We start from the raw sequence: 57671 nt of genomic DNA on the forward strand, positions 1-57671 counted from the left end.
AATACATCCAATAGACATAAGAAGACATCCAATAGACATAAGAAGTAAAATCCGCAAATTTAGTCAGATGGTTAATTCTAAGATCCAAAATTCACGACTGCAAATTTTTGGAATGTACGCACTACTGGGAGCGATCGCACTAGTAACGCTGTTTCCATTACTGTGGCTAATCAGCACAGCCTTAAAATCGCCAACGGAAAATATATTGCAGTCTCCACCGCAGTTGCTACCAAGTCAACCCACGCTTGATAACTTCTCTGGAGTGTGGAACTCTCTGCCTTTTGGACAATACTTGTATAACAGTACCATAGTATCCATGCTGACTGTTGGTTTGAATTTACTATTTTGCGCTTTAGCTGCGTACCCGTTAGCAAGACTATCGTTTGTAGGGCGAGACTGGATTTTTATTGCGATCGTTTCTACGATTATGATTCCTTTCCAGATTGTGATGATTCCCCTCTACATTTTGACGGTGCAGTTGGGTTTGAGAAATACTTATTTGGGGATGATTTTTCCTAGCTTAGCTTCTGCCTTTGGCATTTTTCTATTGCGGCAAGCTTTTATGAGTGTTCCTAAAGAAATAGAAGAAGCTGCCCGTATGGATGGCAGTTCTGAGTTAGGCTTGTGGTGGCATGTGATGTTACCAGCAATTCGCCCAGCACTAGTTACCCTAGCTATTTTTGTATTTATTGGCGCTTGGAGTGATTTTTTGTGGCCTTTAATCGTTATTCAAGATGAAAATTTATACACTCTACCTTTAGGAGTAGCAAAGCTGGCAGGTACGTTTTCTCTTGACTGGCGATTGGTAGCCGCTGGCTCAATAATTTCGATCGCCCCAGTATTGTTACTATTTTTGTTTTTGCAGCGTTACATCGTACCCACTGAAACTGGTAGCGGGGTCAAAGGCTAAATTTCCTTTCTGCTCTAAAAACTATCTGCTAAGTATTTTAGTGCGTATCAAGGGAGCGGATTTCGATACCTCATAATACTAAGGATAGGTTTGACTGCTGAACAAGTTTTTCAAGCCGCATTAGGAGAATAGTAGACAAAATCAAGCGTAACCAAGACAATCAAAACAGGAAATTAGAAGCTCCCGCTAACCATTTAGGTATAACGGGAGATAAGCTTAATTAATAAGCACCATTCTTTTTTAAGACTACCCAGATAGTTTTAAGAATCAGACTCAGATCGTAAGCTACAGACCACTTGCGCTGATAAGCTATATCCATGCTGACAATGGTTTCAAAGTCTTTGATGCTGGAACGACCATGAGCTTGCCATTCTCCGGTTATGCCTGGTTTGACTCGCAATCTTTCCCAATGGTGCGGTTCATAATGCATAACTTCATCAGGAGTGGGTGGTCGAGTACCAACTAAACTCATGTCTCCCACCAAAACATTCCAAAATTGGGGTAATTCGTCCAAGCTAGTGCGGCGTAAAAATTTGCCTACAGGAGTAATACGAGGATCGTCAACAGATTTAAAGATGTGACCTTTGGCTTGGTTTTTGACTAAATGCTTGAGTTTATCAGCACCGACGATCATGGAACGGAATTTCCACATGCGGAAGGATCTTCCATGCAGACCGCAGCGAATTTGAGAATAAAATATTGGGCCTGGATCTTTAAAAAGTGTAGCGATCGCTACAGGAATTGCTACTATAACTGTGATACTCAGCCCGACAATGGCTCCCAGAATATCAATTAATCGTTTTGTAGTGCTGACGGTTGAGGGGTGTAAAGGCTGTTGTAAGAGATTAACTGAATGAAGATGATTCACAAGTGCTAACTGATCCACAACAGGGCTTTTTGTGTCAGTAGTAAAAGTAGACATAGACATAATCTTTATTCGGTTTTTACTTGTTTTGTCGTTTCTACTGAGTTTCTACTGAGTGTTAATATAGACAATATTTAAACCAGCTAAAAATTGAAACCCTAAAGTTTACAGAATCTTACAATTAAAGTGGGGATTTTAAATTTCTGGTTTTATTTCTTAAAATAAAAACAACAAATGTTAATATAACGCGCAAACTTAAAGTAAACATTAGTTTTACTGGCAAGACTGCGCGTTGTGGTATGCATATTTCTTGAAGATTAAGCTGTCCTGAGACATTATTCTTAATGATCAACCTCTAAAACGAAATTCACCGTATAAGGTTCCTCCAATGACTGTTGATTACTAGCTTTGATCATATCTAGATAGTGACGCAAACAAAGTAGTTGTTGCGAATTCGGACGATAGGTGAGACTTCCTTGTTTATCAAAAAGTGGTGCATTGGCGATCGCCTTGTAGTCAGAATTTCCCTGAGAACTGTGGGTAAGCCAGGTTGAGTCGATCACCGAAGGTATCAAACCTGGAGGTAGTTCACCCTCCAAGAAAGCCAATAGACGTTGCTGACAAGTACGGGTATTAATGCCACGGCTCTCGAATAACTGGATAATTTCACCGAAAGATAGAGGTCTGTCTGGTAGAAGCCGCAGCAATTCTGTAAACAGGAAATAATCAGTATACTGTTGCCTGGGTATTTCTAAAACCTGGGGATGCAGAGGTAGCATCGCCAAACCATAAGCAACCTGGCTACAACTGGGAGCGCCATTTTCGCCAAGATATAAATCTTGAATAATCTTAGCGTTGGGGAGTTTTTGCCGTAGCCAACGGTTCACCGTTACTACAGAAGTTACGCCACCAGTCAGGATAGCTTGATTAATTGCTTCTGTAGGTATACCACGAGCTACCAATAATTTATTAAATTCTCGGTTCAAGCGGCGGACAAACGGGATAAACACCTGGCTTTCTAAGTCTCGTCGCTGCAAAATCCACCGCTGATCGGCTAATTCCAGGGTAAAAGAATCTTGATGTTGCAAAATTAGCTTCAGAGCAAGCGCTGCATCCAATACCGCTTGTCCTAAAAGCGAACTCTCTAGACGCTGCTGGAGACGAATGCGAGCAGTGATATCTGGTTCCCCAACTCTAGGTAATTCTAATTCTTCCAACCCCAAACTATGCCAGCGCATTTGGTCTAAACCAGGAATAGCTGGTTGCCACTGCCAAGGGTTACTGCTAATAGTTTTGCTATCACCTTGTGTTTCTATGCGTGATTGCCGAGATTTTGGTGGTAATAACAGTTGGCAGATAATGTCTTGCTCAATTCCTTTACCAGCATAGGCAAAACTGTGGAGCATAAAATCATTATGTGTCAATTGCACCAGTTTTTCTGGTAAATCTACCAGTAACATTTCTGTTGCAGTTGCCCCAATATTAATCACGAGGGTGTTACCGACAAGAGGCTGTTCACTGGTTCTTGCCAGACGTAAACCCTGACGCTCACTTAATTGTACTTGTTCACCCTTAGCGCTATCTAGTTGCGGTAGTAGACTAGCGATCGCTTCCTCAACAAAAAAGACTTGTTGGGGATGTTGAATGAGTTTGCTAGTTAATACAGCTTCTCGCACATTGAAGCGATATTGTTCCGACCAGTTAGATGGACAGGTGCAGATCACACCAGCAATGTTATTAATAATCTTCGGGAAAGTTTGTTCGTTGATACCAACAGCAGCCGCAACTAAACCAGGGGTGGTACTAGTGCGATCAGATCTGAGAGTTAATAGCAGCTTCGAGAGCGATCTGACAACCCAAATTAAAGGGCCAGCAGAAAATTCATTTAGTTGCAACACAGGTTCCCATTTTTGCTGTTCACTCTTGTAGGGAATGGCTACTTGCAAATAGGGTTTCAACTGTGCTGAGTAAAGATTATTGGTTGGATCTGGTGCTGAAATAGTAGTTGAGTCAGGGACTTTCTCCTGAGCAACAGCCGCGGGTGCAGTCTGTTCCTGTGCTTCAATGCTTTCATTATCTCCATGAGGTACAGAAGCCGCAGGCAGATAAACCTCTGCTGGTAAGCGAAACGACTGCTGGAAGGAAGTTGTTCCTGGTTGTTTTTCTGCTGACCAGTAGATAGGATACACAACAAAAGTGGAACTATTTAACAGTGCTGCTGAAATTCCAGTTGTACCCAAATCAATTCCTAAATACCAAACTGATTCTAGAACATTGAGTGAAATTTCTGTATTATTTATTGAGTTGGAAATTGAACTTGAAGAACTTTCCTGGACAGGATTTGTGACTTGCTTTTTTTTTTCAGTTTTTGAGCTAATGTCTAAGTTAGCTTTTGTTTGAGGCTCTGCCACGTAAGACACAGCAGGAGTTACAGAATTTTCTGGTGGTTGTATTTCTGGCAATAATTGCCTGGATTGAGATGCAGCTTGAGGAGAAGTTGAGCGGTGCGTATCTTGCTTACCAACTACTTCCTGAGAACTATCTAAGGTAGTGGCAGGTTGTGATTCAGAATTTAGTTGCCGATCAAAGTTAGCCAAATCTTGATCTAATTGCTCCAACTGCTGTTCATTCAAGGAAATATTGGGTAAAGAAGGAGTCTGAGTTTCCTTAGAAGAAAGCAAATTTTCGTGTGGCGAAGCGGGAATGTAATAATCTAAAAAGTGTTCTTGAGTGTCATCGTGTACGACTTCCGATGTGGCGATTGGCATCGCAATTCCCGTTGATTCTGTAATTACTGAATTATTCACAGAAGATGATACTTCCGGCTGTTGTTGCTCACTGCCTGCATCCGCCAATAAATCAGTCAGAGTTGTAATTGTATCAGTAATAGATGGCTGAACACGGAGTTGCACAGGTAAACTGTCTATTGGCAAAACCTCTTCTTGTGGCAAGGTAAAGAAACCAACAGGTGTAGCTAAGACAGTATCCTCTTCAAACAATGACTCTTGTGGCTGTGATGATGTTGTGGCTTGTACTGGTTCCTCTTGAGTTTCTTCTGGTTTAGGGTTGTTTAGCTCTAAAAAACCCGCCTCTGGCAGATCAGACCAAGGATCTGGCATTACAACCGCAGAATCCGCTTGTTGCAATTGATTAGTTGGAGGTTGAGGTGAGCTTTCAGCGATATTCAACGCCGATGGCGAGCCTGCAACATCGCCAGTACCAAATAAACTGGCATAAAGTTGGTCTACTTCATCACCTAACTCAAAATTATCTTGCTGTAATTCAGTTGAGTTTGGATCAGATCCAGACGAGTCTACACCAAGTTGCAGTAGTACAGCATCTAGATCCTCTATATTGGCAGTATCCTGTTGATCGGAATTAATTACGAGAGGAGATATTTCTAGTTGAGCAAACTCTGAAGCTTGGGGTACAACCTCAGTACTGCTAGTAGTTGGTATTGCTACTGAATTAATTAATGATGGTGATGGAATTGGTATTTCAGCTTCTAAACTGGGGAAAGATGGTTGGATAGAGGATTGTTGCTGCAAATACTGGGTTAAATTGTTGAGAAAGTTCGCCATCAATTGTTCGCCTTGCACTCCTTTGCTATGCATTCTTGCTAGTGCTTGCGATAAAGATTCGTGATATGTATTAATGTTGCGCTGTAGTGCCTCAAAAACAACATTTACAGTCCCATCTAGTGATAGTAAGCGTTGATCTAGCTCTCTGGACAACTGTGTTAACCGTTCGATGCGATCTGGTGACTCTAACAAAGGTTGTGTCGCGGAGGTTGTTAGTTCTACGTTCGCGCTATTACTTGCTTTTGAGGAACTGGGAGAATTTATTAAATTTTGTGCTAAATGTGGTGTTATTGGCACAAGACGAGTCATGAGTACCTGTAAAAACTCGGTAATCATCTGCTCCTGTTTTGCCAACTGCTGTGCTAAAGAGTAGTTTTGCGATCGCCTCTGCTCTAACTGTCTAATTTCTTGGACAAGAGTTGCTCGCTCTTGCAACAATCCTTCTAATTCTGTTCGCAAGGGCTGTATTAATCCTGAAAATTCACTTTTTAATTGTTCTGCTCCAAGACTGTTCTGCTGTTGATCAGGTTCATCTAACAGTGAAGACTGGTTGTTACCTTGGTCGATAAATCTCGCTAACAAAGGCGATACTAGCTGTCCAGAGGACTGATTTGGAGTGGCGCTTTCTAATGCCTCACTTTCTTGTAGCTTAACTAGGAATTCGCGAATTCGTTGTAAAACTTCTTTAGGCTCTTGCGCCTGACCAGACAGCAACCTAGATAGGCGCTTACCACCGCTGGCAAGTAAGTTGTCAATGTCTGCGATCAGTTGTTGAGTTTCATCTGCGCGGAAAGTCACTTTAAATCACCTTAGCTAGAACTGTACGTCAACCAGTGTGGGAATTACTTTACAATTACCGTTCGCGTAGCGTCTCCGATAGGAGAAGTTTTGAGTGGTAAAAGCGCTTCTTTTATGGCCGAAGCTGCGCTTAGCTTGCTTTGACCTAGGGGTACAGAGCTGTTTCACCGCTGCTTAGACTTCTGACTGCCATTATGTTAACGATTCATGGGAGTCGTAGTAATCGTTAATCAACATCTGGTTTAGAAGATTAGCTTGACAGCTAATTGTATGAGAATACACACAATATTCCGCGGTTCCGCTAGCGCGATAGTTTACACGGCACTGTGTTCTTTTACTAAATAGCCAATGTTACAACCACACGGACTTAATAGCATAAAACATAGAAAAAAATGCAACAATCAAGCAAACTGCCTTTATTGATGAACACTGGAATCTCAATACCAAATCGACAACCTCAGTAAATACTACTTTGATGGTTACTAAGCTAAATAGTATACCTATAAACCAAGTAATGCTGAGTATCTCATCAGTACTGAGAAGTCAACTGCATGGGCGAAGAGAAGTCTGATGGTCTGCATTACTATTGCCGAGAGGCACATAGTGCTTAGAACTTTAGTGGCTTCGCTCCTTACTTAGCACAGGCTGCGCTAACAATACGGGCTAAACGCCCCGCTACGCTAACAGCACTGTTTCGGTAATTAGATAGCAAAATGGTTTATTTTACTTAGTTCTCTATTACTGATAACCGCTAAAATACGTGAGCAAAAATTTACTAGCTTGAGTATCATTGATTTTGTCTGTCTATATTTTAAATAACCAAATTTGCAGTGCAGCTACCCCCTTAGAAATACTTCAGCGGCTCATAAACTACTTTTTGCAAAACTTTGACTTCTTTGTAAACCCATAAAAGGTTATTTAGAAAAACGTTCTTGTCGCTTTCTTGTGTAGCATAGTTTAGTTTTATTTTTGAAAGAGGCTGTGCTTTGATAGCTTAGGCTGAAGATGGTGCTCTTGTTTTTTATGTATATAGCCGCTTAAATAAAGATGTTGTAATGGAAGACCGATATAGCTTGCAGGCACCCGCTAATCCTTGGATGATCACGTCGGCTCCCTTTTTCCAAGGGTTGCCCGAAGCTGTTGTGGAACCAGCCCTGACCCATCTTGTTACCCGTACTCACCCAGCTAATCAAGTAATTCTGCTGGAAAATGACTGGGGTGGTTCTGTGTATTTTATTGGGGATGGATGGGTCAAAATTCGCACATACAACATGGAAGGCAAAGAGGTAACGCTGAATATTCTCGGTAAGGGGGAATTATTTGGTGAAATGGCGGCGTTAGATGAAGTACCTCGATCTACCGATGTAATTACTCTTACTCCTACGGTGATTGGTAGTATGCCTGCTCAAGATTTTGTCAAGTTACTTCAAATAGAACCCTTGGCGGGAGTCCGATTATCGCAACTGATGGCACGACGTTTGCGGCAAGTAAATCGCCGCTTGCGGTTACGAGAATCTGATAGCCAGTCGCGGGTGGCAGATACATTACTATTTTTGGCAGAAGGTCAAGGAAAAAAAGGGGATACAGGCACCGAAATTCCTAATTTACCTCACCGGGAATTAAGTAGTTTGAGTGGATTGGCGCGGGAAACAGTGACACGAGTATTGACAAGACTGGAAAAAAAAGGGTTGATTAAACGGGATCAGGACACTATTTGTATTCCCGATTTGTCAGCCTTGGAAAGAATGATCGTTTAACAACTTGTCATAATATGAGCATTTTAGATTCTTTGCCAGATGAGCCGGAGGAAGATCTATCACCTGAATCTCAAGCTTCCCTAAATCAATGGTCAGATACACAAGCGCAGTTGATGCATCCCCAATTAAAATCTGATGCGCCCTTGAGGATGGTGGAAACAGCATTTTTAGCTAGTACTGCTAGCTTGATTTGGTTTATTAATTTCTATTTTCCGTTGGGCCCATTGTTGCGGATCTTTTTTCCAGTACCGATCGCTCTAGTTTATCTGCGTTGGGGTAAACGAGCGGCATGGATGGCAGCACTCACCTCTGGGCTGCTGCTAGCAGTACTTATGGGGCCATTTCGGAGTTTGTTATTTATTATGCCTTATGGGTTTATGGGCGTGCTTTTGGGAGCAACGTGGTATCGTCGCCGTGTTCCCTGGATTGTTTCCATCATTTTGGGTACGCTGCTGGGTACTTTGGGAGTCTTTTTCCGGCTGTGGTTACTGTCTGTATTGTCGGGTGAAGACTTGTGGATTTATTTGATTACCCAAGTAACAGAATTCATCGAGTGGATATTTTTAAAGCTGGGTTTACTAGCAAGTCCCAGTGTATTTTTAATTCAAGTAGGAGCGATCGCTGTAATCATACTCAACAACTTTGTCTACCTGTTTGTGGTACATCTGGCAGCATGGCTACTTTTTGATCGTCTGGGAAATCCCATTCCGCGCCCGCCAAATTGGGTACAAGTCCTCATGGATTATGAAGGTTAGTCCAAAGTCAAGATGGCTGTTCATCTTTGGGTCTTAGTGCCTTGGTAGTGAAAAATTTACTTTTGAACCACTAAGGCGCAAAGACACCAAGAAAAATATATTACGCCTTAAAAGGGCTAGAGTAGTTAACTTTGACCCTTGACCCTTAACTTATGATTCGTATTTATACCCAAATAGAACAAGGTGAAGAATGGCTGCAACGGCATCGCGGTTGTGTACCTGTATTTACCTGCGTTTTAGGTTTTACTGAAACTGGTTTGATTCCAGGAATTTCGGCAGCTGGTCGAACGCCCGAAGATCGCAAATATACTGCTTGTGCTGATGCCGAGTTTTTGTATTACGGTTCGGAACGAAAGCCTCAATATCCCCTTCCACCTCTGGCGGCGGGGGCTTCGCCTGTGCTGATTTCTCGCGCTGTTGTTGAGGCATTCAAGATACCAGTTTATTTATTTAATGCTGGTTTACCCCAACCTCCTGCTGTGCCAGCAATTGATTTGGGTGGCACTCCTGCTAGGTGTTTAAGTAAAGGCGTTGCTATGGAATTAACAACGGTACGCCATTTGTTAGAGCAAGGATTACTGTGGGGAGAACGTCTTGCTGGCAATATTCAACAGGGATATTTGATTTTAGGTGAGTGCGTCGTTGGAGGCACTACAACCGCTCTAGCAATTTTAACTGGCTTGGGCATAGAGGCAGCGGGAAAAGTCAATAGTAGCCACCCTGTTTGTAATCACGCGCAAAAGTGGGCGCTAGTACAAGCGGGGTTGGAGAGGATAAGGGGGAGAGGGGAAGCAGGGAAAGCAGGGGGAGCAGCAAGAGAAGTTGCCAGGAGGGTTTCCCTCCAAGCAAACTTCGGGGAAGCAAAAGTAATATCTTCTTTATCCCCCTTATCTCCTTCGTCTTTCTCAATTGATCCTTTAGAACTGGTCGCCGCAGTAGGCGATCCGATGCAAGTGGTGGTAGCGGGGATGGCGATCGCTGCTAGTCGCAGTTGTGGCGTTTTGCTGGCTGGCGGGACGCAAATGCTGGCGGTTTATGCTTTGATGAGTGCGATCGCTCAAGCTTACTCTTTATCATGGCAACCAACAGAAGTAATCGTAGGTACAACCCGCTGGGTAGCAGAAGACCTGACTGGTAGTACGGTTGATTTAGCCCTCAGCTTAGCTAAAAGTAGCCTCACTCAAAGTGGAGGAACTCCTCCCCTATTAGCAACTCAACTGAGTTTTGCTGATTCTCGTTATTCTCAATTCCAAGCTTATGAGCAGGGTTTTGTGAAAGAAGGTATGGGCGCTGGAGCCGCTTGCATAGCTGCCCATCTCAGCTACGATTGGCAGCAAAATCAACTTTTGGCTGCCATTGAAAACCAATTTGAGCGTTTATGCTTAGTCAATAGCCAATAACAAAACTACCGGACTAAAAAAGCTTCCGGTAAATCTTTGAAATATTGACTATTGACTAATTAGTGAATTCTTTCTCTAAGTAATTGTTCTTCTAGGGCTGCAATGCGATTGTATGCTGCTGTTAATTGTGCTGTCAGTCTTTGTATTTGAATTTCTGGTGTTAAGCTTTTATCTCCAGCTTGACGATTCAAGTCTAGATAAATACCATCTGTCAATACATCCTTGTGTTCTAGGTCTGATTTAGAACTGATATTTCCCTTTAGAGGGTAACGTCCAGCCTCACTATTTTCCTGATAATTATCCCTTTCCTGTGTTTTTGCTAAGGAGCACTCTGATAAAGCTTGAGAAACTTTTGTTTCAAGTTGCTCAATCACTTGGTAGAGGGCATCCAGTTTATGGCTCAACGTCATAATCTGCTTCTGTAATGGCTCCATTTAATACCTTCAACCGTATATTTTCTCTATGTTATTCAATTTACTGTTAATCTTAAACTTACTTATGAATTATTTAAGTATTCAAATTTTTTGGAGAAATATGATAATTTAATCCTTAATTCTAGACATAACTCAATATTTACGACAATTAATACTGATTTATTGAGTAAAGTTAATTATTAAGCATTTATGCTCCGAAAAGCTTGCTAACTTTAGTCTATTTTTTAGATTTGCCACCTTTATTAAGAAAATAATTCCAATTCAATTAATGATTGCAACAAACCCTTTGGTAGAGACGTTGCAATGCAACGTCTCTACGGTGGTTTATCTGTCGCATTTTTTTTTCAATATGGTATAATTGGCGCCTAAATTTGGTAGGTTTGCAAATATGCTGTAATCAATGTTTTCGTTTCAGCTAGAAGTTGTTCGCGGAAGATTTGATCACGGGTAAAAGAGAGCCACAGCAACTCGTTGACAGCTTTTACAATGGTTGTAGCAATTAATTCACACTTTGCGCTATCTAAAGATGAGTTTCGCTGTTCTAGAAAATGAGCAAGTTCTTTGATAATCTGTGGGTCGTAAGTATCGAGGGTATTGATATCTGCTACTACCATCAGATCGATCAATTGTTCTAGTACGGCACGATAACCGGGATGATCGGTTGCAAACTGGTCAAAAGCATCAACCATGCGATCAACATAGACCGCGATTGGAGCCTCTGCTAGTTCGGTGTGAAGTTTCACAAACAGGTGATATTCCTGCTCAAAGTAATGATTTGCCAAAGCTTTTAGAATCGCTTCTTTGTCAGGAAAAAACTGGTAGAGCGAGCCAATAGGTACTTCCGCACGAGTTGCGATCGCTCGTGTTGTGGTCTGATCGTAGCCACTTTCGATAAATAGCTGCTCAGCAACACCAAGGATGGATTGGACGCGCTCCTGGCTGCGTACCTGCTTTGGTTGCCGCCGCATTTTTGCTGGCTTTTGAAGATCATTTGCCATCGCCAAAAATCATCCTTGCAAAAAATGAACAATGTTCATATTATAGAGATATGAACATTGTTCATATCTTACTTCAATTCTACCTAGCGGAGGTAATTGTATGCAGTCGATGAATTCCGAGTATTTGCAACCAGTTAAAGGTAATAGCGGACAGATGTGGACGAGCGCCAAAAACTTCTTTCGGATGTTAAAAGCGACAAAAGCATTCTTGACACTGCTCATCGACGATAGCGGAAATCTAGGTGCAGTTGAAAAGTTGAGCACTGGTTTGGTTGACACTCATGCTTTTGAGGTTGCCGTTGAGGCAATGAAGCTAAAGCCAGAAGTCGCTGAAATAATTGCAGAACGCTATATGGCTCCCCCGCATGATTTGGAAGCTCTGTTGCAGTATCCCAAGGACTCGTTGGGCTATACCTATGCCAGCAGCATGAAACAGTCAGGTTTTCAGACATTGGCGGCTGAAGTCGAAATTGACTCGGATACCAGCTACGTTGAAAATCGCTGGCAACAAACCCACGATATTTGGCACATTATTACCGGATTTGACACCAGTGAAATCGGTGAAATTGGTTTGCAAGCATTCTACCTGGCACAATTTCAGCTACCGCTTGCAAGTATGCTGATCGCCAATGCTTTGATTAGCATCACGCTGTTCCAGCCTGAAGTTCTATCTCCACTTCTGGGCGCGATTGCCAAGGGATGGCAAATGGGTCAAACAGCTAAACCACTGATTGCCCAAAAATGGGAAGAAGCTTGGGAAAAACCAGTTGCGGTGTGGCAATTAGAACTGAATGTGCAACCCATTTCATAACCCGAATGTCAAGGTCATGCGATCGCACAACCTACAAAACACAGCTCAAAGTATAAAGATGAGAGTGAAGCTAAGCGTGACCAATAGGTTGTAAGCCGTGAGTCATAAACCAAGGAAGATTATCCCGATCTGTCGCATTTAATAATGACTAAATGACTCGTTGAACTCACGTTAAAACTGTAAAAATCTGCGAGTGAATTTAAAACTAATTAGGTGCAGTACAAATTATGCTTATGCGCCAATTTGTTCACGATTATGTGGTGCGTCAAAATCAATCAGCGGCCCTTTTGGCACAATCCGAGTTGGATTAACTTGGGGATGGCTTCTGTAATAATGCCGTTTGATGTGGTCAAGGTTGCAAGTTTCTTTAACTCCCGGCAGTTGGTAGAGTTCTTTGAGATAATTCCACAGATTGGGATAATCTACAATCCGGCGTAAGTTGCATTTGAAATGCACATAATAAACTACATCGAAGCGGAACAAGGTAGTAAACATACACCAGTCCGCTTCTGTAATTTGATTTCCGCAAAGATAGCGTTGATTTCCTAATACTTTTTCCCAATGGTCGAGAGCCGCAAATAATTCTGTTACTGCTTCATCATAAGCTGACTGAGTAGTAGCAAAGCCCGCACGATACACACCATTATTTATTGGTTGATAAATTGCATCAATCGTTTCATCAATTTTTTTTTGTAAATGTTCTGGATAAAAGCTAATATTTTGTTTAGCTAAAGCATTGAATTCTGTATCGAGCATCCGAATAATTTCGCGGGATTCGTTATTAACTATTGTTCGTTTTTGGGTATCCCACAAAACTGGAACTGTCACTCGTCCACTATAGTTAGAATCAGCCTTTAAATAAAGTTGCCATAAATACTGAGTATCATTGACCGTATCAGGAATACTCCCTGGTTCATCGGTAAATTCCCAGCTATTTTGATCAATTTCCGCAGCGACTACCGATAAACCAATGACGTCTTCCAGCCCTTTCAACTGGCGCATGATTGCAGTGCGACATGCCCAAGGACAAGCCCAGGAAATATACAAATGATAGCGCCCTGGTTCAGCTTTAAAACCACTAGAACCATCAGATGTGATTTGATTGCGAAAAGTTGTTGATGGTCGAACAAATCTACCTTTCGAGTCTTCTTGCTCCCGTTTAGATATCCACTGACCATCTTTAAGAATTCCTAAACCCATAATTATCTCCTTTGTCAAGAGTCAATGGTCAATATTTAAACTTTGGACTATTAACTACTCAGCGTTGAGAATTTTTGGTACTTTAAAAAATTCGCCTTCCTGTTCAGGCGCACTGTTAAGAATGGCTTCTCTATCGGGATATGGTTGTAATTCATCGTCTCTAGTAACGTTACTGACATCAATAGCCCTTGTTGTCGGAGTAACATTACTAACATCAAGTTCATTCATCTGTTGGACATAATCTAGAATATTTCCTAACTGAGAAGTGAATTGCTCCTCTTCTTCCGGGGTCAATTCTAAACGAGCGAGATTAGCAACTTTGCGAACTTGTTCACGGTCAATCATGTTTAGTCAAAAATCAAAGGTCAAAGGTCAAAAGTCAAAAGTCAATAGTCGGTAGTTAATGACTCTTGACTCTTGACTAAAAGAATACGTCAATTTGCGATCGCCCAGTGGTTTTCAACCAGTTTTGGGCTTCAATGTAGTTGTTGGGAGCCATGCGAATAGCTCTAATCCAATAGTCTGCTGCTTGGTCAAATAAAGCTTCGCCTCCTTCGTTATCTCCAGCTTCTTTAGCCTTTTCACCTTGGTAGTGGTAAATCACAGCGATGTTATTTAAGGCTTGGGGTAAGCGTGGATTTAACTCGATTGCTTGATGATACAACTCTAAAGCCTTGTTGTGGTCGCCATTGCTGGCATAGATCAGCCCCATATTGTAGAGAATATAACCGCGATCGCTGGTATCTTCCTCTAGTGTTAGAGCTTCTTCATAGTATTCCAATGCTTCAGCATATTCCCCTTCTGCCTGGGCTGACATGCCATCTCGGTAATAAACAAATGCTTCTTTGGCTTTTTTGTTTGCTGGCAGGATCTTCAGGATGATATCCGCCATCACTGTAAAGGATTTGTCAACAAAATTATCGTTTTTTTGCGTTCTTGGCATATGTGCCTCTGTGTTTGTGTAGCTATTTGAAGATTGGGGATGGGATATTGGATATTGAAAAAACTCTTCTCTAGTCCATAGTATACAGTCCCTAGTCCCCAGTCCCCAGTCCCCAGTCCCCAGTCCCCAGTCCCTAGTCCCTAGTCCCTAGCCCTCACTAATGGGCATGATGCATTCTGGACTGTTATGCCGAGCGTTGTTCACTAGGGTGCTAACTGGATAAGCAGTCATTGCTGGCGCTGGATAGGGATGCAATAGCTGCTGTAGTGGTTGGGGCGTTTGCACTTGGGGATCTAGCCATAAATCGTAATCTTGTGGCTCTAAAATCACTGGCATGCGATCGTGGATGGGTTGCATTAGTTCATTAGCTGCCGTTGTCAAAATTGTACAAGAGGTTATTTCTTCATTGGAAGGCGTTCCCCCTGGGGGTTGCCGTAGGCATCGCCAAGTCTCCCACAACCCCGCGAAGGCAAAAGGTTGCTCATCTTGAAGACGAAAATAAAACGGCTGCTTTTTACCTTGTTGCTTTTGCCATTCATAAAAGCCATCAGCTAGCACTAAACAGCGTCGGTGCTTAAAAGCTGACCGAAAAGACGGTTTTTCAGCAACAGTTTCAGCCCTAGCATTGATCAGTTTCGCTCCTATTCCTGAATCTTTCGCCCATGAGGGAATTAATCCCCAACGTAACTGCTGAAATTCTCGTTTGTCGCTATCCAGTTTATGTAACACTGTTGCCACCATTTGCGTAGGTGCAATGTTATATCCGGCTGCTAAATCCATAGCTTGCTGAACATGAAAAATATGGGCTAAAGCCGTTGCTGGCTGGTTTAAAGTAAATCTTCCACACATACTTTTATTCTCAACCACTGACTAGAATTAAACATCTAATTACCGAAAATAAATAATACTTTTTTTTATTTTTGCAAATAATTATGTGTTGCACTTAGAAACTAAAATATAAGAAAATATCCGGTTTTTTGAAAATCATTTGGTAAGATATTGTATTTTGAACCCTTAATTCTCAACATATTCCTCACATACTTTTGGCATGGAAACGCTACGTTTGTACGATTTTTTACCTTCTGGGAATGGTTATAAGATACGTCTTTTATTGACACAACTGGGTATGCCCTTTGATAGGGTAGAAGTTAACATCTTGAAAGGCGAGACTAGAACACCAGAATTTTTAAGTAAAAATCCTAACGGTAAGATACCAACTTTGGAAATTGAGCCAGGGAAATACTTGGCTGAATCAAATGCCATATTGGTGTATCTAAGTGAATGCACAGAATTTTTACCATATGACCGCTTTTCGCGATCGCAAGTGTTGCAATGGTTATTTTTTGAACAATCTAGCCATGAACCTTTTATTGCTACTTCAAGATTTTGGATTTCAATTTTGGGTAAAGCTGAAGAATATCGTGAAGCCATAGAGCAAAAACGTAAACCGGGTTATGCAGCACTTAGCTTGATGGAAAACCATTTAACCTCTCACATTTTTTTTGTGGGAGAGCGTTACACTATTGCTGATATTGCCTTGTTTGCTTACACTCATGTAGCTGATGAAGGTGGGTTTGATTTGACACAATTTCCTGCTATCCAAGGTTGGATAGAGCGAGTCAAAGCTCAGCCGAGATATATCAGTATTACACAAGAGTAAAAATTCTGCTTTGTGAGTTTTTAGCTTTTGTTCCCTGGCTCTACCAGGGAATACATTGAGTGAAAGTATTCATAACTAAACAGCAAAGTAACAATAAAGTAATTAATACTAAGTTTCAGTATTAATTTCAATTAGTTTTTGCCGAGAAGATAAACCAATCTTAATTTGGATATAAGATTTGGACACATCAAATTTTTCGGCTAGTAGTTTAATTAACTCTTCATTAGCCTTGCCATCTACTGGAGGCGATTTTAAATACACAATCAGACTGCCATCAGGTTGTTCTTCGATTTTCTGTTGCTTTGAATTAGGTTTAACCTTGACTTTTTTTTGCATAACCGATTCCTCGTAATTGCCGCAGCCACAACCAACCTAAAACACAACCCAATGCATAATGAGGAAAATCCCACCAAGCAAAGGTAGTACCAAGTAACAATTTACCTATTAAGGTAGCGCGAATCTCTTCTAACAGTGGCGGATGCCAAAGTTGCAAGAATTCTAATATACAGGTGATGACAAAAACCCATAAAGGGATTTGGATTACCGCTGCCCGACTTCTAGCAAACCAAAACGCGAACAAGCACCAAAAGATTTCGTAAAAAACTGCTGCACCGTAGTTATTAAACCACTGATAGGCAGGCCCAGTGTAATACTTAAAGAAAAAGCCCATCACGACAACGATGAGCAGAGAAAGAATTATAAATAGTGATTGGTTAAGATTGCGGTGCATTTTTTCAAGACTAGAGGACAAGGAAAATTTTAGCCTTTGCACCACCGGCTCAATAATTCCCAAGATCCCCGACTTCTCAAAGAAGTCGGGGATTTGAACACCGCGACTTCTCACGTTATGGATATCTTCTGCTGCCAGCACCAACCACACCAATTTTGTGTCGATAGGAGAGTTCGGCGCCGAACCAGCCGGAAAGGCTAGTTAGCGTCCCGACAACGAGCGAGATTAACAATCCCCAAGGTAGTATGCGTGACTCAGGATCACCCAAACGCAGAAGGAAGTTAACAAGTGTCAAGACTAAAAGAGAAACGTTAAGAATCAGATGCGCCCAGCCGGCGCTACGCTTGCGGACTCGTTCAATTTGTAAAAAGTCGCTCAAGCCGATCGCAGCGGCTAAGACGCCTCCTGCTAAGCCGAGTCCGATTAACCATAATGAAGCCCTAGCCCAAAAGAAATCACGAGTTAACCAATAGCCAAAGTCGCTTCCCAAGGCGGCGGCGAGAAAAGCTATAGGAAAGATCACACTTAAGGGGTGTAGAGGATGTCCAGCGATCGCAACTGTACTGGGTACGCCGCTATCAAGATACTCACTGTCATTACTTTCAATAACAGGTGGAATATTTGGGAAAGGTGTAGAACTTGTTTCTGTAGTTTCCATTAGCTTAGTATCCTAAATTTAAGCGGTAGGTATTTGTTCAACGTGAGCTTCAGCTTGCAGCGTTAATTTGCCTGTTTCTACTTCTAGTTGCTTAACTCGTAGGGTCATTCCTTCTAAATCGAAGTTACTTAAATTCAAAATTTCGCTGGTTTGATCTATCAAAGCTTTTGTCAGATCTGGAGATATTTCCTCACCTTCGCCATACTCGACATTTTCCAGAGAAACTGTTTGTCCGTTAGGGCTAACACGAGGTATCGCTGAAAAGTCAACTTGCTGGGTTTCGCCAGTTTCTTTGATTAAGATACTGGCATTAAGTGCTACTTTGCCCTCTCCAGGTAAACGAAAATCCACGTGTTGAAGTTCAATAGCTACTGGTTGCCCGTTGACGTTTATTTTCTGACTTTGCAGTTGTAAACGTACGTAGTCAGAGTTGAAAGCGCGATTGATATCAGTTTCGATTAGTACAACCCTTGTGCTGGCTTCAGTAGGTTTAGTCAGTTCAATTTTACCAAAAGCAACACTCAAAGGATTAATGGCAACGCTATCCATTTGCATTTCCATTTCTTCGACGCGGAGGTCTTTTTGCATTACTAAACCTTCGCCTTCAATGGTGACTGCATCTACCTGTCCCTGAACCAGTTTGAGCGGGTCGGTTTTGACATTTACATCCAAATTTTCTACTTCATCTAACTGGCTAGACAAACCGATTTCTGCCGCTTTATTCAGGGCTTGTTCTCCTAGTCCAGAACTTTCTGGCATTATGAATTAATCTCCTATTTAACATCCCTGAGTCAATCTATAAAACTAATATTAAAAATTTATCTATCTGAGGATGGAGTACGGATTTTATAGTTGTATATCTAAAAGTAGAAGTAGATAAAAGATGAGAATAATCTTTGATTTTCTATCTAGAGTTGCGAAACTTAATCGCTCAAAAGAAAGATGGAATCTAGCTAATCTATGTGCCAACCTTATATTAGTAATAAATACGAACACTAGGCCGAGGAGAACAACAGATGGTAGCTACATTAGATGATACCAAACGTAATGCTATTGCCATTAAATTGGCAAGTATGAAAGCAATGCAGCAGTTAATCATCGAAAATGAGAAGCTAGTTTTGGGAGCAGGTCTTGATACAGAAATTGCTGACCGTTTTCGGGATTTTCTCAAAGATGATGAAAAAAATCTTGGTGTTCTGGAAACTATAATCGGTCAATATGGCATTCAAGCTGAACCAAAGCAAACCGTTCAACAATTAATTGAAACTGTTCAAAAATTGATGAAAGGTTCTGAGCTAAGCTTATACGAAAAAGTAGCTCAGCATGAATTGCTGAAGCATCAACAAGTAATGACCGGATTGATAGTTCACAAAGCAGCACAAAAAGTTGGTGCTGACGTGATGCTAGCGATCGGGCCTTTGAATACCATTAACTTTGAGAACCGCGCTCACCAAGAACAACTTAAAGGTGTTTTAGAAATTTTGGGTGTCCGCGAACTAACTGGACAAGATGCAGATCAAGGAATTTGGGCACGCGTTCAAGATGCAATGGCAGCATTCAGCGGTGTGGTAGGTAGTGCTGTTACCCAAAGCAGTGACAAAAAAGATATGAATATCCAGGACGTTATCCGCCTGGATCATGGGAAGGTAAATACCCTGTTCACCGAACTGCTGCAAAGCAACGATCCACAAAAGATCCAAGAGTATTTCGGTCAAATTTTCAAGGATTTAACTGCCCACGCTGAAGCTGAAGAGGAAGTTGTCTATCCAAGAGTACGTCCTTTCTATGGTCAAGAAAACACCCAAGAGTTGTTTGATGAACAAGCTGAAATGAAACGGGTGTTAGAAGAAATTAAGGCTCTCAGCCCTTCTTCATCTCAATTCAAAGACAAAGTTAGACAATTGATGGAAGCTGTTGGCGACCACATGCGTCAAGAAGAAAGCACAATGTTTGCTGCTATTCGCAACAACTTAAGCTCAGACCAAAGTGAGCAATTAGCTACTGAATTCAAAGCTGCTAAAACCCGAATTCAACAAAAGTTGGGCGTTGTTAGCGAATCGAAAATGTAATTAATAGATAGAGCAATGCAAAACTTTGTCTAGGTTAACTTAAGAAAGTAACTCCCAGCACTATGTGTTGGGAGTTTTTTTCAGATTTCCGACTTATTAAAGAAGTCAGGAATCTTGTAAAGGAATCTTGTAATTGAAAACGATATTTAACTACAAACTTGTTGCAGTGTCGTGGTGAAATTAGGGTAGGAAATAGCAGCTGCTTCTGCACGGTGAATAGTAGTAATTCCAGTGGCAACTAAAGCAGCGATCGCTAAACTCATGGCAATGCGATGATCTGTATGGCTATCTACGTCAGTACCCACTAAGGGTGTACCGCCAGTAATTTCCATACCATCAGATAATTCGGTTACTTTTGCTCCCATTTTATTGAGTTGTTGAGTCATTACAGTAATGCGATCGCTTTCTTTAACCCGCAACTCAGCTGCATCCCGAATAATTGTTGTTCCTTCGGCAAATACAGCCGCCACTGCCAAAATTGGAATTTCATCAATTAATCTAGGTATGATATCTCCAGCAATAGTGCAACTTTGCAAACGACTAGAACGCACGCGTAAATCGGCTACTGGTTCACCAGCAACTTCTCGCTGATTTTCCAGCTGAATATCTGCTCCCATGAGAGCTAAAGCTTCCAAGATCCCCGTGCGACTGGGATTAACGCCCACATTTTCAATTACCAGTTCGGAATCGGGTACAATTGCCCCAGCTACTAACCAAAAGGCAGCTGAACTAATATCACCTGGTACAATTACTGATTGTCCATGCAGTTGAGCAGGGCCGGTAATAGTAACGCTGTTAGTTTCTGGCTCGATGCTAAGTTCTGCCCCAAATGCCCGTAGCATTCGTTCGCTGTGGTCGCGGGAAAGCGCGGGTTCTGTAACAGTAGTTTGTCCCTCAGTCATTAAACCCGCAAGCAAGATGCAAGATTTAACTTGAGCTGAGGCGATAGGGGAATAGTAATGAGTGGGTTTGAGGGCTTGTCCTTGAATTGCCAGTGGTGCTAAAGAGTTGCCTTTGCGTCCCCAAATTTGGGCCCCCATTTGTTGCAAAGGTTTAACTACGCGAGACATGGGGCGCGATCGCAATGAACCATCACCCGTTACAGTAAAAAAACGCCCCGGATGAGATGCCAAAATTCCTAACATCAGTCGCAGTGTTGTACCAGAGTTGCCAGCATTTAACACATCAAAGGGTTCTTGCAAATTCCCCAGACCAATCCCTTTAACCCGTACTAATTCCGTATTGAGTTCCGAAATTTCCGCACCCATAGCTTGGAAACAGCTAGCAGTACTACGGGGGTCTTCTCCCAAGAGAAGACCTTGGATTTGAGTTTCACCTTGGGCTAGAGCGCCCAACATCAGCGCCCGGTGGGAGATAGATTTGTCCCCAGGTATTCGGATAGAACCCTGTAGGGATAGTCCATGAGAGGGGCGCTGAATTATTAACTTATGAGAAAGATCTTCTTGAGTTTCTACGGTTATAACAGAAGCCGACATTTAGGATACACTGGCTTTTGAATACACCGGAAGTTCATAAGTGACTTAAATTTGCCACTGCTGATAACTTCCTGCCTAGTATCCTATCGCTTTTTGCTGTATGAAATTTACTCAAATCTTTAGGATTTTTGCCTTAGAGTAATAACAAGAAGATTTACAAGCTTTATCTGCTCAGCTTTCTCTACAAAAAGCGCCATTTTTGCAGTCTAGACCCACATACTACCTGTTTGCACTCTGATTCGTCTAGCTTAACAACTCAGCAGATTCAGTTAATATTAAGCATGTTTTACTATTTAGTTGCTTACCTTGACTTGCTAGACCCCCTAGTGTTTATTTCATTTTGTTCAATAGCTTTTAGCCCTTATCGCTCTCATGCTGACCCATCACCGCAAGCCCGTGTGCTTATCACTTATTTCTACTGACTTACCAGTCTGGTCTGTTGTCGAAACTGCCGGAACATTGTATCAGAAAGATACTGATCGGTTCCATTTACTACTGACTGCACCACCTCTAATTAGTTGCGAAGTAGCGAGTTTCCAAAGTCCACAAGACATACTTCCCCAAACAAAAAGCAACGCTTATGCTCCCACCAGTCCCAGAATTTTGTGGCTAGAGATTTCCCCTTACCGGGTAATCATGACTATGCAAGGTAACGCTCAAGTGAGTTATCGTCATTTTTGGGAACAGGGCGTTTATGGCATTAGCCGTTTTTGGTTGCCCGCTGAGTCATTGCAACCTAACTACCCCATTCGTTTACGCAATTTTACTAGTAGCCTATCTCTCACTGGACACCCATTGCCAGAGCATTTGCGGGTGGAATACGAGTTATGGGCGGAAAAAGTCCAATTGGGACACTACGTCCTTAATTTGGAAATTAAGCACTGATACTTTAGAGATTCGGGACTGGGTAGACAAAAGGGCAAGGTGAATAAATAATAAACATCTCCAAAAATGAATGTAGAGACGTAGCAGTGCTATGTCTCTACAAGGGTTCTGGATAACGTATATTTAATTTCTGGAGATGTCTAATCAATATCCAGTCCCAATCCTTTTCAACCAAAATAACTGGGTTGGTTTCCAGGTTTCCATTTAATATTGCAACCAACACTTGGCTTTTGATCATCTGTAACAGGTTTATCGGCTAGTACCGCTTCAATAGCTGCGCGTAAATCTTTACCTGTTACGGGTTTACCATTACTAGGACGACTATCATCTAATTGTCCGCGATAAACTAGTTTGCGATCGCCATCAAATACAAAAAAATCTGGTGTACAAGCTGCTGTATAAGCTTTTGCCGTTTCCTGGCTCTCGTCGTAGCATAGGGTAAAAGTAAACCCTTGTTCTGTCACAAATGCTTTTAACGACTCTGGCGCATCATCTGGGTAATTTTTTGCATCATTAGCACTGATGGCAACGATCGCTACATCTTTTGTGAAATAATCTTTTCCTAACTGCGCTAATTCTTTTTGTACGTGCTTCACAAATGGGCAATGCCGACAAATAAACATTACCAACAGTACTTTTTTATCTGCAAAGGTGGAAAGTGAAGTTGCTTTTCCAGATACAACTTCTGGTAGATGAAATTCTGGTGCTTTTGTACCTAATGGCAACATGGTTGAAGCAGTTAAAGCCATAGTTCACCCGATATTTTTAACTCTGAAAACGGCTCTTACTATTCAGTATATTTTCACTCTATCACTAAATTTTCAATAAAATTAGAGACGAGAAATTTCTCGTCTCTTAAAATTAAGAATTACTCTATAAAAACTCAAATTGTTTGTTAAAGGCTTCCCAGAAGACCAAGGATACCGTGTCCTGTCAGTACTTCCAATGCTATCAGAGAGACAAAACCAATCATTGCTAAACGACCGTTGAGTAGTTCTGCATAGGTAGTAAACCCTGTGCGATCGCCTTGCTCGTCTACATAAATCTTTGGCTCGATCGCAAAGTTGTTTAGCTTGCCCTGGTCGTCAACGATAGCAGTGCTTGTACGCATAGAAATTTCCTCGTCTTCTCTGGTATGTAAACAACTGTAACAAAGTTATTAATATTTGTAAAATAAACTAAGGATAAGCTTACATACCAAAGGTGTGGTCTAGCTTGTTAAACTTTTCTCAACAATTTGCTCGACTGGCAGCAGATGTAGTGGTATGTTAACCTAGCTAGTTTTTTAAGTTTTAGCCAACCATGACAGTAGCGGGTAAGGCAACCAAATTTGAGTACAAAGCACTGCACAAGCCTAATCAGCTGAATTATGGCAGTGGGCAAACAGCAGTGATTACAGGATGGACGGTCAAGCAGGCGATCGCTAAACACCTGCAACCGCAAGAGTATGCTGTAATTGGGCAGTTGTATTCGCCCACACGGGGCATAAACTTACTGATTCGCAATTTACTGTTTAATCCCCACGTACGCTTTTTGGTTGTTCTCAACGCTTCTAAGGAAGACAAGAACGCAGGTGCATGTGAGTGCTTGCTGGACTTTTTCCGTAATGGTGTTGAAGAAAGTTTAAGCGATATTGGGCGCAGAGCTTGGGTAATTCGCTCTCCCATTCCTGGTTACATAGATATTGAAATTGATATTAATACCTTAGAAAAACTGCGGTATTCTGTAGAGTATAAAGAAGTAAAATCAATTGCCGAAGCAGTTAATCTAGCTAAGTCTTATGCTCAACGTGAAATACTTGAGCCTTGGGGTTTGAGGCTAGAATTTCCTATGTCTACCGTTGAGCCAACTGTTTTACCAGGAACACGTTACGGACACAGAATAGAAGGTAAGACCATAGCTGAAACTTGGGTCAAAATTATTCATCGAATTAAGACGACAGGTACAATTAGACCAACTGGCTATGATGGGCAATGGCAAGAATTAATCGATTTAATGGCAATCATTACTGATGAGCCTGCTGATTTCTACTTTCCCGAACCTAATTATTTACCAATTGACCGACCTTTTCTTGAAGAATACGTTTCGCAGATTTTAGATGATGCGCCCTATCGAGAAGGGTTGAAATATACATACGGTCAGCGTTTACGTTCTTGGTTTGGGCGCGATCAAATTGGGCAGGTAATTCAAAAATTAATAGGAGAAATTGATGCTGCTAGTGCAGTGATGAATCTATGGGATGTAAAAGACCACGAGAAAGGTGGTAGTCCTTGTCTTAATCACATTTGGTTGAGAGTTGTTGATAATGAGTTATCACTAACTGCAACTCTTAGAAGCAATGATATGTTTGCTGCATGGCCTGCAAATGCTATGGGCTTGAGAGCTTTACAACGACATATTAGGGATGAAATTGCTAAGCGTTCTAAGTATGAGTTGAAAATGGGCCCGCTAATTACTATCAGTCAGAGCGCTCATATATATGATGATACCTGGGACAATGCAGAGAGGCTAATTGCAAATCAATATGCTGCAATTTTTAACCAGCGTAGCTATTATGATCCCTCCGGTAATTTTTTAATTGAAGTCGATGGCAAAGAAATAGTTATTTCTCATACAACCGCTGGTAGTGGTGAGGTGATTAAGTCTTATCGTGGAAAAAATCCACTCAACTTATTAAGAGAGATTTGTGCTACTTCTCCAGCAATTCAGCCTGAACATACTGGTTATTTAGGTATCGAACTGCAAAAGGCTAGTAACTGTATTAAAAGTTGCCAGCTTTATATTCAAGATCAGTAAGCCAAAAAACCGTAATCCATACAAGTAATTAACAGTGCTTACATAAACATTAGCGGCATAAAAATAACCTGTATTTTGTAATACACTAGAATATAGCTTAAAATACGTGTAGCAAAAGTAGCATTTTGATCAAAAAAGTCAGAGCTTCTTATTTAGCTACTGATAAAATGCGCTTGACTTTATAACTACACTTAGATGTGTTTGTAGAAAGTTCTAGTGGTTTGTGAAATAAAGGAGTATCGAATGTCAGTCTTGAGCGATCGAGATATTATTAGGGAACTTGGTAAAAGTATACTTTTTCATCCTCTCAAGCCAGGTAGTATTAATGCTTGTGATTTATGTCTAACCGCTAGCGAATATGCATATGCTATTGGACAGCAGAAACGTTTGGCTATTGAAACAGAACCAAAGAAAGACAAGCCTGGTGAAGAACAGCAATTTTTCTACATACCATCAAGGGATACAGCTCTAGTGTGGACTGATGAATCAATCTGGCTAAATAATTATATGTGCGGTTTGATTAACTCAAGGGTGGGTTTAGTTTCTCAAGGTCTAGGCCATCTTGGAACCAGGGTTAATCCTTCTTGGTCAGGTGTTTTGTGCATAGCCCTTCATAATGTCTCAAATGAACCACTAAGAATTAATGTTAGAGACATTAATGAACCGATTGCCTATTTAATGGTTCAAAAATTAAGTTCCCAATCTTCCAAAAACGGGAATATAGATATTCCGGCAAGGCTTGATATTCTTAATGATCTGCCTAATACTAATGAAATATATGCATTTTTCTCTAAAAGAAAAAATAAATGGATGTCAGATGATAAAATTCAACTAAAAACCCTCTTACTTGAATCACATGAGTATAAGAAACTTAAACGAGGATTTAGTGACATATTTCTACGAATTTTAGGTTCAGATGAACAGACTAGGTGGACGGCAATAGCTGCAATAGGAACAATATTATCAGCTTTTTTTGCAGTACTTCCTTTACTTATGGAAAAAAAGTAAAGATATTTTGTAAGTTAATCAAAAGGAAAATATTATCTATTTAATATGTAAATACTATGAACAAAGTATATGTATCTGGTGCATTGACTGATGTAGTAAATCCATCAGAAACCAAAGCACTTTATGAAAAAATAGGCTTGCTTTGCGAAGAAATTGGTCTTCAAGCCTATGTTCCACACAAACAAACTGATCCAGTAAATAATCCTGATATTAGTCCACGTGAGGTTTTCGATCAAGATAAATATCAGGTTAGTAGATCAGACTTAGTTATTGCTTATCTTGGCTCACTTTCTTTTGGTGTAGGAATGGAGTTAGCTTATGCAGAAACAAACAAAATTCCTATTATTCTTTTATATGAAACAGGTAAACGGATATCACGATTTCCACGCGGCATTCCAACTGTGATTGCTGAAATACAGTTTCACGATCATGAAGATGCTCTGAATAAACTTAGAAATATTTTAACGAAGTGGAACCCAGAGCATCCAGAGTTTCTGTTGTCAGTCAGGCAGTAAAATAAAGTTTTAAATTGACAGATTATGCAAGATATTTCTCCAGTCAAAGAACGCCACCAAAGACCAACATGGGATGAATACTTTTTGATGTTGGCCAAACTTGCAGCTACTCGCTCAACGTGTTTAGCCTTTCCGGTAGGTGCTGTGATTGTTAAAAATAAACAAGTAGTAGCTACAGGTTACAATGGCTCACCATCAGGTTCAGCCCACTGTACTGCTCAGGACTACTGCTATCCAGGGCTAAATAGCTGCGATGCTAGTAAAACTCTACCATCAAGGGCTGTACACGCAGAAGCAAACGCGATCGCCCAAGCAGCAAAGCATGGAACCGCCACAGATGGTGGAAGTATTTACGTCACTCTAGAACCTTGCCTCTCTTGTTTGAAGTTAATTATCTCCGCAGGGATTCAGGAGGTGTTCTATGAAACTTCTTTCAACTGCGGAGAGAAAGCCTTGGTGAGAGATACCTTTGTCAATGAAGGTTTAGTTACCCTTAAACAGATTGAGCTATCTGAAGCAACGGCACAACAAGCTGCTCAATTTCTCCTAAACCCGACATCTGTTGCTAGAACAGTAAGATGTGTTCACGAAGTTTAGTACACCCTCTTATTTAAAATTATTAAGTTTAAAAACTCAAATTCTAGGAGCGTTTAGGGTCGATGACTGCGGCGGATTTCTGTAATTTGATCTGCTACATCTAGGAGAGATTTCGGCATTTCGGGCCCTGTGAGAATGATATCGACATGGGGAGGGCGTTTTGCTAAAAATGCTAAAACTTCTGTTTCGGGAATTAAACCAAAGTTAATTGCCAAACTTAGCTCATCTAAAACAACTAGAGAATACTTACTCTCACACACGACTTGTTGTGTATATTGCCACAGCTTTTGTAAGGCTTGGTTCTCAGAGTCGTCTAAGTGTGGTGTATCAATACAACGAGGCAAATCGCAGCGAATCCAGTCTAAATTTTGTCCTAGTTGTATGGGTCGCTCCTGTCCTTGGCGAATACCTCCTTTGAGGAATTGTACTATTAACACTGGTGTGCCTTGACCGGCAATTCTCAGTGATTGAGCCATTACACTCGTAAAAAAGCTACGATGAGAGCTAGTGAAAACTTGCACTAACCCTTCAATTGGATATGGTGAGGTAAGGGTCGAATTTATACTTTTGGTTTCTAGTTGAGCAACCATAGGATTAAGTTTAAAAAGTTACAACAAATTCAAAAGCTTTTGCTGAGAGCAGTTGTTACAAATCTGCTTGTATAATCAGTCTGTTTTTTACAAACATAGTCTCTTGAGCAAATTGCCTTCTTAGTCAAACACTACATTTGTACTAAAGTCAAGAGCTATTTCGATTTACTATATCGTAGTTTTGCTAAAACATATTAGTAAAAATTAGAACATCGAAACGGTAGTTATAGTTAAATGAAAAGCAGAAATTAAGGGCTAAAAATCATCAAATGTTAGATTTATCAGCTATTTGGGCAAAACAGAGTTGAGAAGTAATAAATTTTACAGGATGAGGAGTGAATTGTTGTGAGATTGGTGATTCTGGGAGGTTCAGGATCGGGAAAAAGCACTCAAGCACAGAGACTTTGCAGATACTTTGATATTCCTCAGATTTCCACAGGTGAGATTTTACGGGAGGCGATCGCTAATCTGAGCCAATTAGGTCATCACGCACGGATATACGTAGAAAAAGGGGAGCTAGCCCCAGACGAAATGATGATTGAATTGATCCGAAGTCGCTTTAAACAACCAGATGTTAATTGTGGTTGGGTACTAGAAGGGTATCCCCGTACTGCCTTCCAAGCTGAGGAATTAGATTTTTGGTTGGATAATTTAGGGCAAAAGCTGGACTGGGCAATTTATCTACAAGTACCAGAAGCAATTATGGTTAGTCGCTCCTTGGGGCGTTCTTTGCCAGATGACCAACCTGAAATCGTGCAACGCCGCATAGAAATATTCTACGATCGCACGATTCCGATTTTGGAATATTACGACCGTCGCCGCCGTCTGTTGACTGTCAATGGCGACCAGTTTCCAGAGATGGTACAGCAAAACATTCTAACTCTACTTTCAATTCCTTAGAAAAAGATATTTCTTGACGTCAATCTTTGGCGTTCCTGCCTACTTAAAATTTCATCCTTGTTCTTTGGAGTATACTTTTTATTTCATTAATTTTTTAACTGGATGCTGACCCTAAGATACAGCACTCAGATGATTTACAACACTAAGGTAATCTTAAGGTATTCTATTTGAGGCAACTCTAATGGCTTGGCAGCGTCCAGACGGCCGTCTTCCTTACGAACTCCGTCCAATTAGCTTTTACCCTAGTTTCACTCGCTTTGCCCCCGGTTCTGTTCTGATAAAATGCGGGGACACTCAGGTACTTTGTACCGTTAGCGTTACTCAAGGAGTTCCCAAATTTCTTGAAGGAAGTGGTAAAGGCTGGCTAACTGCTGAGTATCGGATGCTGCCATCAGCCACACAAAAACGGCAAGAAAGGGAGTTATTGAAATTATCTGGACGGACGCAAGAAATTCAACGCTTAATTGGACGCAGCTTAAGAGCAGCAGTGGATTTTGAGGCACTGGGAGAACGCACGCTGACCGTGGATGCTGATGTATTGCAAGCAGATGCAGGAACTAGGACAACAGCGATTACAGGTTCTTTTGTGGCGTTAGCTCATGCGGTTTCTCAATTGTTGCAGCAAGGGGTGTTAGAGCGATCGCCCTTGTCCGGGCAAGTGGCAGCGGTATCTGTAGGATTATTACAGGGAGAGCCATTTTTAGATCTGAATTATACCGAAGACGTAGCTGCAACAGTAGATTTTAATGTAGTGATGAATCAACACCTGGAAATCATTGAAGTCCAAGGAACGGCTGAGGAAGGTAGCTTTAGCCGCACTCAGTTGAATCAACTGCTAGATTCTGCCCAAAAAGGAATTCAGCAATTGTTAACCGCTCAACGCCAAGCGATCGCCGATTGGGAAACGCTATTTCTAGGAGATTGGTAATTGAGTATTGATTATTTATTCACCCTGTGCCCCAATCCCCAATCCCCAATCCCCATCGCCCCTTATCCCCAGAGGGGGCCCCGAGTTCCCCAATCCCCAGTCCCCAATCCCCAATCCCCGATGTTAAAAGTTTCAAAAGTTAAAAAGGGGAATTGTAATAAGTTCGGTATTGTATTGCTGGAAGTCGGCAATATGATCATCAAGCCATGAATAAAACAGTTGAAATTTTACCCGATCAGTCAGCACTAGTTGCACGAGCGCTGGAATTGATTCTCTCAGAGTTAGAAACTGCGATTGAGCAGCGTGGGCGATTTACAATAGCCTTATCTGGCGGCAGTACACCCAAGCCTTTGTATGAAGCGATTGCCAGCCAAAAACTGCCTTGGGATAAAATTCATGTGTTTTGGGGGGATGAACGTTTTGTCCCACCAGATCATCCTGATAGCAATGAACTCATGTCGCGTCGTGCATGGCTAGATCGCATTGATATCCCAGCAGCCAACATTCACGCCGTACCGACTTTGGAAGCCGAACCAGGGCTAGCAGCGGCTAAGTATGAACAACATCTACAAGATTTTTTTAAGTCTTCACCCGGAGAGTTTCCTTCACTAGATGTAATATTACTAGGAATGGGTGATGATGCACATACCGCATCTCTGTTTCCCCACACAGAGGCTCTCAAAGTACGCGATCGCCTCATTACTGTGGGTAACAAAGACGGAAACCCTCGCATAACCTTCACTTACCCCTTCATCAACTCTGCTGGCAGCGTGATTTTTCTGGTTGCTGGTGCTAATAAACGACCAGCTTTGGCTCAAGTCTTTGCACCCGTAGCTGATGATTTCACTTACCCATCCCGCTTGATTCAGCCTCAAGGAAAACTTTGCTGGTTGCTGGATGCAGCAGCCGGTTTGGAACTCCAACCTTAAATTTTCGATCAGGAGTAATTGTTAGAATCTAAAGCTAGGATTGCTCCTTTGCCGAACTTGCGATGCCATGAAGAGTGCTAAGTTCCGTTAGCAGATAGCTATGGTTTAGCCCGTGCTGTTAGCTTTCTTGTCTATGTTCGCGTAGCGTGTCGTAGACAGAGGCTACACCAACGCCAAAGCCAACGGCGCTCTCATATAGAGGGTCGGAAGCCGCCGCTTCCACAACTCTCTTGCACGCTGTCTTAAAGTAGAAGTGTCTACGGAGTTATCTCTAATTACCAGTGATAATTTTACGATGATCTTGAACAAAGGCTAATATCGATGATCGTCTGCCCTAATTGCAATCATCCCAACCCTGATGGTGCTGTCCAGTGTGAAGCTTGCTATACGCCATTACCAGCGACTACTAACTGCCCCAGTTGTGGGGCAACTGTGCAGGCAGATGCCGCTTTCTGCGGTCAGTGTGGCTATAACCTGCACTCAGCGTCCGCTGCACATGTTGCAACAGCAGTAACACCAACAATGGCTCCCGACATTCCTGTGGAAGTACCGCCATTAGTTGCCCCTGATCCACTTTTAGAACTTTCACAACCAGATTCCTTAGAAATCAGCAGTACAAATTCTCATCCTTCTGTTGCCTCATCTTTACCACCAACAGCAGTGGCAGCTCAACCACAGGAAACTCCTATGAAAAGCAGCCCCCCAACGCCACCGCCAAGTGTCCCTGATCAACCCGTATTTGAGCAAGAAATCCCGACTCCACCACCTCTAGAACCAGTAGCTACTCAACCAACGCCACCTCCTGAGCCAGTTTCAGCCCCCCAATCGCCTCTGCCAGCAGCATCAAATGTAACTGCTGCCAGAACTCAATTGCAGCAGGTGACAGCGCGGTTGTTCCACGTACAAAGCGACCGAGAAATTGAATTACCGCAAAATCTCACTGTCATTCATATCGGTAAGCCTAATGACCGTATTCCCCCAGATATAGATGTGTCAGGATTTCCCAATTCGGAAATTGTCTCACGGATTCATGCAGATATTCGCCTTGAAGCAGGCGCTCACTACATAGAAGATGTAGGCAGTTCTAATGGTACTTATATTAACAATTTGCCGCTATCATCGGGGAATCGACATCGCTTGCGAGCAGGCGATCGCATCAGCCTAGGTAAGGGAGACATGGTAACATTCATTTTTCAACTGTCTTAGCTGATTGTTAATCAGAGCATCACAAAAGCGGCGGATAACTATGGTCGTTATATGTAGCGTTTTAGTTTACCACCGTCGCTTTGAGGTGCAAATTGCTGCATTTTCCAGCAACTCCAGTAATTAATTAATTACACTAGGATGGATGAAAGTACACTCCGGTAATTGAGATAATTACGTTCAGGAAAGTGATCCATGAGGAAATCAGGCAAAGATTTTGAACCCTTAATCAACAGAGAAGCCCCGCCAGTTGTTGAACGCATGGGGCTAACTTGGCTGATTGGAGCGGCGATCGCTACTACTTTACTGTGGCAAGTTCCGGGAGGCGATTATATCTTATACCCATTTACGATCCTAGCAACTTGGTTTCACGAAATGGGTCACGGCTTGATGGCTCTGCTACTAGGAGGACAGTTTCAGAAATTAGAAATTTTTAGTAATGGTTCCGGTGTCGCAACTTATGGTCTCCGGTCGTCATTGGGGCCAATTGGCCCAGCTTTGGTTGCAGCAGCAGGGCCAATGGGCCCGCCTCTTGCCGGTGCGGCTTTGATTTTAGCTTCTCGCAGTTTTAAATTAGCTTCCCTGAGTTTGAAAATTTTAGGAGGCTTTTTGCTATTTTCAACATTAATTTGGGTGCGTTCTTTGTTTGGATTGGTAGCAATTCCTCTGCTAGGTTTGATTATCTTAGGTATTGCCTTAAAAGCTCCTCACTGGGCACAGGGTTTTGCCATTCAATTTTTAGGCGTACAAGCTTGTATAAGCACGTATCATCAACTTGATTATCTATTTAGCTATAGTGCTGGTTCCCTAGGACTTTCGGATACAGCACAAATGCAGCGGTATTTACTTTTACCTTATTGGTTTTGGGGTGGGTTGATGGCGATCGCGTCTCTGGTGATTTTAGTCCAAAGTCTCCGCGTTGCCTATCGTTCGTAGTATTAGTTATTAGCCAACTATTGCTTTAGCTTCAACTTTTGGTTGAGCACGAATTTCATTGGGACAAGGACGGCCTTGCTCAACGTCAGAAATATTAGCAAAAGTCGTTTCGGCAATATTGTGCAGAGCTTCTTCTGTAAAGAAAGCTTGGTGTCCGGTAATAAGTACATTAGGGAATGTTGTCAGGCGTTGGAAAACATCATCTTGAATAATTTCGCCAGATAAATCTTCAAAGAACAAATCCGATTCCTGCTCGTAAACATCCACACCGAGAGAGCCTATTTGGCGCGACTTCAGTCCTTCGATGACTGCTTGGGTATCAATCAGCGCTCCTCGACTCGTGTTAATTAACATTACCTTTGACTTCATCTGTTTTATAGTCTCGGCGTTAATCAAGTGATGAGTTTCGGGAGTCAGGGGACAATGCAGAGAAATAATATCGGAGTTGGCAAATAGCTCAGGTAACTCGACATACTTTCCACCCAATGCCTCCAACTCTGAATTACGATACACATCATAGGCGAGTATCTGACAGCCAAATCCCTTCATAATCTGTCCTAAAATCAAACCGATTTTTCCAGTACCGATAATCCCCACTGTACGTCCATTCAGATTGAACCCCAATAGGCCTTCTAAAGAAAAATTAGCTTCTCGAACGCGGTTATAAGCACGATGAATTTTACGATTGAGGCTCAAAATCAATCCAACAGCATGTTCTGCTACTCCATAAGGTGAGTAAGCAGGAACACGCACAACAGTAATTCCTAAATCTGCTGCGGCTTGTAAGTCTACATTGTTAAACCCTGCACAGCGAAGGACAACCAAGCGAGTTCCCTGTGAAGCGAGAATCTCTAAAGTTGGAGCATCAACTTGGTCATGTACAAATACACAAACTGCTGGAAATCCAGCGGCTAAGATAGCGGTATCTCTACTCAGACGGGGTTCAAAAAACACCAACTCATGAAGATACTCTTGTGCTGGAGTGTTTTCCGTTGAAAGTTGAGCGGGAGAATTTGCAGCTTCCAAAAACTGCCGATCATAGTTTTTTGTACTGAAGACTGCGACTTTCATGCAAAACCTCAGGCTGTATACTGCACATGTTTTTCTAGTACATGATAGCTTGACAGTAAGATGAGCGATGCCTTGGTTAGACTGCGTTTACGCCTCTTCCATGACTACCAGCTATAAGCATTAGGGTTTTTCTAGCTAATCTTACAGCTACAGCAAAACTTTAGGATTCAGGTAGAGTTGTAAATCTCAACTCAAACCTTGATAACTGTTCACTGTTCACTGATTTAAACTGGTGTTTCAGTGTCAAAATACTCACGCCATCGATTGATCAGACCATTTTTGAAATCAACAAAAATAACGTCATCAGCTTTGTTGCGGCGACCTGTAGCTTTATGAGTGTCTTCATAATACCACTCAACTGCGGCTTGGTTATTTTCAACGATAATTCGCTTGATGTCAATTTTCACATCTGAATACTGCTGAGCAAAATGGGTTATTTCTTCTCGAATTTTTGCTTGTCCTTGCCATTTTTTACCTGGCACAATAATTTCTCCATCTGGTGTAAACATCTGAGTCAGGGCATCAGCATCTTGAGCAACCCAAGCTTCTTTAGCTTTGTTAATTAGTGTCAGAATATCTTCTTGATTCATATTATCTTGATTTGCAAATGCATCTGAACTAAATAAAACTGTACTAAATAAAATCAATATTAATATTACACATCTAATTAAAATTGTTATCCAATCTTTCATACTTCTAAATTAATAGAATTAGATAGATGACACAATCAAATCAGATTACACCTGAGATAGGCAATAGTAATAGATAGGTATAATTAAACGTAAAATCCTAGCTCGTAGTGAGCGATTCATCGCTCAAAATAAGGATTATCAGAACTAAAGTCCTTACCCTTTGGGTTCGTTAGTCGCTCATGGGGAGCCACCCCCTTGCGGAGGTTCCCGACGCTCAATGACTCGCTAACGCTGCGCTATCCGTTGTGGGGAGTGGCGTGGAAACCCCCTTGGCGCTAGCCTCTCCCTTTGGGAGAAGACCGCGCTAACTCACTACAAACTTTAATTTATTTACGCCTAGCTACTTAACTAATACACTTATTTCTATAGTTTGATAGCGATTCCTCCCTTGGAAGGACTAATTACAAGTAAGCGGATTGCTATGATTATGCCATGACAATCAGCACTGGATGGGTGTTATGCCGCTGTGACCTATTGTCGTGTATCAAAGGAGAGCGATGTCAGATACGCGAACAGTGCCTATATTTGCCATGAAAAGTGTGGAGTTTTTATCGCTTCCTCCACTTTGTTACCACCAAGGGAAGGCTAAACCCTTCATCAGAGCGGTCTGAGGTGGTAGGCTTCTGGTATAGGTTTCTTGTAGAGTAGACAAGATCCCCGACTTTATTAATAAAGTCGGGGATCTTGGTTAAGCTGTTTGATTAGCTCCATAATTTGTTGATAATACTGTGTATTTCCTTCTTGAAAATAGAGGTCGGCAGATTTTTGGAAATCGGCAATTGCTTGTTGATAATCTCCTAAATTTTGGTGGATATCTGCTCGAACGATGTAGGCTGAAGTCCAATGAGGTTGATACTGCAAAGCTTGATTTAAGTCCGTAAGTGCTCCTTCCAAATCTCCCAATAGAGAACGGCTACGACCTCTGTTGAACCAATCTTCAGTAAAGCTAGAGTTAAGCGCAATTGCCTGATTGTAATCTTCTATTGCTCCTTGATAGTCTTGCAGGGCATAACGAGCATTGGCGCGATCGCTGTAAAATGCAGCAGATTGAGGATTTATTTGCAAAGCTTTAGTGTAGTCTGCGATTGCACTTTCATAATCTTCTAGAGCATAACAGGTAGAACCCCGATTATAATAAGCCTCAACCAGATCGGGATTGAGTTTTAATGCTTGGTCGTAATCTGCAATCGCTCCTTGTTCATCTCCCTGAAGGCGGCGAGCATTACCCCGATTACAGTATGCTTGGGAGAAGTCAGGTACAATCTTTATTGCTTGAGTGTTATCTTCAATTGCTCCTGGGAAATCTTGCAAAGCTTCGCGGGCAATACCTCGACCATAGTAAGCTGAGGCTAAGTTTTGATTAATCCGCAATGCCTGATCATAATCTTTAATTGCTCCTTTATAATCTCCTAAAGAACGACGAGCAGCGGCGCGATCGCAGTATCCTTCAGCTAGATGGGGATTGAGTTGTAATAGTCGATTACTATCTTCAATTGCGCCTTGATAGTCTCCGAGTTGGCGACGAGCATTAGCGCGAAAGCCGTAAACTAAAGCTAGAGTCGGATTTTCTTGCAATGCCTGATTGTAATCTGCGATCGCTCCTTGATAATCCTCAAGTATGCTAAGCACAAGACCCCTTTCGTAGTATGCTTGGATATCATCAGGATTCAGCTTCAGAGCTTGGTTAAAGTCTGTAATTGCGCTGTGATAGTCTTTGAGGTGAGAAAGAACAAGACCTCTGTTATAGTATGCTCCTGCAAAGTTGGGGTTCATTTCTAGTGCATAGTTGTAATCAGCGATCGCACTTTGATAATCTGCTAGAGCATAGTGAGCATTACCTCGATTATGGTAAGCCTCTGCTAAATTGGGATCTAGCTGTAATGCCTGATTGTGATCAGCGATAGCTTCTTGATAGTTTCCTAAAATATAGTAAATATTACCTCGATTGCTATAAGCTGCGGCAAAATGAGGATACCACTGCAAAGCTTGTTGAAAGTCTGCAATTGCTTCTTGATAGTCGCCACGATCAAAACAAGCTACACCCCGATTATGCAATGCTTTGGCAATATCAAAGTTGATATAAGTAGCTAACTGAGTACTATTTTCTATTGCTTGGTGATAATCTGCGATGGCTTTGTCATAGTCTTCCAAGGCAAAGTAGGCATTGCCCCGACTGTGGTAAGATTCAGCCAAGTTGGGATTAATTTGTAATGCTTGGTCATGATCAGCGATCGCTCCTTCATAATCAGCTAAAAAGTAACGAGCATTAGCCCGGTGACAGTAAGCTATAGCAATAGGATTGATTTTTATTGCTCGATCAAAATCTGCGATCGCACCACGATAATTTTTGAGTTGACCACTGAGAATAATACCTCGGTTATGGTAGGCTTCTGCATAGTCAGGATTTAACTTGAGTGCTTGAGTGTAAGCTGCGATCGCTCCTTGATAATCTCCTTGCAAATCGTTGTTTAACCCTTGGTTGAAAAAATCTTCAGCATTCATGTAATTTTTTGAGTTTTGACACTCCCTTACCTTAAAGTAACGGGATTATCAGCGATACATAACGAAAGTTATTCTAGCTACTATTATGGCTGTTGCTAGGATTTTAATGCTTTTGTGTAAATATCAGCTATCAAAAAAGCGTTTTTTGGCGTCAACCTAACTTCCAACTCATTAAAACAGAGAGTGACGAGGAGGATATAATAAGGTGCGATCATATTGCAGGTCGATGCAATCGTATTGCAAGTCGATGCAATAGCATTGTAGGTTGATGCAATCGTGTTGCAAGCCGATGCATTAACATTGCAGGTCGATGCATTAGCATTGCAAGCCGATGCATTAACATTGCAGGTCGATGCATTAGCATTGCAAGCCGATGCATTAACATTGCAAGCCGATGCATTAACATTGCAGGAGTTTGCGTTTAGATAGCACGGCAATACAAATACTAGAGCGCAAGACGGTACTAATTGGCAACTGGTGCGTAGACACAAAGAGAAGTCTGTTGCTTGCTTGCTGTAGGATGCAGAAACTTTCTCATATCTTTGATAACGGGAAGCTAGGCATAGATGATGTATGGTCTAACTTTTCAGAGTTCGTTTGTACAATTTCAAGATTCCAGTTTGATGAATAATCAGTCACCTTATAGCCACCACTTTTAACATGAGCTAACATCAATTCATCTCGTTGATGCCAAACTGCAAATATTTTTTCTCTGCCGTCATTGAGTGTTTCTGAGTCGATTTGATAAACTTCATTTACCCGCCTCAACTTCAAACCCAACAAATTTAACAGTCGGCTGAGTATTTTTATTGCCGAAACTTGCTTTTTCTCACTATCTAAGTTAAGACCAAGCGCTCTTTTGATATGTTTACTATGTTGAAAAGCCACATTTTTTAGCAATATCAAATCAGCATCATTCTCAGCAAACTCTCGTTCTGCTTCGAGAAACTGTAGCATTCCTAAAGCTCTCATTGCTTCAACTTTGAGCGTGTAAGTTTTTAAATCTGGTAAAAAAACTTTCCCTTCTCCCCAAGACAACTGCTGATGCCATTCTTGCTGATCTCTGACATGAAAATACTCACTTTCATGAGTTAAATAATAGTGAATTAACAGTTGACAATAATATCCTTGCTCATCCTGCAACTTCAGCATAGGAGTAACTTCTATCCCATACCTTTGCCTGAGAAGATATTTATTGATTTGGTTACGTTCTACATCAGCAAGAGAATGTTTAGCTAATAGCTGTTCATACTCTACATAATCAATATCTCTGGCATTAGCGACAGCAGCCGCCGCTGCTAATTGATTTTGCTGCTTAATTTCTTTAATTTTCCGTTTAATTTCTTTAGCTTTCTGGCGGCTTTGTACCCAATCTTTTTGAACTTTGACAATTTCTAAAATTAATCTTCTCCGGGTGGCTAAATCATTGGAATCAGTTGCCATAAAGGCCAGGCGTAAATCTCGAATAATATTATTGTGAACAGCGTTACTTCGCATCTGAATTTGATGTCCATCAGCAATTAAACCATCTTGCATCGATTGACGATAGAGGCGAATAGAAGCATTCACTCTTGCAGACAATTTTGCCCAAGTTCGCAAATGAATAGGGTCATAAACTAAAGGCAAATCCACATCTATTTTGTGTAACGGACTCAGCAAAGCTAAGTTTTCCTTTTGATTTTCCTGATACCAATCAGATAGCGATCGATAATTTGTGCTACCACTACCAATTAAGCCAATACCTCGCTTAGCACACCAGACAATACGCGGCACATCATCCCGTACTCTTGCTAACGCTTGTCGTGCTTCTGAGTCTGGAATTACCCCTTGAAAAACGCCGTAAACCCGGTCAAAATGTTGGACATCAATACTAATTCCAGTACCGAGGCTAGGAGTCACAAAAACGCCATCATATTCAGAGATTTTTTGATTAATAGCTGCTATAAAATCAACCGCTGCGTGGCCAGGTGTGTTTGTCGTGTGGCTACTAACTACCAAAGTTTTAGGAAATTGCTGTCGTAATTTTTGTAAGCGCTCTTTTAGATAACGTTCAATTGTTTCACAACTATAACGCCCAGAGCGGCTATCGGTAGTAACATAACATTTACGTCCTGCAAGTAAATCTAATTCCAGTTGGTGAATTAGCGGCGTTGGGTTAGGAGAATCGTAAAAAGTAACGTCCCAACCTTGTTGAGGCTTCCACTGATTTACAACCACCCAAGGCATTACTTTAATTCCTGCTAATCCTTGCAAATATTCTAATGAAACATCTGATAAATCAGCATCTTGAGCAATTACTAATCCTCCAGTTGTCAGAACTGTGGCAATTAGTTGCTGGAATAATTTTAAAATTTTGACACGCTTGTGTTTACAAGTATTACTGTTGAGTAAATGCCATAAAGATTGTTCTACTTCGTCTAAAATTACTATCGCCCCGTGCCAGTTTTCAGGGTTAAGTTTCCAAATGGAATCAACGCATAATCCTAAAGAATGGGGAATGGGGCATGGGGAACTCGGGGCCCCCTCTGGGGATAAGGGGCAATGGGGAATGGGGCATTGGTTATTCTCTCTCATTTCCTCATTTTTTATTCCCCATTGAATCCCAATTTTTTCACACAAAAACCGTCCCAGTATAATTCTGTGAGTAATTAATAAAACAGGTTGATTTCTACTTTTGGCTTGTTTAACAACGCTTTGAAGTGCTGTAGTTTTACCCGTTCCTTTTGCTGACTTTACTCCTACTAATCCAGAGTTGGGGAAAGATATTTCACCTATATAGGGACGGTTGAAGGTGAGTGCAGCCGGAATTGTTAACTCAGTATGAGGTTTAGTTTGAGCAAGGTAAATTTCTAAATCAACGCTTTGACGATAAATTTTATCGAAAGCAGTTGCACCTTTAGCAACAATAAATTCATCAACCCCTTTTTCTATCCCTGGAAGTTCGACAACTTTAACCGAGCAATTTTTTTGTTGAAACAAACAACCAAGTTGTGAAATAGCATTATTTATAGCAGCAGTTTTCTTGGGTTGAGTTTCATAATCAAAGCAAATATAAAAGCTGCGTTTTGTAACAGCAAACGTCGCTAAGTCAGGAATCAGCTGACGACGGGTGACTTTGCCGAATTCATCTTTGACAACCCGATAACTGCTGGTAATTCCAGGAATGCCAATAGCTGCATAGCCTTGTGTCAACAGCGCAGCTGCTTTCTTTACACCCTCGCAGATAATTAGGGGGATATTCTGTTGCATTACCCATTGCCAGAAGCCTTCAGCTTCGCCATCAGCGGTAATGCTAATATTGTCAGGCATGACTAGGTTGTAACGCTGGGCGATTTGTTGCCATACTTGCAGCGATACGCGCAAACAAAACACTCGTGTTGATGTACTGGGGGGATGCTCGTATTTAACGAACTTACCATTGTTATTCTGCCGGGGTTTGTTTGGCTTGAAGCATCCCCACTCCATTATTTGCCAATCATTTAGAGGATCTAGTCCAGAACACCACCAACCGCCTTCAGTAATATGAGCATAACGCTGCAACCAGCTACTTTTCACCATTCCCGTATTAGTGCGGGGGAGTAGCTCAGAAATCAACAGGTACTCATAAGCAGTTACACCCTGGAAAGACCTAAAATTGAGCTGCACCAGGTGTAAATCTATGCCACTACTCTTGACCAATTCTTCAAGGTGTTGTGGGTGTAAATGTTGCAGATGCATAGGGCAAGGCGCGGGAGGAGGACGATGAGATTCAAACACTAACATGCATCTGCTAGTTATTCATAAGAGAGATTGCGAGGTCTTAATGATGCTTTTTTTACTTCGTTGTCGGAGATACATCGGTTAAGACTTCAGTGGGTTATTCTGCCTATTAGATTCCTGAAGTAATAATTTTGTATTGTAATATTTGTTTAGTGATATTTTTTATTTATCAGTATATTTATCCGTTAAGGAATGCGATCGCCAGAGGGGTTGCAGCAGACATCCCTATAAGGTAATATCTTCATCTACTTCAGCAAAAACTGTACACTGAGCATCCATCTGTTACTACGCCTCGTGTTTGGGATGTGACATCTCTGAATGAATCAAGACAAAAACGCTCACTTGACAGAATCTTAAAGGTATGATGTTAAAACTTTGAGATAGCCTTGGCTGTTAATTTTTCTTTCGCAAACAAGGCTAATACAGATACCTTGAGGTAACACTTTTACTCAAGTAGCACGGTAACTTCAAAAACTAATTGGAGGTAAAATAAACAACAACCTTCCAAACAAGTTCAATCTGCTTGATAAACCCTTTGCTTTTGTTCCGAATGTAGGAAATATGGCTTTGTACTTTTTGAGTATACCGTGTGCTTGTTTCATCACTGGCTATTTTTTATTAAAAAAAACTAATAATGAAATCTCACATTTAGTAGCTGTATTTGCAGCTATCAGCCTAATTTTGGGTTTAATGTTAGCTCCTTGGCAGATTTTACTTCTACTATTAATTCTTATTCTTACCAGTACAAGCTACGAATACTACACAAGCAAGGTGGTCAATAGAGAAGTACAATATCCTCAACAACCAGTTCCCAAATCTGAACCAGATTATAACTTAATCTACCGTGGGGCTTCTTATCGTGCTGACCTTGATACCAAATCAAATGGAGTAACTGTACCATTAGTAACCCATAAATTGAGCTTTAGGGGATGTACTTATTTTGTTCACGCTGATCCTAATGTCCAATCGGCTGAAATAATTACACCACCAGTAGCCTATAAATTGAGCTTTAGGGGAAGCGCCTATTCTATAAACAGAACTGCACATAGAGAAATTAAAGAGCGAAGAATGTAACAAAAATAGCTGAAATTATCTGTAAAGTCATACCTAATTCAAAGATGACAAAAAACCTATTTTGAAAGATAGGGGCTATGAGTTACACTGTTCAATAAAAATCGTGGCTGTAAGCATGGATTCTCTCAAAGACAGGATTTTAGAGAAATTAGAACACCTCCCCAAAAATGCACAGCAGGAAGTTCTAGATTTTGTTGAGTTTTTAGAGTGGAGAAAGGAGAATCGTCAAGAATCTCAGTTATCTGTAGTTAGTGAAGAATTAAATGAAGAATCTGATATAGGATGGCTAGAAAGCGACTTATCAAATTTGGGTAGCTATGAACCTTATGATTGGCAACCAGGAGAACTGGATAAGGGTTTGCCTGTTAAGCATATTCCTGGAATGGGAGTAGTCATTGTTGAGGAATGACTACTCGTTCTTTACAGTTTGGGGATGTTGTAACAGCACGTTTTCCTCAACAAAACCCTCAAGGTCGTGAGCAAGAAGGTTATAGACCTGCAATTGTTGTAGGGTTCCCAAACCGCTTGGGGATACTTCGCTTTTCGTTAATAGTTGTAATTCCCATGACTACTGATAGAGGGCAAATCTGGGCAATCGCTTCACCAGATTTATATCCACGTTTTGCAGCAAGCGTTGCTGGATTAAGTTCGCCATCTATTGCTTTATTAGATCAGGTCAGGGTTTTAGATGTTAACCGTATTGTTGATTATCGGGGGAGTTTGACACCTGACGATTATGAACCTATTTCGATTGGACTTCAGCGTATGATTAGTCCTTGATTTTAGAATAGGGTGATAGCTTCTTTACTTTTGCTTCAGACTCTATAAGTATTTTTAACCCAACACTGTGAGACTTCCATTACTCGACCTCATCGCTTGATACTACTTTTGTAGCCCAGCTACTAACTACCCAAGGTTTAAGCTGATCAGCTCTTGCTACAACTGGTCGTATATTGCTGTAGTAGTTAGTCTGACTTTCAGGGTTTAATGCAGTACGAACAAATATAGGTAGGTTATCTTGACCAATTTCAATAGGTACTACTAAATCAGGAGTAGCTGTAATATTTTCTTGATTTTGAAGGTAAATAGGAACGTAATATTGTACTTTTCCAAAGTACCAGCACGGTTGTTGAAGCCCTCTATAAATTGACCATTGGATAGCACCAGTTAAAGCACAAATTTGAGCTACATTTCCTATACCTTGAAGAAAAGGTACTCTCTCAGAACGCTCTCCTAATATATGCTCGTCCTTGACAACTATCTCATTACCAATAGGAATTTCTGGTGATTTAGGAACCTCTGGAGCTGCTGGAAATTCAGATACACCATCAATATCGTGTCCTAAACCTGCAAAGGTCAATGCCCACGGTTGATTTGACGAACGAGTGTTTTGTTCAAACTTCAGATAGATTGGTACGCTATACCTATTTCTCAGTAAGCCCGCAGTCACAATAAAGCCACCTGTAACTTCTATAAATCTACCTTGTTCTATGCTCCAATACAGAGTTATTGCTATGTATTTTTTTAAAACATTCAGGTCCCTTCCCCAGTCCTCATCTAGGGCTTGCCTGTTTAGGTTATCGATGGCAGTTGGAGTAATAAATGCAAAGTTATAAAGCTGTTCTAAGACATGGCTTGTTCTGACTGAACCGTATTGTTCTAACAAATCTTCTTTTGAAGGCATAAAATTACTTAAGCAACTAGTATTATTAAATACTTCCTGATAATAGACATAACTAAAGGAATTGGCAAGAATGCCCCTAAATTTTTTAATCGCTAACTCGTAAACTACACGTCTACAGCTTCCTTGGCAGCGTACAACACCTCAGCGTTGATCTCTTTGAAACTGCGATCGCAAACAAAAGTCAGCCATGAGTTTGATTTTTTCTGCTTTCAACTGTCTGTCTTGTATCATTTTCAATACTTCCCCAGGTTTCAGGTAGAGGGTTAACCCAGGAAATAGGCACAGTAACTACATCTAGAGTTTCACCGTCTTTAAAGGCTTTCTTCCACTTGCTATTTGGACATATAATGAGATTATGAACATCTTAGTTAAATACTCACTCTATAATGTTCTTTTTATTATTTATAACTGGTGAATAAAATGGCTAAAACATTAACAATACAGTTGTCAGATGAGTTGGAAAGTAGATTAACTGCTCAGGCTGAAAAACTTAATCTATCTTTAGAAGATTTAATTCTACAATCATTATCTCAATCAGCTAAACAGGAAAATATCTCTGAATTCGATCCAATTCTACCTTTAGTAGGTACATTGAAATTTGATAATTATGATGTAGGAGAAAACCACGATCAATATCTCCGGCAAACTTTGCAGCAGGAGTTAAAAATTGGCGAATAAAGTCTTTGTAGATACATCGGGGTGGGCTAACTTATTTGTTGCAACTGAGTTCTACCACGAACAAGCAAAGCAGTGGTTTCAGCATAGGCGTCAGCAAGGTCAAGCAATGGTAACAACTAATTATGTTGTTATTGAATTAGTGGCTTTGCTAAATAGCCCTTTACGCGTACCTCGTCCGCAGTTATTTAAATACGTAGAAGCTGTCAAAACTGCTCCTTATGTCAACTTTATTTATATTGAACCAACAATAGATTTAGCAGCTTGGGAGCTACTCAAAACTAGAGAAGATAAAGCTTGGTCTTTGGTGGATAGCACTTCTTTTATAGTCATGCAACAGCTTGGTATTCAAGAGGCATTAACTACAGATCATCACTTTGAACAAGCTGGCTTTATTCGTCTGCTAAAGTCAGAATAAGTAATAATAAAAGGCATTTATTTAAGATATGCCCTTTATTATTAAAAATCTCTAACCTACGCGCCGACAGCTTCCTTCGCAGCGTATAATACCTCAGCGTTGATTTCTTTGAAGCCGCGATCGCGGGCAAATTTCTCAGTATTTCGCTTCACTTTCCCGCGAACAAATCCAGGAATTTTGTTCAATTCTGCTTGACCATCTTTTGTCCAGTTGAGGTCAGAATCAGCAGAAATTCCTCTAGTAATAACTTCTTTGGTGTCGTGACCCCCGAAGATTTCTAACAGGTGATCTTCCATTCCCAAAGTGAAGGAATTGTAGATCAAATCTGTAATCTGATTCGTGCCTTCATAACCCATAAATGGTTTGTAACCAATGGGGAAGTTTTGGACATGGATTGGTGCAGCAATTACGCCGCAAGGAATATCCAAGCGTTTACCGACATGGCGTTCCATTTGAGTCCCGAAAATGGCAGAAGGTTCAACACGAGCGATCGCATCCCCAATTGCACCATGATCTTCGGAGATTAGCACTTCATCGCAATACTCGCTCACCTGTTCGCGGAACCAGTCTGCATCATATTTACAGTAGGTTCCAGCCCAAACAACGTGAATCCCCATTTCTCGCGCCAGAATCTTGGTAATGGCGGCAGCGTGGGTGTTGTCACCAAAGACCACAGCTTTTTTGCCTGTTAAGTTTTGACAGTCAATAGAACGGGAGAACCAAGCAGCTTGAGATACATGCAAGGTTTGCTCGTTGATGAAGTCTTCATAGTCAACTTCTGCGCCTTGAGCGTTGATTACCTGCTGAATTTTGCGAATACAACGGGCAGTTTCCACTACACCCATTGGAGTAATGTCTATATAAGGTGTGCCGAATTGTTCTTCTAGGTAGCGAGCCGTGGTCAAACCGAGTTCACGGTAAGGTACTAGGTTAAACCAGGCTTTGGGCATTTTCTTCAAGTCGTTCACCGAAGCACCTTCGGGAATTAAGGTATTGACCTCAATTCCTAAATCAGCCATCAACCGTTTGAGTTCGGTGCAGTCGTGATTATTGTGGAAACCGAGCGTAGTAGTACCGATGATGTTAACTGAGGGCTTTGCTGTTTTGCCTTCAGGCAATTCGCCCCGCTTCCGGGCTTTTTCAATGTAGTATTGGACGATTTGATCCAAAGTGCGATCGGCTGCTTGTAGTTCGTTGTAGCGGTAGTGGTTCACATCCGCCAGCATGACATCTCCTTTGGCTTCCAGCTGCGCCCGCTCGACAAAGTTGTGCAGGTCTTCTTGCAAAATGCTGGAGGTGCAAGTGGGAGTTAACACAATCAGATCTGGGTGTTCCTCGGAATCCTTGCGGGTGATGTTATCTACCACCTTCTCTTGAGAACCGCGTGCTAAAACGTTGCGGTCAACGACACTAGTTGTCACCGGAGTAAAATCTCTCTCCCGCGATAGCATGGAGCGCATGACGTTAAAGTAGTCATCGCCAATGGGAGCGTGCATGATCGCGTGAACATTTTTAAAAGAACTAGCGATTCTCAGAGTGCCGATGTGGGCTGGGCCTGCATACATCCAGTAAGCCAATTTCATGTTTGTGTCTCTACCCAATAAAATGTGGACTATAAGTGCTTGATTATTAAGTCGTTTCTGATTGTCTCAAAACTTGTAGCCTTGATGAAGTGAAGACTTGTAAGGGTTTCACCTGTAGCATGTGGCTTAGCCAGCCGTAGATATCCCTCAAACCTGGTTAATGATTGAGATGTAGCTTCCAACTTTAACAACATTCATGTTGTTTAAATTAAATAAATTTTAATATTTCCGCAAATTTGTTTTTAATTTGGAGCGTTGTGTTAACCATCAACAGCAAATTATAGAAGTGCCGTTGGCTATGCCGACTTGTAGCAACTAGCGTTCAAGAGTCCAAAAAACCTGGATTTTTGAACCTAGTTGCTTTAAGCGGGGAAACTCTAATCGAGCAGTGGCTCCTTTTAACTCTTGACTCTTAACCTCCATAACAGAAAATATATATGCCAGTTGCGTAAGTCCTGACTATAAAACCACAACTGTGGGGTATTTATTTTATGAATTGGGAAATCTTTCTTGCCAGTTTTGCAGGATCTCTGATTGAGTTGGTTGAGATTCTGGGCATAGTCATCGTTGTCGGTAGGCTAGCAGGTTGGCGTAACGCCCTAGTTGGTTCAGGTAGTGGCATTGCTTTAACAATAATTGTCTCACTCATCTTAGGAAAAAGTTTGACGCTTATTCCTGTAGACATTTTGAGGATTGTTGCAGGCAGTTTACTGCTGTTGTTTGGGCAGAAGTGGACACGCTCAATTATTAAATACTACGGTGGCATTCCCAAGCGTGGAGGTGACAAAGAAGATAGGCTAGAAGCAGAACTAGCAAAAGAAGACAACCAATCTGGCTGGAATTGGTTTGCTGTAGTTACCACATTTAAGGGTGCGCTGTTGGATAGTGTAGAGGTGGCGATCGCAGTAGTCACGTTAGGTGCTGCTGGAGGACAATGGATAGACGCCATTAGTGGGGCTGTAGTTGCAGCAGTTGGGTTAGCCGTGTTTGCATTCTTATTCCGAACCCCACTCAATCAAATACCTGTCAAGCCGATGAAATTTGTTGCAGCAATGCTGCTGATGGGATTTGGCATTTATTGGTTAGGTGAGGGACTAAATGTAGAGTGGCCAGGTGGTAACTGGGCGATTATCTGGCTACCGTTAGCTTGGGGTTGTTTTATGGCTACTGCTGCGGCACTTTTGCGCTGGCGAGTTGGGTTACAGAAGCCAGAAGAGATTGTGAGTTAAGTTACATCAATACATCACAAATTGACCAAATAATTACTAATTCGTAATGACGCTCCTGCGGACGCTCGTTCCTCGCTATCGCTTCGCTAACGCTAACGCTGCGCTAACGTAATTCGTAATTACTTCGTGTCATAGCCCCCACCAAATCTTTGATTTGGTGGTGCAACAATTCAGTGGTGGGTTCAATCCTAAGCTGATTGTAACTACGAATTACGCGCTTCGTAGCGGTAGCGAGACCTTGAGCGTCATTATCAATTACGAATTATGTTGATGCTCCCCCGACTGTTTAAATTCGCTATGCTCATTTAAACAAAAAGTTGGGGGATTCTTAAAAATCCATAATACTAACTCTCAACGGCGTTGTATTGAACTCAGCCACACAGCTATTGTCAATTTTTGGAAAAACCACAAATTTCAATTTCTTCTTGGCTAAAAGTATCCTTCAATATCTTGCGAAGAACACGCTGAATATGAAGGTGTTTTCCAGGTTTGACTTTTGTCAGCGTCAGCAGCAATAGATTATTCTCACCAAAATTTTCTAGTCCAGCTACTCGCGTAGGTTCTAAAACATCTTGTTCATCCGCCTTTAACTGCTGTCCTACCTTCTCAACCACTCTATACACATGATCTAAATTGGAGTGATATGAAACGCTAACTTCCACCCTTGCATATATATACTGCTTGGAGAAGTTGATAATTGAGCCAATATCCCCATTACGAATAATCTGCAATTGACCATCAGGATGGCGAACGTGAGTGGTTCGCAGTTCAATCGCCTCTACAACTCCCTCAATACTTCTCTCTTCCAGTTTTCCAACTTCAATATAATCACCTACCAAGTAATAGTTTTCAAATAAAATCAAAAATCCACAAACGACATCATTAATCAGGTTTTGCGCCCCAAGACCAACTGCTATACCCACAATTCCTGCACCTGCTAAGATAGGCGCAGGATCGATGCCAATGAGCTTGAGTATGGTAACTGCGGCAGTGAAGTAGATGAAATATTTGGCAAAACTCCGCATTAAAGGAATCAGCGTCAGCCGTTTCTGTTGCTGTGAATCATTAGCATTTGTAGTTTTTAAGTAAAACTCATCAAGCATGAAGTAAACGACTTCAATTAAAACATTGCTAATAAAATAAACCCCAATAATCTGCACAATTCTAGGGGTATAAGCACTTATCCAAGCGATAGGTTCTATTTCTGGAACAACAAGATTTACTATGCCAATATAGAGGGCGTATTCCAAACATTTTTTGAAGAGGGGAATTAAGTGGCGTAAACGCTCGTATAAACGCAGTAGATTGTTAGAACTGGAGTATTTCAGACTCAGTGCGTCGAGAGTATCAACGATAGTAGCAACAGCTTTAACAATGAGTAAACCAACTGTGACAATAATATATATTTTTAAAGCAATATAAAGATATTTGGGAACGACTTCTGGTAGGTAGAGAAATTTAGCACATAGGATAGCAGAAAACGTCCAGAGACTATGAATAATAATTCTTTTTAACACTCTAAAAAAAGCCTCGGTACTCTCATCGTTAGCTTTGATTTGATCGGCTTTTTTGGCGTAATCACAAACCCAGTCTATACCACGGCTTAAGGGTGGTATGCTCAATTTAACTAGCATTAGCAAACTCACACTTTTCAAGCTCGCTGTGAAGATATTGATCCAAAATTGAGTAGGAAGACTGCGAATAAGATTAAGTTGAAAATCCTGAATGTTTTCACCTCGATAAATCACCATCCCGTTTATACCAACCAGCCCCAAACATAACACCACACAAGTCAGAATTAAAATTCTGCTGATATTCCGGCGCAGGAAGGTGATACTTGCAGTTTTTCCTTGAAGCCAAGAAACTTTGGCGATCTGCTTGAAGATTATGCCAATCAGCCAGTTTAATAGTGAGAAAATAACTATTAAAAATATGACTTCACTCAGGACAATGATTATATTCATTTTTTGAGTATAAATATCTGAATAAATACGGTTAGATCTCCGAATTCTTTAAAAAGTAGTATCTTTATTATCAGTAGGTATTTTGCTCCTTTAAATTGTTTATTGTTGTAATTTCTGTCAATAACGCGGAGTAGTCGGTAGAGCGATCGCGCATCTATACTAGTTGTTGTTGCTAATTCATCGTAACTTTTATAACCTTTAATTTGCTATTTATTAATATTGTTGTGGTTATAATTGTTTAAACTTTCTAAATAAGTCTGAATATATGACACCACAATTTGTAATATGTTTTAATATTTGCGATTTTTAACTAAGAATGCAAGGACAGTTAAGACAGTTAAGATGATTAATAACTAATGTGTATTAAGCATTATTTATTACATAAATTTTATTTATTTAATCCTCAATAATTTTTGACGGTAATTGGTACTTTTGTAAAAGGTCTAATATTTAATCGACGAGCCAGCAGAGTCAGCAGTAAGGCATTGAAAGATTCTTGCTGTCACGAACCGATCGCGATCGCTTGCTAATATACACCAAAATGAATACGTGAATTACTCAAATGAGAAAACATTCAGGCGAATTGAGAAAGTCATAAACCTGTTTGCTTGCGGAAAACACCAAAATGAGTGCGTGTTCTACTGAAATGAGTAAGCAATATAGCTTTTTACTTGCGGAAAACACTAAAATGAGTGCGTGTTTTACTGAAATGAGTAAGCAATCAAGCATTTTGAGTAAGCAATAAGCCTTTTTGCTTGCTGAATCTACTGAAATGAGAAAGCAATCAGGCATTTTGAGTAAGCATTTAAGCATTTTGAGAAAGCAATAAGCCTTTTTGCCTGTTAAATATGAATTTTTGAGAAAGCAATCAGCTTTTTTGCTTATTAAATATGAATTTCAGTTAAATATGCAATTAGCTTTGCCGATGCCGGAAATCAGTTGCACTGTAGTGAGGAATTTATACCCAATACCCTATGCCCTATGCCCAATTTGATTTTTAAAAGCTGAAAGTTGTGCGAATCGTACCGATATAGATTGTGTCGTTTTGGCGATCGTGTTCTGGGTTAGTAATCATCAGTAATCCTGGAGTGATGGCAATATGATCATCAACTTGGAAACGGTAGAAGGCTTCTAAATGCAGAGATGTGTCTTCATCTTCGTATAGCTGATTTGCAACCTCAAAGTCATTACTAGTAACTTTGGGTGGTTGACCGATCGCAATTCCACCAACACTGTTTTCGCCGCCCAGATCGACGAAAGCCAAAGTTACCGCCCAGTTAAAAATATTTGCCTCTGGGTTGTTTGGCAGATCCATCGCCATTGCATGGGTAAAGCCAACCCAACCAGAGACGGTTAAGCCATCGTTAATGGCGAAAGTTGATTGCAACCCAAAGGAATCTGCAATAATGGCATCACTCTCGTCATCAAAAGGATCATTGGCGCGGCGAGAGCCGGTTCCGGTGTCAAGGCTGTTGTAAGAGTGGATGTAAGTCAAGCCGACTTTTAAAGAGTCGCTGGGTTCGAGATTAAGTTGAGCGATCGCCCCGTATTCTGCTTTACCAAACCCAACTTCTGGATCATCAACATCGTCAGCTACATACCCCAAACTCAAGCTAATTGAGTCACTAAAATCATAAACTAATCCCGCTCCAGCCCCGCCACCTTGCCGATAAATTGGGTTGCGCTGTGCAAAACGGGAAATTGAACCACGACCACTGCCACTAAAAAAGGGATTGAGCGTATCAGTAAAATCATCAAGGTCGCCACCTTCAGCCTCAACATAAACAACAGCTTGTCCTATTGGAAAGCGATATTCAAAGACACTCAATTCAAATTGATTATCGCTGTTGCCCTGAAAGGCTAAACGAGCCATATCAGTCTCGGTCGCATCATCTATTCTAGGGAGATTACTAGCTTGAAGGCGAATTTTGAGGCGGTCTTTTCCAGTAAAACTCGTATCAAAGGTCAGGCGTGTCCGACTACTTAAGGTAAGATTGCTGTCAATAGTATCGCCACTGTCATCAGCTTTTTTACCGCTGCTAACTCCAGAGACAGCAAAAAGAACTTCGCCCTCTAATTTAGTAGTTGTAGAAAACGGTTGTGTAGAATTTATCCGGGTTTCCACACTGTCTAATCGTTCTTGTAAAATCCCTAGCTCTTTGCCAAACTCCGCTTGTAACCGCTTCAAGGTTTCCAGGTCTTCCTGGTAGACTTGGTTAGCGTTTGCGCTTGTCAGTTCGTTGATGCGGTTCATGATTACGGCAAGACTGGTAGCAAATTCATCACGAGTCATGGCTTGGTTGCCACCAAAGGTTTTGTTAGCATGACCTGCAACCACACCATAACGATCCATTAAGGATTTTAGAGATTGAAAAGCCCAGTCAGTAGATTGAATTTCTGCTAACTCAGAAACAGCATTGATTTTAGTGAAGGGATCAGGGGAAGCTTCGTTGGCAAAAATTTTACTTGCTAGTAAAAGAGTGGTTGTAAAGGTTAGTAAGCTGAGATGGCAGACATTCCAGATATTTTTTGACTGAGATTGTTTTTTCATTTGTACCGGAATGTTTTTTAGTCAGGATTTACCCAAGTGCATATATATTTTTCTTAGTGTCTTAGTGCCTTGGTAGTTCAAAAGTTAGTTTTTTAACCACTGAGACACAAAGACACAAAGGTAGAACTTACGCACTGAATCCTGAAACCTAGATCCCCCCTAGCCCACGCCAGTCGCTCATGGGGAGCCACCCCCTTGCGGAGGTTCCCGACGCTCGTTCGCGCAGCGTGTCGCAGACAAGACTCGCTAACGCTGCGCTATCCGTTGTGGGGAGTGGCGTGGAAACCCCCTTGGCGCTAGCCTCTCCTTTGGGAGAAGACCGCGCTGGCTCCCCTTTTTAAGGGGGGAACTTCTAAAGCCCCCTTTTTAAGGGGGTTGGGGGATCTGAGTGCGTAAGTCCTGAAAGGTTAAAAGCCCAAAATTTAGTATTTTGAAGATTTTTACCTTGTGTAAGTCTTATTAGTAACCGTAATAGTCTCGATACCATTGCACAAAGCGCTCGATACCTTGCTCAATTTGAGTTACAGGTTTAAAGTCTACGTCTTGCATCAGGTCATCTACGTCAGCGTAGGTAGAGAAAACGTCACCTGGCTGCATGGGTAGTAAGTTCTTTTTGGCTTGCTTACCCAGCGCTTTTTCAATAACTTCAATAAATGTCATTAACTCCACTGGGTTATTGTTGCCAATATTGTAGAGTTTGTAAGGTGCTTTGCTAATTGCGGTATCTTGATTGCTAGCTTGGGGTGGGTTTTGCATAACCCGAACCAGCCCTTCAATTACATCATCGATATAGGTGAAGTCTCGTTGCATTTTACCAAAGTTGTAAACATCAATTGGCTGGTTAGCTGCGATCGCCTGCACAAATTTGAAGTAAGCCATATCAGGACGCCCCCAAGGCCCATAGACTGTAAAAAAGCGTAATCCTGTAGTTGGTAAGTTGTACAAATGGCTGTAAGCATGAGCCATCAACTCATTTGACTTTTTAGTAGCAGCGTAAAGTGAAATGGGATGATCAACGTTGTCGGTTGTAGCAAATGGTACTTTAGTGTTATTTCCATAGACAGAACTAGAGGAGGCAAAAACTAAATGACCAACCTGGCTATGGCGACAACCTTCTAGCACATTGACAAATCCTGAGAGGTTGCTGTCTACGTAGGCAAAAGGGTTGTGTAAGGAATAGCGGACTCCGGCTTGAGCAGCCAGGTGAACTACGTAATCAAAGCTATGGTCTTGGAATAGTTGAGCAGTGCCAAGGCGATCGCTTAAATCTAAAAATTGAAAGATGAATCCATTTTGGGGGTAAAGTCGATCCAAGCGAGCTTTTTTCAAGTTGACATCATAGTAAACATTCAAGTTATCAATGCCATAAACTTGCATCCCTTCTGCTAAAAGACGCTGTGCCAAATGAAACCCAATAAAGCCAGCAACTCCAGTAACTAATATTTTCATAGCTTGTCACTTGATTATTTGTCATTAGTCACTTATCATTTGTTTTTACTTAAATTATGAGTTCTACTAATGCCCAATGCCTAATCATCAAACAAAATCAATCATATTCATGGTTTGTAGCACAGGGGTACGGCTTTTTAGAGGATAGTAAATAACACTTAGGGTGTCGGGAATCAGTTGCAAGCATTCTGGTGAGGTGTCCAATACCTGACTAAGCAAATTTTGGATAATGGAGGGACAGGCTACTATTAATCCTGTCATGAGATGTGTTGAATCTGTTTCATTAGATGATATCGTGGCGCGTTGAAATGACAGCTTTTGCTGCAAAATCTGGGGGAAATATTGATGTAATACCTGGATTTGTAACGTTTTAGAATGATATTTCAGCAGTTGCTCGGCGATGTGTTGGGAACTTTCTAAATCGCTGTTAAGGCTAAAATCAATTGGTACTGTCTGAAGGCGTTCAGCTAGCTGATTAATTAAATGTGGGTTTGTGTTGGTGGCTGGTACAAGAAGTAGACGCAGACCTTGTTTACCGTCCTTCAGCTTGGGTAAAACTTCACCTAGATGGGTGGTAAGATTCATTGCCTCAAGTTGGGACTGCTGATATCCGAGTGTAGGAAAATTTAGGATACTAATGCCGCAATTTGATTGTTGAAGGACGTGATATTGCTCACATTTGATTGCGATCGCAGTGCTAATTAACGCTCGAATTGTGCCACTGTGGCTGACAATCAAGATAGTCTTGCCAGTATGAAGTGGTAGAAGTTCTTGCCAGAATTGATGAGCGCGATCGTATAAATCCTGTACCGGGAAGCATTGCTGTTTGACACATATAGCAGATTTTACCTGCCTTTCTATCTGCGGTGTCATTTCAAACTCATGAGGTCGCTCCTTCCAACAGCGATAATCTGCCGCAAAATATTCTTGTACGTATTTGTAAGTAAGTCCTTGCCATGCAGGCATATCGATTTCTTGGAGAAGAGGCGACGTAAAAACAGGTTTCTCTATTTTCATTCCCCCCAAAATCTCAACTAAAGTTTCCTGGACTCGCCGCAAAGGACTTGTATAAACTGCATCTATCTTTGTATTCCTGAGAGCAACACCAGTTTGATAAGCATCGCTGCGCCCTTTCTCAGTTAACACTGAGTCGTCACAACTTCCCTGATAGCGCTTTTGGGCATTGTAGGTACTCTGTGCGTGACGCACCAAAATTACACGGGTGATTGAGGATGGGGATTCTTGCCCCTTTAGCTCTTTGTGATCAAGCTTCAATTGCATATATATCATCCTCGCAGGAATTTCCACTGATCGCAGATTGCAAGGTATACATCGTGGCGTAACGTCCACCGAAGCGCAGCAATTCCTTGTGCGTACCTTGCTCTAAAATTTGTCCACCTTCGATGTAGAGAATCAAGTCAGCTTGTTCGACGGTTTTGAGGTTGTGAGAAACTAAAAAAGTGGTACATTCTTGAGTCAAACGTTCCAGAGCTTCGTTGACGGCATGTTCATTTTCGTTGTCTAAGCCAGTGGTCGGCTCATCCAAAATTACAATGGGAGCTTGACGAATGGCAGCACGAGCAATGGAAATTCTCTGCCGCTGTCCCCCCGAAAGCGTCGCCCCTCTCTCACCTAAAATAGTCTCGTAGCCTTCAGGCATTGCCATGATAAAATCGTGGGCGTTTGCCAGACGAGCAGCGCGTTCAATTGCTTGGTCAGACGCTCCCAAACAACCATAGGCAATATTATCTTTGACACTGGCAGCAAACAAGATAGTATCTTGTAACACCACGCTGATTTGCCGCCGGATAGATTGCAACTTGTACTCACGCAGGTCGTGACCATCAACTAAAATCTGCCCTTCCAATGGGTCATAAAGGCGCAACAGCAAACTTACCAGAGTTGACTTACCGCCACCGGATGGCCCAACTAAGGCGACGTGTTGACCTGGTTGCACCTCAAAACTGACGTTCTGTAAAATTCCCTTTTTTGGTTCGTATGCAAAGGTGACATTTTCAAACCGTACACCTCCCTGCAAAGGCGGTGCATCTATTGCTCCCCGCGCATCACGAATGTCGGGTACTGTGTCCAGTACATCCAAGATGCGCTCACCGGAAGCAGTAGCTTTTGCAATTTGCCCTGTGTACTTGGCAAGCTGCCGCATCGGCTTAAAGGCAATCCTCAGATAGTTGACAAATACGAGCAAATCCCCTGGTGTGATCGCTTGTCCCAGCACCAACTGCACACCCCGCCATAACACCAAAGCAGTGGCAATCCCTACAAGCAATTCCACCATCCGCTCTAAACCTGCTGCCAGTTTTTGCGCTTTGGCACTTTCTTTTAAACTTTGGCGGTTATGACTGGAAAAAGTATGCTCCAGCATATCTTGCAGAGATAGCGCCTGCACAACTTTGATTGCTCCGATGGACTCTGCCGCTGTGGCAGCCATTGCACCCTCACGCTGACGCTGCGATCGCACCACCTGCCGGATGCGTTTTGTCAAGCGCATAGTGAAGAAGATAAACAGGGGAAATACGGCGGCGGCGATCAATGCCAATTCCCAATGTAGCCAGAACATGACAAAAATCATGCCGACTAATGTGAGAGAGTGAGCAATTAAGGGCAATACCGCCATCACCGTAACTTCCCGTAGTCGCTCAATATCTGAGGTGACACGGGTAATCAAATCGCCACCCTTTGCTTTGTGGTGAAATGACAGAGAAAGGCTTTGGAGATGGCTATAAAGCTCAGAGCGAATCTCTGTTAATACATTGCTAGCAGCCAGCGCCATCCCCACCACGCTAAAGTAAGCAGCAGTAGCACGAAGTAAAGCGATCGCTACTAACCCCAATGTCAAGCCTGTGAGTAGGGCAAATGGGCTGAGTTCTGCAAGCAGGGGAATCCCCAAGGACTGAGAGCGAAAACCAGGTACAAGAATGTAGTCAAAGATGAACTTGAGGGGCCAGGGTTCTAAAAGATGCAAGATAATCTCAGCCATTAGTGCCACAAAGGACACAATCAGTAGCGCCTTTTGTTTGCCCATCTGGGGCGAAAAACGCCGTAAAATCCGCACTATCCCAGGTATTGCAGCTTTCAGACTTTTGGGATCTTTAGCCGCCATGCTTACTTGTCTCCCTCCAGCGAATTAACTGTGGTTTGACTTTGAGTATAGCGATCGCTAATATACTGATTTAATTTCTTTTCGAGAGCGATCGCCATTTTCTCTAACCACAAAGGATTTTGCTCAAAGGTAAGGCGACTCAGCAGCGGCTTCAAAAATCCCTGATGGCGACGATGCCCCATCCGCTTATAGCGCTTCTTAAAGTACTTGTCTTTGATTGTCAAATCCCACTTTTGGGAGAAGTGTTCTAAACTGGCAATTTCCCAAGCATCGCTCCAGCGCAGCATAAAGAATGCTAGTTCTGGCAATTCAAATTTTAATCCTGGTACATAGGTAACTACCGAAGCTGGTTCACAGTAAAAAGTACCTCCTGCTTCAGCCACCGTCATACAAAAATCGATATGTTCTCGCGTACTCAGCAAACCCTCATCCAAAAGCCCGATTCGTTGGAAAATCTCAGCACGAACCAACATACAATGAAACTCGGCAAACTCGCATTGTTGACGATGAAGTTGATCACACACTTCCGCAACTTTTCGATTCACAAAGTAGTGTTTTTCATGCACTCGCCGCTTAACTCCAGTTTCCTCTGGCTCCACAAAAATATGAGCTTCGCCACCCGCCAGATGTATTGTTTCCCCCAAGGGCTTGCCAATACAGGTAAGTGGACAGACTACAGTCGCTTTTGTTTCTTCGGCGCATTGGAGTAACGAGTTTAGCCAACCTGGACTGACAATTACATCATTGTCAATAAAGACTAAATACTCGCTATCAACTTTTTGTAAACCTAGGTTACGGGCTTGGTTGGGTGAAAGGTAGTGTTCTGTGCGGATTAGCTGGAATCCTTTTTCTTGCGCTTGTTCTTGTAGGTAGCGCTGGATAGGGGGAGGTGAACTACCATCGACATAAATTAGGGAGAAAGGTAGTTGAGTGTTTTCGTAAATGCTTTCTAGCGATTCGCGGGTAAAACTGAATCGCTCACGCTGCGAAACAATTATGGTGATTTGTGATTTGTTCATGAATATTTTTATCTCACGCAGAGGCGCAGAGGAAGAGAAGATAGGTTTGAGCGGGAAGGGAGTAGATTCTCTCTACACGAGGGATATTTCGCCTAATAAAATTGATTCAGATGTAATTAAGACTCGTTGGTAAACATTCATCCAGTTTTGGTGTTCTACTGATGGGGCTAGCTGCTGAGTTACTTTTGTTTTTGCTGCTGCACCCAATTTTTGCCGCAGTTCTGGTTGAGTTGCTAGATATCGGAGTGAAGCAGTTAGTTCTTCTGTACTGCCGGGGTTGACTAGCAAACCGTTTACGCCGTGTTCTAGGATTTCGGCGATCGCATCTACACGAGTGCCAATTATTGCCCGACTCGCTAGCATCGCTTCTAAGAGCGTATTCGGGCAACCGTCATGCAGTGAGGGAATAACAAAAATATCTAGGTGGGGTAGATAAGCTAAAGCTTCTTGGCGACTGGTGATTCCAGTGATGCGGAGGCGATTACCAATTCCACTTTCCTTTATTTGTTGCTTCCAGTATTCTCGTTC

53 protein-coding genes (1 of these 53 only partly in view) are annotated in these 57671 nt (G+C 41.7%); 24 read left to right on the forward strand and 29 right to left on the reverse strand.

Going from position 1 to position 57671, the window contains the following annotated elements:
* Window positions 1-67: 67 nt before the first annotated feature.
* Entirely contained in the window at window positions 68-910 is an 843-nt protein-coding gene (locus FNW02_RS10585) for a carbohydrate ABC transporter permease (RefSeq protein WP_191757505.1), read from the forward strand.
* Window positions 911-1130: 220 nt separating this feature from the next.
* On the opposite strand, the gene FNW02_RS10590 is transcribed toward FNW02_RS10585, so the two are convergent.
* Window positions 1131-1838 carry a sugar transferase gene (locus FNW02_RS10590; RefSeq protein ID WP_191757506.1) on the reverse strand — a complete coding sequence of 236 codons (708 nt, stop codon included), beginning with the start codon at window positions 1836-1838 and terminating at the stop codon, window positions 1131-1133.
* Window positions 1839-2116: 278 nt separating this feature from the next.
* The gene (locus FNW02_RS10595) at window positions 2117-6154 is read right to left on the reverse strand and encodes a hypothetical protein (protein ID WP_191757507.1); all 4038 of its coding nucleotides are present in this window, start codon (window positions 6152-6154) and stop codon (window positions 2117-2119) included.
* 1055 nt (window positions 6155-7209) lie between these two features.
* Between FNW02_RS10595 and FNW02_RS10600 the strand changes: the two genes are divergently transcribed.
* The 3 genes from FNW02_RS10600 (at window position 7210) to FNW02_RS10610 (ending at window position 10066) form a co-directional block, all read left to right on the forward strand.
* Window positions 7210-7911 (forward strand): Crp/Fnr family transcriptional regulator, encoded by a 702-nt coding sequence (locus FNW02_RS10600; protein ID WP_191757508.1) that lies wholly within the window; start codon window positions 7210-7212, stop codon window positions 7909-7911.
* Window positions 7912-7925: 14 nt separating this feature from the next.
* The gene (locus tag FNW02_RS10605) at window positions 7926-8666 is read left to right on the forward strand and encodes a DUF2232 domain-containing protein (protein WP_191757509.1); all 741 of its coding nucleotides are present in this window, start codon (window positions 7926-7928) and stop codon (window positions 8664-8666) included.
* 152 nt (window positions 8667-8818) lie between these two features.
* Window positions 8819-10066 (forward strand): nicotinate-nucleotide--dimethylbenzimidazole phosphoribosyltransferase, encoded by a 1248-nt coding sequence (locus FNW02_RS10610; RefSeq protein WP_191757510.1) that lies wholly within the window; start codon window positions 8819-8821, stop codon window positions 10064-10066.
* A 59-nt stretch (window positions 10067-10125) separates the two neighbouring features.
* Here FNW02_RS10610 and FNW02_RS10615 read toward each other — a convergent pair whose 3' ends face one another.
* Both FNW02_RS10615 and FNW02_RS10620 read right to left on the reverse strand, forming a co-directional pair.
* Entirely contained in the window at window positions 10126-10500 is a 375-nt protein-coding gene (locus FNW02_RS10615; RefSeq protein WP_191757511.1) for a hypothetical protein, read from the reverse strand.
* Window positions 10501-10865: 365 nt separating this feature from the next.
* Window positions 10866-11498, reverse strand: a complete 633-nt coding sequence (locus FNW02_RS10620) for a TetR/AcrR family transcriptional regulator (RefSeq protein WP_191757512.1) — start codon at window positions 11496-11498, stop codon at window positions 10866-10868.
* A gap of 100 nt (window positions 11499-11598) precedes the next feature.
* On the opposite strand from FNW02_RS10620, the gene FNW02_RS10625 reads away from it, so the two are divergent.
* Window positions 11599-12309, forward strand: coding sequence for a Coq4 family protein (locus tag FNW02_RS10625; RefSeq protein WP_191757513.1), 711 nt, complete (start codon window positions 11599-11601; stop codon window positions 12307-12309).
* A gap of 231 nt (window positions 12310-12540) precedes the next feature.
* Here the strand turns inward: FNW02_RS10625 and FNW02_RS10630 are convergent, their stop codons facing one another.
* The 4 genes from FNW02_RS10630 to FNW02_RS10645 form a co-directional block, all read right to left on the reverse strand.
* Window positions 12541-13509, reverse strand: a complete 969-nt coding sequence (locus tag FNW02_RS10630; protein ID WP_191757514.1) for a glutathione S-transferase family protein — start codon at window positions 13507-13509, stop codon at window positions 12541-12543.
* Between the two features lie 54 nt (window positions 13510-13563).
* The gene (gatC, locus tag FNW02_RS10635) at window positions 13564-13854 is read right to left on the reverse strand and encodes an Asp-tRNA(Asn)/Glu-tRNA(Gln) amidotransferase subunit GatC (protein ID WP_191757515.1); all 291 of its coding nucleotides are present in this window, start codon (window positions 13852-13854) and stop codon (window positions 13564-13566) included.
* A gap of 76 nt (window positions 13855-13930) precedes the next feature.
* Window positions 13931-14452, reverse strand: coding sequence for a photosystem I assembly protein Ycf3 (locus FNW02_RS10640; protein WP_191757516.1), 522 nt, complete (start codon window positions 14450-14452; stop codon window positions 13931-13933).
* A 147-nt stretch (window positions 14453-14599) separates the two neighbouring features.
* Window positions 14600-15301: an SOS response-associated peptidase gene (locus FNW02_RS10645; RefSeq protein WP_191757517.1), complete on the reverse strand. Its 702-nt coding sequence runs from the start codon at window positions 15299-15301 to the stop codon at window positions 14600-14602.
* Window positions 15302-15500: 199 nt separating this feature from the next.
* Between FNW02_RS10645 and FNW02_RS10650 the strand changes: the two genes are divergently transcribed.
* Entirely contained in the window at window positions 15501-16112 is a 612-nt protein-coding gene (locus tag FNW02_RS10650) for a glutathione S-transferase family protein (protein WP_191757518.1), read from the forward strand.
* A 108-nt stretch (window positions 16113-16220) separates the two neighbouring features.
* On the opposite strand, the gene FNW02_RS10655 is transcribed toward FNW02_RS10650, so the two are convergent.
* The 4 genes from FNW02_RS10655 to FNW02_RS10670 all read right to left on the reverse strand — a co-directional run bounded on the left by FNW02_RS10655 (window position 16221) and on the right by FNW02_RS10670 (window position 18259).
* Window positions 16221-16448 carry a DUF167 domain-containing protein gene (locus FNW02_RS10655; protein ID WP_191757519.1) on the reverse strand — a complete coding sequence of 76 codons (228 nt, stop codon included), beginning with the start codon at window positions 16446-16448 and terminating at the stop codon, window positions 16221-16223.
* Window positions 16426-16842 (reverse strand): ribosomal maturation YjgA family protein, encoded by a 417-nt coding sequence (locus tag FNW02_RS10660; protein ID WP_191757626.1) that lies wholly within the window; start codon window positions 16840-16842, stop codon window positions 16426-16428. The genes FNW02_RS10655 and FNW02_RS10660 overlap by 23 nt, the downstream gene beginning before the upstream one ends.
* Window positions 16843-16957: 115 nt before the next feature.
* A complete protein-coding gene (locus FNW02_RS10665; protein ID WP_191757520.1) occupies window positions 16958-17500 on the reverse strand; it encodes a DUF2231 domain-containing protein in 543 nt (180 codons plus the stop codon).
* 18 nt (window positions 17501-17518) lie between these two features.
* Window positions 17519-18259 carry an LmeA family phospholipid-binding protein gene (locus FNW02_RS10670; protein WP_191757521.1) on the reverse strand — a complete coding sequence of 247 codons (741 nt, stop codon included), beginning with the start codon at window positions 18257-18259 and terminating at the stop codon, window positions 17519-17521.
* Window positions 18260-18516: 257 nt separating this feature from the next.
* Between FNW02_RS10670 and FNW02_RS10675 the strand changes: the two genes are divergently transcribed.
* Window positions 18517-19569 carry a hemerythrin domain-containing protein gene (locus tag FNW02_RS10675; protein ID WP_191757522.1) on the forward strand — a complete coding sequence of 351 codons (1053 nt, stop codon included), beginning with the start codon at window positions 18517-18519 and terminating at the stop codon, window positions 19567-19569.
* Between the two features lie 146 nt (window positions 19570-19715).
* On the opposite strand, the gene aroA is transcribed toward FNW02_RS10675, so the two are convergent.
* Entirely contained in the window at window positions 19716-21065 is a 1350-nt protein-coding gene (gene aroA, locus FNW02_RS10680) for a 3-phosphoshikimate 1-carboxyvinyltransferase (RefSeq protein WP_191757523.1), read from the reverse strand.
* Between the two features lie 372 nt (window positions 21066-21437).
* Here aroA and FNW02_RS10685 point away from each other — a divergent pair, with 372 nt between their 5' ends.
* Window positions 21438-21950 carry a hypothetical protein gene (locus tag FNW02_RS10685; RefSeq protein ID WP_191757524.1) on the forward strand — a complete coding sequence of 171 codons (513 nt, stop codon included), beginning with the start codon at window positions 21438-21440 and terminating at the stop codon, window positions 21948-21950.
* Between the two features lie 167 nt (window positions 21951-22117).
* Here FNW02_RS10685 and FNW02_RS10690 read toward each other — a convergent pair whose 3' ends face one another.
* Together FNW02_RS10690 and FNW02_RS10695 are read right to left on the reverse strand one after the other, a co-directional pair.
* Complete coding sequence (locus tag FNW02_RS10690; RefSeq protein WP_191757525.1) at window positions 22118-22699, reverse strand: thioredoxin family protein; 582 nt, start codon at window positions 22697-22699, stop codon at window positions 22118-22120.
* 146 nt (window positions 22700-22845) lie between these two features.
* On the reverse strand, window positions 22846-23061 hold the full coding sequence (locus FNW02_RS10695) for a chlorophyll a/b-binding protein (RefSeq protein ID WP_191757526.1): 216 nt from the start codon (window positions 23059-23061) through the stop codon (window positions 22846-22848).
* 191 nt (window positions 23062-23252) lie between these two features.
* Here FNW02_RS10695 and FNW02_RS10700 point away from each other — a divergent pair, with 191 nt between their 5' ends.
* The 4 genes from FNW02_RS10700 (at window position 23253) to FNW02_RS10715 (ending at window position 26866) form a co-directional block, all read left to right on the forward strand.
* Complete coding sequence (locus tag FNW02_RS10700; RefSeq protein WP_191757527.1) at window positions 23253-24746, forward strand: thymidylate synthase; 1494 nt, start codon at window positions 23253-23255, stop codon at window positions 24744-24746.
* A 243-nt stretch (window positions 24747-24989) separates the two neighbouring features.
* On the forward strand, window positions 24990-25754 hold the full coding sequence (locus tag FNW02_RS10705) for a dCTP deaminase domain-containing protein (protein ID WP_191757528.1): 765 nt from the start codon (window positions 24990-24992) through the stop codon (window positions 25752-25754).
* 56 nt (window positions 25755-25810) lie between these two features.
* Window positions 25811-26269, forward strand: coding sequence for a nucleoside 2-deoxyribosyltransferase (locus tag FNW02_RS10710; protein WP_191757529.1), 459 nt, complete (start codon window positions 25811-25813; stop codon window positions 26267-26269).
* 24 nt (window positions 26270-26293) lie between these two features.
* The gene (locus FNW02_RS10715) at window positions 26294-26866 is read left to right on the forward strand and encodes a deoxycytidylate deaminase (RefSeq protein ID WP_191757530.1); all 573 of its coding nucleotides are present in this window, start codon (window positions 26294-26296) and stop codon (window positions 26864-26866) included.
* A gap of 53 nt (window positions 26867-26919) precedes the next feature.
* Here FNW02_RS10715 and FNW02_RS10720 read toward each other — a convergent pair whose 3' ends face one another.
* On the reverse strand, window positions 26920-27456 hold the full coding sequence (locus tag FNW02_RS10720; RefSeq protein WP_191757531.1) for a P-loop NTPase family protein: 537 nt from the start codon (window positions 27454-27456) through the stop codon (window positions 26920-26922).
* 345 nt (window positions 27457-27801) lie between these two features.
* On the opposite strand from FNW02_RS10720, the gene FNW02_RS10725 reads away from it, so the two are divergent.
* From FNW02_RS10725 to FNW02_RS10745, 5 genes are all read left to right on the forward strand, one after another.
* On the forward strand, window positions 27802-28356 hold the full coding sequence (locus FNW02_RS10725; protein ID WP_191757532.1) for a nucleoside monophosphate kinase: 555 nt from the start codon (window positions 27802-27804) through the stop codon (window positions 28354-28356).
* Between the two features lie 181 nt (window positions 28357-28537).
* Entirely contained in the window at window positions 28538-29284 is a 747-nt protein-coding gene (gene rph / locus FNW02_RS10730) for a ribonuclease PH (protein ID WP_191757533.1), read from the forward strand.
* 206 nt (window positions 29285-29490) lie between these two features.
* Window positions 29491-30213, forward strand: a complete 723-nt coding sequence (pgl, locus tag FNW02_RS10735; protein ID WP_191757534.1) for a 6-phosphogluconolactonase — start codon at window positions 29491-29493, stop codon at window positions 30211-30213.
* Between the two features lie 321 nt (window positions 30214-30534).
* On the forward strand, window positions 30535-31419 hold the full coding sequence (locus FNW02_RS10740) for an FHA domain-containing protein (protein ID WP_191757535.1): 885 nt from the start codon (window positions 30535-30537) through the stop codon (window positions 31417-31419).
* A 192-nt stretch (window positions 31420-31611) separates the two neighbouring features.
* On the forward strand, window positions 31612-32352 hold the full coding sequence (locus FNW02_RS10745) for a M50 family metallopeptidase (RefSeq protein ID WP_191757536.1): 741 nt from the start codon (window positions 31612-31614) through the stop codon (window positions 32350-32352).
* A 9-nt stretch (window positions 32353-32361) separates the two neighbouring features.
* On the opposite strand, the gene FNW02_RS10750 is transcribed toward FNW02_RS10745, so the two are convergent.
* From FNW02_RS10750 to FNW02_RS10760, 3 genes are all read right to left on the reverse strand, one after another.
* Complete coding sequence (locus FNW02_RS10750; RefSeq protein ID WP_191757537.1) at window positions 32362-33423, reverse strand: 2-hydroxyacid dehydrogenase; 1062 nt, start codon at window positions 33421-33423, stop codon at window positions 32362-32364.
* Window positions 33424-33647: 224 nt separating this feature from the next.
* Entirely contained in the window at window positions 33648-34013 is a 366-nt protein-coding gene (locus FNW02_RS10755; protein ID WP_225225564.1) for a nuclear transport factor 2 family protein, read from the reverse strand.
* A gap of 768 nt (window positions 34014-34781) precedes the next feature.
* On the reverse strand, window positions 34782-36617 hold the full coding sequence (locus FNW02_RS10760; protein WP_191757539.1) for a tetratricopeptide repeat protein: 1836 nt from the start codon (window positions 36615-36617) through the stop codon (window positions 34782-34784).
* A 276-nt stretch (window positions 36618-36893) separates the two neighbouring features.
* Between FNW02_RS10760 and FNW02_RS10765 the strand changes: the two genes are divergently transcribed.
* Window positions 36894-37046: a hypothetical protein gene (locus FNW02_RS10765; protein ID WP_225225583.1), complete on the forward strand. Its 153-nt coding sequence runs from the start codon at window positions 36894-36896 to the stop codon at window positions 37044-37046.
* Between the two features lie 105 nt (window positions 37047-37151).
* On the opposite strand, the gene FNW02_RS10770 is transcribed toward FNW02_RS10765, so the two are convergent.
* Complete coding sequence (locus tag FNW02_RS10770; protein ID WP_191757627.1) at window positions 37152-40334, reverse strand: plasmid replication protein, CyRepA1 family; 3183 nt, start codon at window positions 40332-40334, stop codon at window positions 37152-37154.
* A gap of 603 nt (window positions 40335-40937) precedes the next feature.
* Here FNW02_RS10770 and FNW02_RS10775 point away from each other — a divergent pair.
* The 3 genes from FNW02_RS10775 (at window position 40938) to FNW02_RS10785 (ending at window position 42230) form a co-directional block, all read left to right on the forward strand.
* Window positions 40938-41450, forward strand: coding sequence for a hypothetical protein (locus FNW02_RS10775; RefSeq protein WP_191757540.1), 513 nt, complete (start codon window positions 40938-40940; stop codon window positions 41448-41450).
* A gap of 115 nt (window positions 41451-41565) precedes the next feature.
* Complete coding sequence (locus FNW02_RS10780; protein ID WP_191757541.1) at window positions 41566-41859, forward strand: DUF2281 domain-containing protein; 294 nt, start codon at window positions 41566-41568, stop codon at window positions 41857-41859.
* Complete coding sequence (locus tag FNW02_RS10785) at window positions 41856-42230, forward strand: type II toxin-antitoxin system PemK/MazF family toxin (protein WP_191757542.1); 375 nt, start codon at window positions 41856-41858, stop codon at window positions 42228-42230. The genes FNW02_RS10780 and FNW02_RS10785 overlap by 4 nt, the downstream gene beginning before the upstream one ends.
* Before the next feature lie 79 nt (window positions 42231-42309).
* On the opposite strand, the gene FNW02_RS10790 is transcribed toward FNW02_RS10785, so the two are convergent.
* Window positions 42310-43134, reverse strand: coding sequence for a DUF3825 domain-containing protein (locus FNW02_RS10790; RefSeq protein ID WP_191757543.1), 825 nt, complete (start codon window positions 43132-43134; stop codon window positions 42310-42312).
* A 420-nt stretch (window positions 43135-43554) separates the two neighbouring features.
* Here FNW02_RS10790 and FNW02_RS10795 point away from each other — a divergent pair, with 420 nt between their 5' ends.
* Window positions 43555-43812, forward strand: coding sequence for a hypothetical protein (locus FNW02_RS10795; RefSeq protein ID WP_191757544.1), 258 nt, complete (start codon window positions 43555-43557; stop codon window positions 43810-43812).
* Window positions 43802-44227 carry a type II toxin-antitoxin system VapC family toxin gene (locus tag FNW02_RS10800; protein ID WP_191757545.1) on the forward strand — a complete coding sequence of 142 codons (426 nt, stop codon included), beginning with the start codon at window positions 43802-43804 and terminating at the stop codon, window positions 44225-44227. Before FNW02_RS10795 ends, FNW02_RS10800 begins: the two co-directional genes overlap by 11 nt.
* 56 nt (window positions 44228-44283) lie before the next feature.
* On the opposite strand, the gene bchB is transcribed toward FNW02_RS10800, so the two are convergent.
* Window positions 44284-45810, reverse strand: coding sequence for a ferredoxin:protochlorophyllide reductase (ATP-dependent) subunit B (gene bchB / locus FNW02_RS10805; RefSeq protein WP_191757546.1), 1527 nt, complete (start codon window positions 45808-45810; stop codon window positions 44284-44286).
* Window positions 45811-46301: 491 nt separating this feature from the next.
* On the opposite strand from bchB, the gene FNW02_RS10810 reads away from it, so the two are divergent.
* Window positions 46302-47039 (forward strand): COG4280 domain-containing protein, encoded by a 738-nt coding sequence (locus FNW02_RS10810; protein WP_191757547.1) that lies wholly within the window; start codon window positions 46302-46304, stop codon window positions 47037-47039.
* Between the two features lie 389 nt (window positions 47040-47428).
* Here the strand turns inward: FNW02_RS10810 and FNW02_RS10815 are convergent, their stop codons facing one another.
* The 7 genes from FNW02_RS10815 to FNW02_RS10850 form a co-directional block, all read right to left on the reverse strand.
* Window positions 47429-49003 carry a mechanosensitive ion channel family protein gene (locus FNW02_RS10815; protein ID WP_191757548.1) on the reverse strand — a complete coding sequence of 525 codons (1575 nt, stop codon included), beginning with the start codon at window positions 49001-49003 and terminating at the stop codon, window positions 47429-47431.
* 997 nt (window positions 49004-50000) lie between these two features.
* Window positions 50001-51554 carry an iron uptake porin gene (locus FNW02_RS10820; protein WP_191757549.1) on the reverse strand — a complete coding sequence of 518 codons (1554 nt, stop codon included), beginning with the start codon at window positions 51552-51554 and terminating at the stop codon, window positions 50001-50003.
* A gap of 459 nt (window positions 51555-52013) precedes the next feature.
* On the reverse strand, window positions 52014-53003 hold the full coding sequence (locus tag FNW02_RS10830) for an NAD-dependent epimerase (protein WP_191757551.1): 990 nt from the start codon (window positions 53001-53003) through the stop codon (window positions 52014-52016).
* 87 nt (window positions 53004-53090) lie between these two features.
* Window positions 53091-54284: a histidine phosphatase family protein gene (locus tag FNW02_RS10835; protein WP_225225565.1), complete on the reverse strand. Its 1194-nt coding sequence runs from the start codon at window positions 54282-54284 to the stop codon at window positions 53091-53093.
* Window positions 54268-56124 (reverse strand): ABC transporter ATP-binding protein, encoded by a 1857-nt coding sequence (locus tag FNW02_RS10840; RefSeq protein ID WP_191757553.1) that lies wholly within the window; start codon window positions 56122-56124, stop codon window positions 54268-54270. The genes FNW02_RS10835 and FNW02_RS10840 overlap by 17 nt, the downstream gene beginning before the upstream one ends.
* A gap of 2 nt (window positions 56125-56126) precedes the next feature.
* Window positions 56127-57143, reverse strand: a complete 1017-nt coding sequence (locus FNW02_RS10845; RefSeq protein WP_191757554.1) for a glycosyltransferase family 2 protein — start codon at window positions 57141-57143, stop codon at window positions 56127-56129.
* Between the two features lie 72 nt (window positions 57144-57215).
* Window positions 57216-57671: the 3' portion of a glycosyltransferase gene (locus FNW02_RS10850; protein ID WP_191757555.1), read on the reverse strand. 756 nt of this gene lie beyond the right edge of the window; the window shows 456 of its 1212 coding nt (coding positions 757-1212); its start codon lies beyond the right edge, outside the window; the stop codon is at window positions 57216-57218.

Origin of the sequence: Komarekiella delphini-convector SJRDD-AB1 (assembly GCF_014831675.1) — a bacterium.
Taxonomy (GTDB): Bacteria; Cyanobacteriota; Cyanobacteriia; order Cyanobacteriales; family Nostocaceae; genus Komarekiella.

Bases quoted from the DNA above. Each gene is read 5' to 3' on its own strand.
- FNW02_RS10630 (WP_191757514.1), bottom strand. From the start codon at position 13,509: ATGGGTTTAGGAATTCTTAAAGATGGTCAGTGGATATCTAAACGGGAG.
- aroA (WP_191757523.1), bottom strand. From the start codon at position 21,065: ATGTCGGCTTCTGTTATAACCGTAGAAACTCAAGAAGATCTTTCTCAT.
- FNW02_RS10795 (WP_191757544.1), top strand. From the start codon at position 43,555: ATGGCTAAAACATTAACAATACAGTTGTCAGATGAGTTGGAAAGTAGA.
- FNW02_RS10650 (WP_191757518.1), top strand. From the start codon at position 15,501: ATGGAAACGCTACGTTTGTACGATTTTTTACCTTCTGGGAATGGTTAT.
- FNW02_RS10675 (WP_191757522.1), top strand. From the start codon at position 18,517: ATGGTAGCTACATTAGATGATACCAAACGTAATGCTATTGCCATTAAA.
- bchB (WP_191757546.1), bottom strand. From the start codon at position 45,810: ATGAAATTGGCTTACTGGATGTATGCAGGCCCAGCCCACATCGGCACT.
- FNW02_RS10720 (WP_191757531.1), bottom strand. From the start codon at position 27,456: ATGGTTGCTCAACTAGAAACCAAAAGTATAAATTCGACCCTTACCTCA.
- FNW02_RS10750 (WP_191757537.1), bottom strand. From the start codon at position 33,423: ATGAAAGTCGCAGTCTTCAGTACAAAAAACTATGATCGGCAGTTTTTG.
- FNW02_RS10640 (WP_191757516.1), bottom strand. From the start codon at position 14,452: ATGCCAAGAACGCAAAAAAACGATAATTTTGTTGACAAATCCTTTACA.
- FNW02_RS10700 (WP_191757527.1), top strand. From the start codon at position 23,253: ATGACAGTAGCGGGTAAGGCAACCAAATTTGAGTACAAAGCACTGCAC.
- FNW02_RS10775 (WP_191757540.1), top strand. From the start codon at position 40,938: ATGGCTTTGTACTTTTTGAGTATACCGTGTGCTTGTTTCATCACTGGC.
- FNW02_RS10585 (WP_191757505.1), top strand. From the start codon at position 68: ATGGTTAATTCTAAGATCCAAAATTCACGACTGCAAATTTTTGGAATG.
- FNW02_RS10685 (WP_191757524.1), top strand. From the start codon at position 21,438: ATGCTGACCCATCACCGCAAGCCCGTGTGCTTATCACTTATTTCTACT.
- FNW02_RS10665 (WP_191757520.1), bottom strand. From the start codon at position 17,500: ATGGAAACTACAGAAACAAGTTCTACACCTTTCCCAAATATTCCACCT.
- FNW02_RS10785 (WP_191757542.1), top strand. From the start codon at position 41,856: ATGACTACTCGTTCTTTACAGTTTGGGGATGTTGTAACAGCACGTTTT.
- FNW02_RS10815 (WP_191757548.1), bottom strand. From the start codon at position 49,003: ATGAATATAATCATTGTCCTGAGTGAAGTCATATTTTTAATAGTTATT.
- FNW02_RS10660 (WP_191757626.1), bottom strand. From the start codon at position 16,842: ATGCACCGCAATCTTAACCAATCACTATTTATAATTCTTTCTCTGCTC.
- FNW02_RS10790 (WP_191757543.1), bottom strand. From the start codon at position 43,134: ATGCCTTCAAAAGAAGATTTGTTAGAACAATACGGTTCAGTCAGAACA.
- FNW02_RS10615 (WP_191757511.1), bottom strand. From the start codon at position 10,500: ATGGAGCCATTACAGAAGCAGATTATGACGTTGAGCCATAAACTGGAT.
- gatC (WP_191757515.1), bottom strand. From the start codon at position 13,854: ATGATTGACCGTGAACAAGTTCGCAAAGTTGCTAATCTCGCTCGTTTA.
- FNW02_RS10670 (WP_191757521.1), bottom strand. From the start codon at position 18,259: ATGCCAGAAAGTTCTGGACTAGGAGAACAAGCCCTGAATAAAGCGGCA.
- FNW02_RS10745 (WP_191757536.1), top strand. From the start codon at position 31,612: ATGAGGAAATCAGGCAAAGATTTTGAACCCTTAATCAACAGAGAAGCC.
- FNW02_RS10710 (WP_191757529.1), top strand. From the start codon at position 25,811: ATGAACAAAGTATATGTATCTGGTGCATTGACTGATGTAGTAAATCCA.
- FNW02_RS10845 (WP_191757554.1), bottom strand. From the start codon at position 57,143: ATGAACAAATCACAAATCACCATAATTGTTTCGCAGCGTGAGCGATTC.
- FNW02_RS10600 (WP_191757508.1), top strand. From the start codon at position 7,210: ATGGAAGACCGATATAGCTTGCAGGCACCCGCTAATCCTTGGATGATC.
- FNW02_RS10645 (WP_191757517.1), bottom strand. From the start codon at position 15,301: ATGTGTGGAAGATTTACTTTAAACCAGCCAGCAACGGCTTTAGCCCAT.
- FNW02_RS10740 (WP_191757535.1), top strand. From the start codon at position 30,535: ATGATCGTCTGCCCTAATTGCAATCATCCCAACCCTGATGGTGCTGTC.
- FNW02_RS10830 (WP_191757551.1), bottom strand. From the start codon at position 53,003: ATGAAAATATTAGTTACTGGAGTTGCTGGCTTTATTGGGTTTCATTTG.
- FNW02_RS10620 (WP_191757512.1), bottom strand. From the start codon at position 11,498: ATGGCAAATGATCTTCAAAAGCCAGCAAAAATGCGGCGGCAACCAAAG.
- FNW02_RS10820 (WP_191757549.1), bottom strand. From the start codon at position 51,554: ATGAAAAAACAATCTCAGTCAAAAAATATCTGGAATGTCTGCCATCTC.
- FNW02_RS10810 (WP_191757547.1), top strand. From the start codon at position 46,302: ATGAATTGGGAAATCTTTCTTGCCAGTTTTGCAGGATCTCTGATTGAG.
- FNW02_RS10780 (WP_191757541.1), top strand. From the start codon at position 41,566: ATGGATTCTCTCAAAGACAGGATTTTAGAGAAATTAGAACACCTCCCC.
- FNW02_RS10835 (WP_225225565.1), bottom strand. From the start codon at position 54,284: ATGCAATTGAAGCTTGATCACAAAGAGCTAAAGGGGCAAGAATCCCCA.
- pgl (WP_191757534.1), top strand. From the start codon at position 29,491: ATGAATAAAACAGTTGAAATTTTACCCGATCAGTCAGCACTAGTTGCA.
- FNW02_RS10610 (WP_191757510.1), top strand. From the start codon at position 8,819: ATGATTCGTATTTATACCCAAATAGAACAAGGTGAAGAATGGCTGCAA.
- FNW02_RS10655 (WP_191757519.1), bottom strand. From the start codon at position 16,448: ATGCAAAAAAAAGTCAAGGTTAAACCTAATTCAAAGCAACAGAAAATC.
- FNW02_RS10605 (WP_191757509.1), top strand. From the start codon at position 7,926: ATGAGCATTTTAGATTCTTTGCCAGATGAGCCGGAGGAAGATCTATCA.
- FNW02_RS10770 (WP_191757627.1), bottom strand. From the start codon at position 40,334: ATGCATCTGCAACATTTACACCCACAACACCTTGAAGAATTGGTCAAG.
- rph (WP_191757533.1), top strand. From the start codon at position 28,538: ATGGCTTGGCAGCGTCCAGACGGCCGTCTTCCTTACGAACTCCGTCCA.
- FNW02_RS10625 (WP_191757513.1), top strand. From the start codon at position 11,599: ATGCAGTCGATGAATTCCGAGTATTTGCAACCAGTTAAAGGTAATAGC.
- FNW02_RS10840 (WP_191757553.1), bottom strand. From the start codon at position 56,124: ATGGCGGCTAAAGATCCCAAAAGTCTGAAAGCTGCAATACCTGGGATA.
- FNW02_RS10755 (WP_225225564.1), bottom strand. From the start codon at position 34,013: ATGAATCAAGAAGATATTCTGACACTAATTAACAAAGCTAAAGAAGCT.
- FNW02_RS10590 (WP_191757506.1), bottom strand. From the start codon at position 1,838: ATGTCTATGTCTACTTTTACTACTGACACAAAAAGCCCTGTTGTGGAT.
- FNW02_RS10760 (WP_191757539.1), bottom strand. From the start codon at position 36,617: ATGAATGCTGAAGATTTTTTCAACCAAGGGTTAAACAACGATTTGCAA.
- FNW02_RS10715 (WP_191757530.1), top strand. From the start codon at position 26,294: ATGCAAGATATTTCTCCAGTCAAAGAACGCCACCAAAGACCAACATGG.
- FNW02_RS10695 (WP_191757526.1), bottom strand. From the start codon at position 23,061: ATGCGTACAAGCACTGCTATCGTTGACGACCAGGGCAAGCTAAACAAC.
- FNW02_RS10690 (WP_191757525.1), bottom strand. From the start codon at position 22,699: ATGGCTTTAACTGCTTCAACCATGTTGCCATTAGGTACAAAAGCACCA.
- FNW02_RS10705 (WP_191757528.1), top strand. From the start codon at position 24,990: ATGTCAGTCTTGAGCGATCGAGATATTATTAGGGAACTTGGTAAAAGT.